The organism is Bacteroides sp. AM32-11AC (assembly GCF_003603515.1).
Taxonomy (GTDB): Bacteria; Bacteroidota; Bacteroidia; order Bacteroidales; family Bacteroidaceae; genus Bacteroides; species Bacteroides uniformis.
In genome coordinates this window covers 136027-193697 of sequence record NZ_QTNH01000011.1, presented here as the reverse complement: position 1 = coordinate 193697, position 57671 = coordinate 136027, and the positions used below count along the sequence as shown (strand labels likewise).

At 49.2% G+C, this 57671-nt stretch carries 48 protein-coding genes and 1 tRNA gene (1 of these 49 running past the window's edge); 23 read left to right on the top strand and 26 right to left on the bottom strand.

The genetic code is table 11. The annotated features are described in order from the left end of the window. A protein-coding gene (locus DW800_RS13670) for a TolC family protein (protein ID WP_008663122.1) crosses the window boundary here: on the bottom strand, positions 1–332 show its start. It extends 1069 nt beyond the left edge of the window; the window shows 332 of its 1401 coding nt (coding positions 1–332); its start codon is at positions 330–332; its stop codon lies beyond the left edge, outside the window. A 210-nt stretch (positions 333–542) separates the two neighbouring features. Here DW800_RS13670 and DW800_RS13665 point away from each other — a divergent pair, with 210 nt between their 5' ends. The 3 genes from DW800_RS13665 (at position 543) to DW800_RS13655 (ending at position 3624) form a co-directional block, all read left to right on the top strand. After that, the gene (locus DW800_RS13665) at positions 543–764 is read left to right on the top strand and encodes a DUF4492 domain-containing protein (RefSeq protein ID WP_005836288.1); all 222 of its coding nucleotides are present in this window, start codon (positions 543–545) and stop codon (positions 762–764) included. Positions 765–880: 116 nt separating this feature from the next. Next, positions 881–2455, top strand: coding sequence for a cytochrome ubiquinol oxidase subunit I (locus DW800_RS13660; protein ID WP_016273496.1), 1575 nt, complete (start codon positions 881–883; stop codon positions 2453–2455). A gap of 20 nt (positions 2456–2475) precedes the next feature. Further along, positions 2476–3624 (top strand): cytochrome d ubiquinol oxidase subunit II, encoded by a 1149-nt coding sequence (locus DW800_RS13655; protein ID WP_005828073.1) that lies wholly within the window; start codon positions 2476–2478, stop codon positions 3622–3624. Between the two features lie 89 nt (positions 3625–3713). Here DW800_RS13655 and mtgA read toward each other — a convergent pair whose 3' ends face one another. The 7 genes from mtgA to potA all read right to left on the bottom strand — a co-directional run bounded on the left by mtgA (position 3714) and on the right by potA (position 11001). After that, a complete protein-coding gene (gene mtgA / locus DW800_RS13650; RefSeq protein ID WP_119958142.1) occupies positions 3714–4418 on the bottom strand; it encodes a monofunctional biosynthetic peptidoglycan transglycosylase in 705 nt (234 codons plus the stop codon). Between the two features lie 80 nt (positions 4419–4498). Next, positions 4499–5173 (bottom strand): OmpA family protein, encoded by a 675-nt coding sequence (locus DW800_RS13645; RefSeq protein ID WP_005828077.1) that lies wholly within the window; start codon positions 5171–5173, stop codon positions 4499–4501. 100 nt (positions 5174–5273) lie between these two features. Next, positions 5274–6602 carry an MATE family efflux transporter gene (locus tag DW800_RS13640; protein ID WP_119958141.1) on the bottom strand — a complete coding sequence of 443 codons (1329 nt, stop codon included), beginning with the start codon at positions 6600–6602 and terminating at the stop codon, positions 5274–5276. Between the two features lie 32 nt (positions 6603–6634). Continuing rightward, positions 6635–7972, bottom strand: coding sequence for an ABC transporter substrate-binding protein (locus DW800_RS13635; RefSeq protein ID WP_207814336.1), 1338 nt, complete (start codon positions 7970–7972; stop codon positions 6635–6637). Positions 7973–8016: 44 nt separating this feature from the next. After that, positions 8017–8808, bottom strand: coding sequence for an ABC transporter permease (locus DW800_RS13630; RefSeq protein WP_008663130.1), 792 nt, complete (start codon positions 8806–8808; stop codon positions 8017–8019). Beyond that, on the bottom strand, positions 8805–9578 hold the full coding sequence (locus DW800_RS13625; protein WP_035457908.1) for an ABC transporter permease: 774 nt from the start codon (positions 9576–9578) through the stop codon (positions 8805–8807). Before DW800_RS13625 ends, DW800_RS13630 begins: the two co-directional genes overlap by 4 nt. 16 nt (positions 9579–9594) lie before the next feature. Then, entirely contained in the window at positions 9595–11001 is a 1407-nt protein-coding gene (gene potA / locus DW800_RS13620; RefSeq protein ID WP_005828085.1) for a polyamine ABC transporter ATP-binding protein, read from the bottom strand. A 213-nt stretch (positions 11002–11214) separates the two neighbouring features. Between potA and DW800_RS13615 the strand changes: the two genes are divergently transcribed. Together DW800_RS13615 and DW800_RS13610 are read left to right on the top strand one after the other, a co-directional pair. Beyond that, a complete protein-coding gene (locus DW800_RS13615; protein ID WP_034532791.1) occupies positions 11215–11976 on the top strand; it encodes an SDR family oxidoreductase in 762 nt (253 codons plus the stop codon). A gap of 100 nt (positions 11977–12076) precedes the next feature. Next, complete coding sequence (locus tag DW800_RS13610) at positions 12077–14281, top strand: alpha-galactosidase (protein WP_119958139.1); 2205 nt, start codon at positions 12077–12079, stop codon at positions 14279–14281. 342 nt (positions 14282–14623) lie between these two features. Here the strand turns inward: DW800_RS13610 and DW800_RS13605 are convergent. Then, positions 14624–14696: transfer RNA gene (locus tag DW800_RS13605), tRNA-Lys, on the bottom strand. Positions 14697–14834: 138 nt separating this feature from the next. On the opposite strand from DW800_RS13605, the gene ettA reads away from it, so the two are divergent. Further along, on the top strand, positions 14835–16532 hold the full coding sequence (gene ettA / locus DW800_RS13600) for an energy-dependent translational throttle protein EttA (RefSeq protein WP_016273502.1): 1698 nt from the start codon (positions 14835–14837) through the stop codon (positions 16530–16532). Between the two features lie 153 nt (positions 16533–16685). On the opposite strand, the gene DW800_RS13595 is transcribed toward ettA, so the two are convergent. The 3 genes from DW800_RS13595 to DW800_RS13585 all read right to left on the bottom strand — a co-directional run bounded on the left by DW800_RS13595 (position 16686) and on the right by DW800_RS13585 (position 22906). Further along, positions 16686–18014, bottom strand: coding sequence for a DNA/RNA non-specific endonuclease (locus DW800_RS13595; RefSeq protein ID WP_081028762.1), 1329 nt, complete (start codon positions 18012–18014; stop codon positions 16686–16688). A 110-nt stretch (positions 18015–18124) separates the two neighbouring features. Then, entirely contained in the window at positions 18125–19609 is a 1485-nt protein-coding gene (locus DW800_RS13590) for a BACON domain-containing protein (RefSeq protein WP_057253274.1), read from the bottom strand. A gap of 27 nt (positions 19610–19636) precedes the next feature. After that, positions 19637–22906: a TonB-dependent receptor domain-containing protein gene (locus tag DW800_RS13585; RefSeq protein ID WP_119958138.1), complete on the bottom strand. Its 3270-nt coding sequence runs from the start codon at positions 22904–22906 to the stop codon at positions 19637–19639. A 374-nt stretch (positions 22907–23280) separates the two neighbouring features. On the opposite strand from DW800_RS13585, the gene DW800_RS13580 reads away from it, so the two are divergent. From DW800_RS13580 to DW800_RS13545, 8 genes are all read left to right on the top strand, one after another. Continuing rightward, entirely contained in the window at positions 23281–24618 is a 1338-nt protein-coding gene (locus DW800_RS13580; RefSeq protein ID WP_061412874.1) for a DEAD/DEAH box helicase, read from the top strand. A 274-nt stretch (positions 24619–24892) separates the two neighbouring features. Continuing rightward, the gene (gene serC, locus DW800_RS13575; protein WP_005828105.1) at positions 24893–25960 is read left to right on the top strand and encodes a 3-phosphoserine/phosphohydroxythreonine transaminase; all 1068 of its coding nucleotides are present in this window, start codon (positions 24893–24895) and stop codon (positions 25958–25960) included. A 110-nt stretch (positions 25961–26070) separates the two neighbouring features. Next, positions 26071–26991, top strand: coding sequence for an NAD(P)-dependent oxidoreductase (locus tag DW800_RS13570; RefSeq protein ID WP_119958137.1), 921 nt, complete (start codon positions 26071–26073; stop codon positions 26989–26991). A 103-nt stretch (positions 26992–27094) separates the two neighbouring features. Continuing rightward, on the top strand, positions 27095–28342 hold the full coding sequence (locus tag DW800_RS13565; protein ID WP_119958136.1) for a DUF1015 domain-containing protein: 1248 nt from the start codon (positions 27095–27097) through the stop codon (positions 28340–28342). A 130-nt stretch (positions 28343–28472) separates the two neighbouring features. Next, complete coding sequence (locus DW800_RS13560; RefSeq protein WP_009036889.1) at positions 28473–29048, top strand: flavodoxin family protein; 576 nt, start codon at positions 28473–28475, stop codon at positions 29046–29048. Positions 29049–29066: 18 nt separating this feature from the next. After that, on the top strand, positions 29067–29468 hold the full coding sequence (locus DW800_RS13555; RefSeq protein ID WP_005836316.1) for an FKBP-type peptidyl-prolyl cis-trans isomerase: 402 nt from the start codon (positions 29067–29069) through the stop codon (positions 29466–29468). A 64-nt stretch (positions 29469–29532) separates the two neighbouring features. Next, on the top strand, positions 29533–29715 hold the full coding sequence (locus tag DW800_RS13550; RefSeq protein ID WP_005828120.1) for a hypothetical protein: 183 nt from the start codon (positions 29533–29535) through the stop codon (positions 29713–29715). Positions 29716–29824: 109 nt separating this feature from the next. Beyond that, a complete protein-coding gene (locus tag DW800_RS13545) occupies positions 29825–31165 on the top strand; it encodes an MATE family efflux transporter (RefSeq protein WP_118936646.1) in 1341 nt (446 codons plus the stop codon). Here DW800_RS13545 and DW800_RS13540 read toward each other — a convergent pair. Then, a complete protein-coding gene (locus tag DW800_RS13540) occupies positions 31162–32313 on the bottom strand; it encodes a glycerate kinase (protein ID WP_119958135.1) in 1152 nt (383 codons plus the stop codon). The two genes, DW800_RS13545 and DW800_RS13540, sit on opposite strands and share 4 nt — an antisense overlap. 131 nt (positions 32314–32444) lie before the next feature. Here DW800_RS13540 and DW800_RS13535 point away from each other — a divergent pair, with 131 nt between their 5' ends. The 3 genes from DW800_RS13535 to DW800_RS13525 all read left to right on the top strand — a co-directional run bounded on the left by DW800_RS13535 (position 32445) and on the right by DW800_RS13525 (position 34955). Continuing rightward, positions 32445–33041: an IMPACT family protein gene (locus tag DW800_RS13535; RefSeq protein ID WP_035457915.1), complete on the top strand. Its 597-nt coding sequence runs from the start codon at positions 32445–32447 to the stop codon at positions 33039–33041. 158 nt (positions 33042–33199) lie between these two features. Next, positions 33200–34324: an HpaII family restriction endonuclease gene (locus tag DW800_RS13530; RefSeq protein ID WP_118936644.1), complete on the top strand. Its 1125-nt coding sequence runs from the start codon at positions 33200–33202 to the stop codon at positions 34322–34324. Between the two features lie 67 nt (positions 34325–34391). Further along, the gene (locus tag DW800_RS13525; RefSeq protein ID WP_009036894.1) at positions 34392–34955 is read left to right on the top strand and encodes a nitroreductase family protein; all 564 of its coding nucleotides are present in this window, start codon (positions 34392–34394) and stop codon (positions 34953–34955) included. A gap of 111 nt (positions 34956–35066) precedes the next feature. On the opposite strand, the gene DW800_RS13520 is transcribed toward DW800_RS13525, so the two are convergent. From DW800_RS13520 to DW800_RS13480, 9 genes are all read right to left on the bottom strand, one after another. After that, positions 35067–37397: a TonB-dependent receptor gene (locus tag DW800_RS13520; protein ID WP_119958134.1), complete on the bottom strand. Its 2331-nt coding sequence runs from the start codon at positions 37395–37397 to the stop codon at positions 35067–35069. A 230-nt stretch (positions 37398–37627) separates the two neighbouring features. Then, on the bottom strand, positions 37628–37996 hold the full coding sequence (locus DW800_RS13515; RefSeq protein ID WP_118936640.1) for a GntR family transcriptional regulator: 369 nt from the start codon (positions 37994–37996) through the stop codon (positions 37628–37630). A 3-nt stretch (positions 37997–37999) separates the two neighbouring features. After that, positions 38000–38794, bottom strand: coding sequence for a hypothetical protein (locus tag DW800_RS13510; RefSeq protein WP_117866113.1), 795 nt, complete (start codon positions 38792–38794; stop codon positions 38000–38002). After that, on the bottom strand, positions 38791–39615 hold the full coding sequence (locus DW800_RS13505; protein WP_117866112.1) for an ABC transporter ATP-binding protein: 825 nt from the start codon (positions 39613–39615) through the stop codon (positions 38791–38793). The genes DW800_RS13510 and DW800_RS13505 overlap by 4 nt, the downstream gene beginning before the upstream one ends. A 117-nt stretch (positions 39616–39732) precedes the next feature. Next, entirely contained in the window at positions 39733–40395 is a 663-nt protein-coding gene (gene trhA, locus DW800_RS13500; RefSeq protein WP_243634917.1) for a PAQR family membrane homeostasis protein TrhA, read from the bottom strand. Next, entirely contained in the window at positions 40395–43244 is a 2850-nt protein-coding gene (gcvP, locus tag DW800_RS13495; protein WP_057253284.1) for an aminomethyl-transferring glycine dehydrogenase, read from the bottom strand. The genes trhA and gcvP overlap by 1 nt, the downstream gene beginning before the upstream one ends. Positions 43245–43275: 31 nt before the next feature. After that, positions 43276–43914, bottom strand: coding sequence for an MBL fold metallo-hydrolase (locus DW800_RS13490; protein WP_005828155.1), 639 nt, complete (start codon positions 43912–43914; stop codon positions 43276–43278). A 15-nt stretch (positions 43915–43929) separates the two neighbouring features. Then, entirely contained in the window at positions 43930–44550 is a 621-nt protein-coding gene (rsmG, locus tag DW800_RS13485) for a 16S rRNA (guanine(527)-N(7))-methyltransferase RsmG (RefSeq protein WP_005828157.1), read from the bottom strand. Positions 44551–44587: 37 nt separating this feature from the next. Further along, positions 44588–45454, bottom strand: a complete 867-nt coding sequence (locus DW800_RS13480) for a DUF3298 and DUF4163 domain-containing protein (RefSeq protein ID WP_117990872.1) — start codon at positions 45452–45454, stop codon at positions 44588–44590. A gap of 138 nt (positions 45455–45592) precedes the next feature. Between DW800_RS13480 and DW800_RS13475 the strand changes: the two genes are divergently transcribed. The 4 genes from DW800_RS13475 to DW800_RS13460 all read left to right on the top strand — a co-directional run bounded on the left by DW800_RS13475 (position 45593) and on the right by DW800_RS13460 (position 50396). Then, entirely contained in the window at positions 45593–45991 is a 399-nt protein-coding gene (locus DW800_RS13475; protein ID WP_119958132.1) for a hypothetical protein, read from the top strand. Positions 45992–46074: 83 nt separating this feature from the next. Next, entirely contained in the window at positions 46075–48291 is a 2217-nt protein-coding gene (locus tag DW800_RS13470) for a TonB-dependent receptor domain-containing protein (RefSeq protein ID WP_117880802.1), read from the top strand. Positions 48292–48319: 28 nt separating this feature from the next. Then, the gene (locus tag DW800_RS13465; protein ID WP_057281258.1) at positions 48320–48631 is read left to right on the top strand and encodes a heavy-metal-associated domain-containing protein; all 312 of its coding nucleotides are present in this window, start codon (positions 48320–48322) and stop codon (positions 48629–48631) included. A gap of 70 nt (positions 48632–48701) precedes the next feature. Further along, a complete protein-coding gene (locus DW800_RS13460) occupies positions 48702–50396 on the top strand; it encodes a heavy metal translocating P-type ATPase (RefSeq protein ID WP_119958131.1) in 1695 nt (564 codons plus the stop codon). A gap of 11 nt (positions 50397–50407) precedes the next feature. Here the strand turns inward: DW800_RS13460 and DW800_RS13455 are convergent, their stop codons facing one another. Continuing rightward, entirely contained in the window at positions 50408–51241 is an 834-nt protein-coding gene (locus tag DW800_RS13455) for a helix-turn-helix domain-containing protein (protein WP_005836344.1), read from the bottom strand. A 92-nt stretch (positions 51242–51333) separates the two neighbouring features. After that, complete coding sequence (locus tag DW800_RS13450) at positions 51334–54180, bottom strand: TonB-dependent receptor (protein ID WP_008663188.1); 2847 nt, start codon at positions 54178–54180, stop codon at positions 51334–51336. Positions 54181–54317: 137 nt separating this feature from the next. Here DW800_RS13450 and lipB point away from each other — a divergent pair, with 137 nt between their 5' ends. Then, a complete protein-coding gene (gene lipB / locus DW800_RS13445; RefSeq protein WP_227239111.1) occupies positions 54318–54989 on the top strand; it encodes a lipoyl(octanoyl) transferase LipB in 672 nt (223 codons plus the stop codon). Beyond that, on the top strand, positions 54986–55582 hold the full coding sequence (locus DW800_RS13440) for an ACP phosphodiesterase (RefSeq protein WP_057281255.1): 597 nt from the start codon (positions 54986–54988) through the stop codon (positions 55580–55582). Before lipB ends, DW800_RS13440 begins: the two co-directional genes overlap by 4 nt. A 127-nt stretch (positions 55583–55709) precedes the next feature. On the opposite strand, the gene DW800_RS13435 is transcribed toward DW800_RS13440, so the two are convergent. After that, on the bottom strand, positions 55710–56540 hold the full coding sequence (locus tag DW800_RS13435) for a DUF4373 domain-containing protein (protein ID WP_119958130.1): 831 nt from the start codon (positions 56538–56540) through the stop codon (positions 55710–55712). Between the two features lie 40 nt (positions 56541–56580). Then, entirely contained in the window at positions 56581–56928 is a 348-nt protein-coding gene (locus tag DW800_RS13430) for an SH3 beta-barrel fold-containing protein (RefSeq protein ID WP_022401485.1), read from the bottom strand. Positions 56929–57671: the final 743 nt, after the last annotated feature.

The following is a 57671-nucleotide window of genomic DNA, read 5'->3' as shown; positions in this document are numbered from 1 at the left end:
ATGTTGTCGCCGTCAATGATGGTGTTTGTCTCGCTCTTCGGGCGATTCACGACACGCTGGCTCACATTGGCCGAAAGGCTGGGGAAGAGGGCGGCCCGGGCGGTTTTTACATCTACCTGGGCACTTTCCGCGTTGAGGCGGTTCTTGCGGATGGTGATGTTTTGCTGCAAGGCATAGTCGATGCACGCTTGCAAGTCCCATTGGGTGGGCAGGCTGTCGGCTGGCTGCTCGGAACTGCCGGGTATCTGCGTGGAAGTGCCGTTTTGGGCGGCCACTCCCATGCAGCTTGCCATACATAGCGCTATCACTGTCAATCTTTTTACGTTCGTCATATCTTCGTTATTCTATGGTTTTACATTTGCAAATGTAGTGGGGTGGAGAAAGGATTGCAAAAGTGATAGACGTTGAGTGAATTTTCCTCGCCTAAAATCTTTTTTGTACCGATGAATGGGAGAAGTCTTTTTTCTGTTCAACTTTTCACCTTTTTATTTGTTCTTTATATAAAAGTATTTTATATTTGTAATCATTATAATTTTATCGGCATGAAACAGACTGCGGTAAACATTTGGCGTTTTTATTTGGAAGGTTTTCGAAGTATGACGTTAGGGCGTACTTTGTGGCTTATCATTCTTGTGAAGTTGTTCATCATGTTTTTCATTCTCCGCCTTTTCTTCTTCCCACGGTTTCTGAATACCCCCGTGGTGGGCGATGACAAGGAAGGCTATGTCAGTAATGAGCTTATCCATCGGAGTCTGGGCGACTAAACACGGAGACACAGAGTTTATTTCCTTGCCCTTATAAATTCTCCGTGTCTCTCTGTTCTTACCCGATAACTTAAAAACTTAATAACTCATAACTTATAACTCATAACTTGATTCTTATGCTTGGACACATTGACACTTCCCTGATTGACTGGTCGAGAGCCCAATTTGCCTTGACCGCCATCTATCACTGGATTTTTGTGCCGCTGACACTTGGACTGGCGGTAATTATGGGCATCATGGAGACAGCGTACTACCGTACGGGTGACGAATTTTGGAAACGTACTGCCAAATTCTGGATGAAGATTTTCGGTATCAACTTTGCTATTGGTGTGGCAACCGGTATCATTCTGGAATTTGAATTCGGTACGAATTGGAGTAATTACAGTTGGTTTGTGGGCGACATCTTCGGTGCGCCGCTTGCCATCGAGGGTATTTTGGCTTTCTTTATGGAAGCAACGTTTATCGCCGTCATGTTCTTCGGCTGGGATAAGGTGAGCAAGCGTTTCCATCTGGCATCTACTTGGCTCACGGGGCTGGGCGCCACGATTTCTGCCTGGTGGATTCTGGTTGCCAATGCGTGGATGCAGAATCCCGTAGGTATGGAGTTCAATCCCGATACGGCACGCAACGAGATGGTGGACTTCTGGGCTGTGGCAACTTCGCCGATGGCTGTCAATAAGTTCTTCCATAGCGTGCTGTCCGGCTGGGTGCTGGCTGCCGTGTTTGTAGTAGGTGTAAGCTGCTGGTATCTGTGGAAGAAGCGCGAGAAGAAATTTGCGCTGGCAAGTGTAAAGATTGCTGCATGGGTAGGTCTGTGTGCCGCCGTGCTGTCTGCCTGGACGGGCGATGGCTCAGGCTATCAGGTGGCGCAAAAGCAGCCGATGAAGCTGGCTGCTATGGAAGGCTATTATGAAGGGCGGCAAGGTGCCGGATTGGTAGCGTTCGGGCTGCTGAATCCTGCCAAGCAGACACCGCAGGACGGAGTAGACCCATTCCTTTTCCGTGTGGAAATCCCTAAGATGCTGTCGCTGCTTGCCGAGCGCAAGATGGATGCTTTTGTTCCCGGCATCAATGACCTGCTGAAAGGCGGATATCCGTTGAGGGACGGTACCGTAGCGCTTTCGGCAGAAGAGAAAATAGAAAAAGGAAAAACGGCTATCGGTGCGTTTGCCGCCTATCGTGCAGCCAAGGCTGCGGGCAATGAGGCGGATGCAGAGGTGGCTGCCAAAGTGTTGAAAGATAATGTAGCCTATTTCGGTTACGGTTATATCAAGGACGTGAACGAGCTGGTGCCCAATGTGTCCCTTACGTTCTACATGTTCCGTGTGATGGTGATGTTGGGTGGATACTTCATCCTCTTCTTTATTGTGGTGCTGTTCCTGGCCTATAAGAAAGACTTGTCGCGGATGCCATGGATGCATTGGGTGGCTATGCTCACCATTCCGCTGGGCTATCTGGCTGGACAAGCCGGATGGGTGGTTGCCGAGTGTGGTCGCCAGCCGTGGGCCATCCAAGATATGCTGCCCACGAGTGCCGCCATCTCTAAGCTGGATGTAGGCTCCGTGCAGACCACGTTCTTTATCTTCCTGGTACTTTTCACTGTCATGCTGATTGCTGAGGTGGGAATTATGCTGAAGGCCATTCGCAAAGGTCCGGAAACCGAAACGCACACACCGTCACATAACTCATAACTTATAACTCATAACTCACAATGAATGCTTATATATTTCTTCAACACTATTGGTGGTTTGTAGTCTCCTTGCTGGGAGCACTGCTGGTATTCCTGCTGTTCGTGCAGGGAGGTAATTCGCTTCTGTTCTGTCTGGGGAAGACGGAGGAGCAGAAGAAGATGATGATTAATTCTACGGGACGGAAGTGGGAGTTCACGTTTACAACGCTCGTCACGTTTGGAGGCGCGTTCTTTGCTTCGTTTCCGTTGTTCTATAGTACCAGTTTCGGAGGGGCCTATTGGCTGTGGATGATTATTCTGTTCAGCTTTGTGTTGCAGGCTGTCAGCTACGAGTTTCAGTCGAAGGCGGGAAATCTGCTGGGCAAGACAACGTATCGCACATTCCTGGTGATAAACGGAGTAGTAGGTCCGGTATTGCTGGGTGGGGCGGTTGCTACGTTCTTCACGGGGTCTAACTTCTATATCAATAAAGGGAATATCGCAGATGCGGCAATGCCGGTTATCAGTCAATGGGCTAACGGCTGGCATGGGTTGGATGCGCTGCTTAATCCGTGGAATGTGGTGCTGGGGCTGGCTGTGTTCTTTCTGGCACGTATCTTGGGAGCGCTTTATTTTATTAATAATATCAATGAGGATGATTTGGTGAAACGCTGCCGCCGGGCACTCTGGGGAAATACGGCGTTGTTCCTGGTATTCTTCCTGGCCTTCGTCATCCGCACGCTGCTTGCCGACGGCTATGCTGTACGCCCGGAAACGGGAGAGGTGTTCATGGAGCCCTACAAGTATCTGACGAACTTCCTGCAGATGCCGGTAGTGCTGCTTGTATTCCTGGTTGGTGTGGTGGCTGTGCTCTGGGGCATTATCCGCACGCTGTGGAAGCCGGCATTCGACAAGGGTATCTGGTTTGCCGGTGCAGGGACGGTGCTTACGGTATTGGCACTGCTGCTTGTGGCAGGCTATAACAATACGGCCTATTATCCTTCTACCCACGACCTGCAAAGCTCACTCACGTTGGCAAACAGTTGCTCGAGCCAGTTCACACTGAAGGTTATGGCTTATGTCTCTATCCTTGTTCCTTTCGTTCTTGCCTACATCTTCTACGCTTGGCGCAGTATCGACAATCGCAAGATTGATGCGAAGGAGATGGAAGAGGGAGGACACGCGTATTAATTAAAAATTAAGAATTAAAAATTAAGAATTAAAAATTAAAGGAGGATGTGTCATCTGTGTGCTATTAACTGTTTTGATACATCCTCTTCTTATTCTTTTGTCCGCATCTCATTTAGCTGGAATTTGGGTACCAGTTTCATCAATCGTAGAATCTGTCCTTGCCTTTTCTTTATGTAAGGGGAGGGGTGTGCTGAGTCGAAGCGTATGGGATTGGGCAATGTTGCCGCTATTAGTGCGCACTGTCCGGCAGAGAGCTTGGCGGCGGTGGTCTTGAATTTGTATTTGGCGGCAGCTTGTGCGCCATAGATGCCTTTTCCCATTTCGATGGAGTTGAGATAGACCTCCATGATACGTTCTTTGGACCAGAAGAATTCTATCAGTACGGTGAAGTAGACTTCCAGTCCTTTACGTACCCAGGAAGACTGGGGCCATAGGAATACATTCTTTGCCGTCTGCTGGCTGATGGTGCTTGCGCCCCGTTTCCGTTTTCTTGTTTCATTCTCCTTTATCGCTTTCTGTATCTCGATGAAATCGAATCCGTTGTGTGTGGCAAACCGGTTGTCTTCCGAGGCAATGACGGCCATAGGCAGGTGAGGGGATATCTTGTCGGAAGATACCCAAGTGTGGTGCCAGCATGGACTTTCACCCTTAAAGACCTGCTGCACGCTGCGAATAACCATCAGTGGCGTGATGTAGACAGGTACAAAACGATAAACCACTACCGCCAGGATAGTGGAAATAAAGAAGAATAATATGATGTTGCGGAGGAACCGCAAAGGCTTCGGGAGTTTCATGGAGAGAGTGCCAATGTGATTAATGTGTTAATGTGCCAATATGCATATTGGCACATTAACACATTAATCACTTTACCATATTAATTAGCTGCCTCCGCATTCTTAATCATCTGTTCGCTGGCATACATATATACCTCTACGCGTCGGTTCTGGTCGGCAGACAGACTTTCGTCGTATTCGTTGTATCCCACGCCTTCCACTTTCTTGAACTGGGCCGGAGATACACCGCAATCCTGCAAATAGTTCTCTACGGCATAGGCGCGGTTCTTGGAAACTTTCATGTTGGCTTCGTAAGTACCCACTTTGTCGGTATGGCCGATGATGGCGATATCCGTTGTCGGGTCTTCCTTCAGAATCTGTGCGAGTTCGCGCAGGGAAGCCTTTGCCTCGTTGCTCAGTGCTGCGGAGTTGAAGCCGAAAAGAATACCTGCCGCAAAGGATACTTTGACAGCCGGCAAGCCGTTGGCATCCGTCACCTGCTCCACTTGGGCGCCTTCAATCTTGGCAGCTTCGGCAGCCTTCTTGTCCATCTTGTGTCCGATGGCAACGCCGGCACCCGTACCTACTGCAGCACCTACCGCAGCTCCAATGGCTGCCCCCTTGCCTTTACCTATCAGTCCGCCGATAATGGCACCTGCTGCTGCACCGGAGCCACCGCCGATTATTCCACCTTTGGCCTTGTTGTTCATTGTGCCGCAACTGCCCAGCAGCAATGCGCCGCACAAAAGCAATACTGTAAATTTCATCTTCTTCATAACTCTTTTTCTTTAAAAGTTGACTTTATCTTTAATGTTGCAAATTTATGTATATAATAACCATATTCTTCTTTCTAAAGTTCGCCAGTTCTGTCCTTTTTTAGAGAATTTTCCTTTTGATGAGGACGAACCAGGCTGTCAGTATAAGACCTTTGGCAATGGTCGTTCCACTTACTGCCCACCAGATGGCATCCACTCCCATACCCATGTGCACCAGCAGTAACGCCACCGGAATACGCATGTAATTGCATCCGATGCTGACAATGGCAGGCGGCACTGTCCGTCCCAGTCCGTAGAACACGCCCTGCATGGTAATTTCCATCATCATGAACATTTGCGAATAGCCGTCGATGCGGAGGAAATCTCCACCCACACGGTAGGCTTCGGCCTCGGGTACGAAGATAGAGAACACCTCGCTGCCGAAGAAGATGAACAGTAGTGAGCAGAGGCTTCCGAATACGCCCGTCATCCACATGGTGGTGCGCCATGCTTGCTTCACGCGCGACTTCTGCCCCGCGGCATAGTTCTGGGCGATGAACGTGCTCAGCCCCGTGGAGAATCCTTGCGAAGTATTCCAGGTGATGGCCTCGATTTGTCCGCCGGTGGTGAATGCCATCAGTCCGATGTGTCCTCCCTGCTCCGAGGCGGTGCGCGAGAGGAACATGTTGACGAAGGCAAATAGCGTGTTCAGCGTAGCCACGGGCAGCCCGAGCTTGAAGATGCGCCGGGTGTACTTCTTTTTCAGCGGAACGATAAAGGAGAAACCTCCGAGCACGGCGCTTTTCCCCCGGAGCTTGTAGACGAAGATGCCGAATACTGTAGCTTCGGAAAACCATGTGGCAAGTGCCGCGCCCACTGTTCCCCAACCGAAGCCGAAGATGAACAGAGGGTCGAGGAGGATATTCATAATCAGTCCCGTTCCGCTGATGTAGAACGGAATCTTGCTTCGTCCTGCCGCGTTGTAGATGCCCGTGAAGGCAGCGGAGAGAAAGACAAACGGCAGTCCCGTCGACACGATGCGCAGATAAGTCACGGCGGCGTCCGTGATATGCTGTTTCAGCTCGAAGATGTTCAGAATGGGGCGGGCGAAAAGGAAGAGCAGACCTCCCCAGCAGACGGAGATGAGCAGGGCAATCGTAATGTTGTGCGAAGCAAAGCTGCGTGCATCCTCTTCGCTGCGTGCACCGATGGACTGGCCTACGCTGACTTCGGCGCCCACTTTATTGAGCAAGGCGATGGAGCCGGACATCCACGTCAGTATGCCTACCGCACCTACTGCAGCCACGGACTCACTGCCCAGACGCCCTACCCATGCCATGTCCGTCAGGCTGTAGGCCATCTGGATGAACGAGGTGGCCATGATGGGCATTGCCAGCGTGAAAAGCTGGCGGTTGATGGGGCCTTGTGTCAGATTCTTTGTTCCTTGCACGTTGACGGGTTTTTAGGTAAACAATGTGTTGTTCATCCCCTTTTCCGCTTTCTGCGGAGACGGTGGCGGCGTTTCTGCTTGTACTTTCGTATCTTGGCATATACCAGCCAGATGAAGAGCAGACCGAAAACGGCGAAGATGAGCAGCACGATGCCTGTGTTGAGATTGTCACCTTTCACGCGGCTCCACATCTCGAGCACCAGTTCCGTGCGGTCGCCGAAGTCGCGTATCATGGCGCAGCGTTCCACTACTCGGCGGTCAGGATATTGTACCGGGTCTATCTGCAGGCTGTCGGCTCCGGGCAGGGGGCCGAAGAAGTAGCTGAGGTCGGAGTGCACGTCGAGCGTGGTATCGGTCTTGGCCTCCATGATTTCCGGTGTGGCTACGGCGCTGACGTAGCCGATAGCATCCATGTTGCGCAGTGCCACGGAAGGCTGGCAGAGGTAGTTGATGAAATAACTTGCCGCCTTCACGTTGCGGGCGTAGCGGGGGATTACCCAGCCGTCGTACCAGATGTTGCTGCCTTCGCAGGGGACGGTGTAGTCCAGTTCCACACCCACGGCATCGGCCTCCTCGATGGCCCAGACGGCGTCGCCGCTCCAGGTGAAGTTAATCCACGCCTTGTTCTTGGTCATCATTTCCTTGCCGAAGTCGGCTTCCCAGCCGGCGATGTTGGGTTTCATCTCCTTGAGGCGTTGCTCGGCCAGGGCGATGGCCTGCGGGGAGTTGTCGTTCATCAGTTGCTCTACGGTGACGGTGCTGTCGGCCAGCTCCCGGGCGTGGGCGTAGATGATGGCGGTACCGTAGGCATCGCGGAAGCTGTCCTTCATCAGTATTTTGCCGCGGTTTTTGGAGTCCCAGAGGATGTCCCATGTGTCGGCCTCTTCGGCGGTAATAAACTTTTTGTTGAAGAGGATACCAGCGGTGCCCCACATGTAGGGCACGGCATAGTCCTCGGTCTGGCGTTCCGGTTGCGAGGTCTTGTTCAGCTCGTGGCGAATGTAGGGCGACACGTTGGGGATGTAGTCCGGCGTGTGACCGAAGTTGCGGTCGATGGGTAGCAGGAGGTCTTTGCGAAGCATGCGTTCGATGATGTACTCCGAGGGGCATACGACGTCGAAGTCCTCGTGCCCGCGCTCAATTTTGGTGAGCATGATTTCGTTGATATCGAACACCTGGTAGATGATACGGAGGTCTTCGCCCGTCTGCTGCTTGTACCAGTCGGGAAATTCGGCAAGCACATCTTCATCGATGTAGTCCGCCCAGTTGTATATCTTCAGTACACGGCTGCGCTCTTCTGTAGAGTTTCCACAAGAGGAGAGGGATGCGATACAGCACAGTAGAATCAGTATGTTTATTATCCTTTTCATCATCTTGTTCTTGACAATTGATAACTTATAACTCATCACTCACATCAATCGTTTTTCGTCCGTTCGGCCCGCTTGTTGATTACAATCAGCAGCACCAGCACCGTCACGAAGATGATGGTGGAGAGTGGCCGCAGTTCCGGCGTCAGTCCACCCTTGCGCGCATCGGCGTAGATGTAGGTGGAGAGCGTTTCCAGCCCCTGGTTGCCGATGGTGAAGATGGTCACGGCAAAGTCGTCGATGGAGAGCGTGAAAGCAAGGATGAATCCGCTTATCATACCCGGAAATATCTCCGGTAGAATAACCTTGCGCAGTGCTTGGAACGGTGTGGCGCCCAGGTCGAGTGCCGCCTCGTAGACATTCTGGTTCATCTTCTTGAGCCGGGGCATTACGCTGAGCACCACGTAGGGCGTGCAGAAAGTGATGTGTGCCAGTACCACTGTGGTGAATCCTTGCGATATGCCGAAGCTGACGAACAGCAGGAACAGCGACACACCGGTGATAATGTCTGCATTCATCATCGGGATGGCATTGGCGAAGTTCATTACCTGCCGTGTGCGCGAGCGCAGATTGAAGATGCCGATGGCTGCAATGCTGCCCAGCGCCGTACTGGCGGTGGCGGCAAGCAGGGCAATGGCGAATGTGTTCCAGATAGCATTTATCAGCGAGTGGTGCATCCCGCCCGTAAACAAGGAGCTGTACAGCTTGGTGGAGAATCCCGTCCAGTTGCCCAGCACCTTTGCCTCCGTGAAGGAGAATATCATAATAATTAAGATGGGCGAGTAGAGCAACGCCAGCAGCAGCCACAAGTAGCCGCGGGTTAAGATTCGTGTCATCATATCACACCTCCGCTTTCATTCGATGCCCCGTCCTCCTCGTTGGTAAAGAGGATGGTGATGCCTATCAGCAGCAGCATGATGAGCGAGAGGGCGGCACCGTAGTTCCACATTCCGTTGTAAATATTCTCTTGCACCGTGGTGCCGAACAGTTTGATGTTGTTCATTGTCAGCAACTCGGCAATGGCAAAGGTAGAAACCGTAGGCATAAACACCATCACTATGCCGCTCATCACTCCCGGCATGGAGAGCGGCAGAATCACCTTGCCGAATACGCGGGTAGGAGAGGCTCCCAAGTCCTGCGCAGCCTCAATCAGATTGTGGTCCATCTTCTGAAGGGTGTTGTAAATGGGGTATATCATGAACGGCAGGAAGTTGTAGACCATACCGAACACAAGGGCACCTTCGCCTAGCGGCAGGTTCAGGAAGTCGAACAGCGCCACTGTGGCAAGCGTACGTATCAAGATATTCACCCACATGGGGAGGATGAACAGCACCACCATGGTGCGTGAGGTGTTGAATTGCTTCTGGCTCAGGATATACGCTGCCGGATAGCCCAGCAGCAGGCAGACCAGCGTGGTGATAACGGCTATTCCGATGGAGTAGACAAACGTGTTCATCGCTTCGGGGTGCATCATGAACTTGCGGAAGTTGGCCAGCGTAAACGCTCCCCCTTCGTCCGTAAAGGCATAGAGCACGATGAGCAGCAGCGGTACTATGACAAATACAAGCAGAAACAGCGCGTAGGGTACCGTCCAGTTGCGCCGGCGCATGAAGAAATGGGATAACTTATTGAGCACTTCCTTCCTTATTAAGAGATTGAACAATCCGTATATTTTGAGGGGCGATGGTGATACCTACGCGGTCGCCGTCGTCCCACACGTCGTTGGTGTCGACAAAGATGTCTTCGTCCCAGTCCGTAAACACGGTCAAGTGGTAATGGTTCCCTTTGTAGAGTATGAATTTCACTTCACCCGTCAGTCGGCCGTCCTCTTCGTTGTCTTCGAGGATGACGTGCTGGAAGTCTACTTCCACTTGCACGGCGCTGCCCGGCTCGATGCCCTGCACGGGGAGGCACTCGAAGTTACAGCCCAGGAAGTCTACGTGCGTCTCGTCCACCAGCTTTCCCTCGAAGGTGTTGCAGGTGCGTTCCTTCTTCATTACGTGGATGTCGAAGGGTTTCACCAGCAGGCCGACTTCGCGTCCTGCCTCGAAGGCATGGTAGTCCTGCACCATCAGCTCGTAGCCTTCGCGCGTCTGCACCAGCATTTCGTAGTGTACGCCTTTAAAGATGCAGCTGGTTACGGTCCCCGTCAGCTGTGCGGCGTCGGATACATCGAAGATGTAGATGTCTTCGGGGCGAATCACTACGTCTACCTGCATCTGCTCGCCAAATCCCGTGTCCACGCATTCAAATTCGTGTCCGCAGAAGGTGACGGCTTTATCCTTTATCATAACTCCGTTCAAGATGTTGCTTTCACCAATGAAGTCTGCTACGAAGGAGTTGATGGGTTCGTTGTAGATGTCCGTCGGCACGCCTATTTGCTGGATGCGTCCTTCGCTCATCACGACGATGGTATCGCTCAAGGTCAGTGCCTCTTCCTGGTCGTGGGTCACATATACGAAGGTGATGCCCAGCTTCTGGTGCATCTCCTTTAGCTCCATCTGCATGTCCTTGCGCATTTTTAGGTCCAGGGCGGCAAGGGGTTCGTCCAGTAGCAGCACTTCGGGTTCGTTGACGATGGCTCGGGCAATGGCTACGCGCTGTTGCTGCCCGCCGGAAAGGGAGTCTACGTCGCGGTCCTCATAGTCCGTCATGCCCACCATGCGCAGGGCTTGCTTTACCTTCTTCTCGATGGTGGCACCGGGCAGCTTCTTCAGCTTCAGCCCGAAGGCAATGTTGTTGAACACGTTGAGGTGGGGGAAGAGGGCGTACTTCTGGAACACGGTGTTTACCGGACGCTTGTGCGGCGGTGTCTGCGTGATGTCCTTTCCGGCAATGGTTATCACTCCTTCCGAGGCTGTCTGAAAGCCTGCAATGAGGCGCAACAGTGTTGTCTTTCCGCAGCCGGACGGTCCCAGTATTGTTACAAACTCGCCCTTACGGACAGACAAATTCACATCATTCAGCACGGCCTTATCTCCGAAAAATTTCGATACGTGCTCCACACCGATGATGCAATCGGACTTTTGCATAAGCGTCTTTTACTTTATCCAAACGAATTAAACAAATCTCAGAAGAAAGCTGAAATAAAATCAAAACAGTTTCTCGGGCTTTCAAAAAGCGGGTGCAAAGTTACATAATTTATCGGGATTTTTCGCCTTACTCTAAAATTCATTATTCCTATGAAGTTAAAATAATAAGTAATACCTTTGTTGGCAGTATTGATATTAAAACTTAATAACATGATGGAAAAGAAGATTGTACTCATCACCGGAGCCTCCTCGGGAATAGGGGAAGGCTGCGCGCGTAAATTTGCCATGAACGGTTACCGGCTTATACTCAATGGCCGTAATGTGGAGAAACTGAATGCTGTAAAGAAAGAATTGTTGGAGAAATATGGAGCCGATGTGTATCTGCTTCCTTTCGATGTCCGCGACCGGCAGGCTGCCCGTGCCGCCCTCGAATCCCTTCCGGAGGAATGGAAGGCGGTAGACATACTGGTGAACAATGCCGGACTCGTCATTGGGGTGGACAAGGAACATGAAGGTAACCTGGATGAATGGGACATTGTCATCGACACTAACGTGAAAGCCTTGCTTGCCATGACCCGCCTCGTGGTTCCCGGTATGGTGGAGCGTGGCCGTGGTCATGTTATCAATATGGGGTCCATTGCCGGAGATTACGCTTATCCGGGAGGCAGTGTGTACTGTGCTTGCAAGGCTGCCGTCAAGGCCCTTTCCGACGGACTCCGCATCGACCTGGTAGATACCCCGGTACGCGTAACGAATATCAAGCCGGGGTTGGTGGAAACCAATTTCTCCGTCGTCCGTTTCCGTGGTAACCGGGAGGCGGCCGATAATGTATATAAAGGTATACGCCCGCTGACCGGCGACGATATAGCCGAAGTGGTCTATTTCGCCGCTGCCGTCCCCGAACATATCCAGATTGCGGAAGTGCTGGTGATGCCTGCCAACCAGGCCACGGGGACAATTGTCAGCCGGAAATAGAATTTGTATAAGGATATGATAAAATGATACTATTTTATCTTCGGGGAAACGCCTACATTTGCGCACAGCTAAATGAATATAGAATCTAAACAAGAAAAGCATGAATTTCAAGAAACGAACAAATTTCCTCTTTGGAGTACTGCTGCTGATCGGCAGTTTGTTGGCTCAAAACGTATGTGTATCCACTCCGAAAACCTCTTTGGTGCTTTCGGCTCCTGAAGGCGGTACACTGAGACACTTGTATTATGGTAACAGACTTTCTGAAGCCGACTTGCAGAATATCTCTGCGGCAGAAGCGAGCCATGCAGCCTATCCCGAATATGGATTGAACGCTCCCGTGGAGACGGCCCTCGCTGTGAAGCATGCCGACGGTAACATGACCCTCCAGCTCGAAGTGCTGAATGTGACTACCGAGAAGGAAGGGAATGCCGTGACGACTGTCGTGGCGCTGAAGGACAAGGTGTATCCCTTCTTCGTCAACGTCTGTTACCGTGCCTGGCAGGATGCCGACGTGATAGAATCCTGGACTGAAATCTCCCATCAGGAGAAGAAGCCGGTGGTGCTCAATCAGTTTGCTTCCGGCTATCTGCCCATCCGCCGTGGCGATGTATGGCTATCCCATCTCTCCGGCTCCTGGGCCAATGAAGGGGTTTTGACGCAGGAACCTCTCACTCCGGGCATGAAGGTTATCAAGAATAAGGACGGTGTGCGCAATTCCCATACTGACCATGCCGAAGTGATGTTCTCCCTTGACGGCCGTCCGCAGGAGAACACGGGCAACGTGATTGGTGCAGCCCTCTGTTACAGCGGCAACTACAAGCTCCGCATTGAGACGCACGATGATGAATACCACCATTTCTTTGCCGGAATCAACGAAGAAAACTCTACTTATTCCTTGAAGAAGGACGAGCTTTTCCGCACACCCGAACTTGCCCTGACTTATAGTAATGAAGGCTTGAGTGGCGGCAGCCGTAACTTCCATCGCTGGGCACGCCTGCACAAACTGGCGCACGGCACTACCCCCCGCAAGATTCTTTTGAATAGTTGGGAAGGCGTGTACTTTGACATCAACCAGCAAGGTATGGACCAAATGATGGCGGACATTGCCTCCATGGGTGGCGAGTTGTTCGTGATGGACGATGGCTGGTTTGGCGACAAGTATCCCCGTAAGAACGACAGCTCATCACTCGGCGACTGGGTGGTGGACAAGAACAAGCTTCCGAACGGTATTGAAGGCTTGCTGAGTGATGCCAAGAAACATGGCGTCAAGTTTGGCATCTGGATTGAGCCGGAGATGGCGAACACTACCAGCGAACTCTACGAGAAGCATCCCGACTGGGTACTTAAAGCTTCCGAACGTGACGTTGTGTTGGGACGCGGCGGCACGCAGGTAGTGCTTGACCTTGCCAATCCTGCCGTGCAGGACTTCGTTTTCGGTGTGGTAGACAACCTGATGACCTCTTATCCTGAAATAGATTACATCAAGTGGGACGCCAATATGTCTGTCCAGAACCACGGTTCGCAATATCTGACGAAGGATAATCAGAGCCACATGTACATCGAATTCCACCGCGGCTTCGAGAAAATCTGCCAGCGCATCCGTGCCAAATATCCCGACCTTACCATCCAGGCATGTGCCAGTGGAGGCGGTCGTGCCAACTACGGAGTGCTGCCTTACTTCGACGAGTTCTGGGTAAGCGACAATACCGATGCCCTGCAACGTGTCTATATGCAGTGGGGAACTTCCTATTTCTTCCCCGCCATCGCTATGGCATCGCATATCAGTGCTGCCCCCAATCATCAGACGTTCCGCACCATCCCTCTGAAATATCGGATAGACGTTGCCATGAGTGGTCGTTTGGGTATGGAAATCCAGCCCAAAAATATGACGGAAGAAGAAAAGGCTCTTTGCAAGAATGCCATTGCCGAGTACAAGACCATCCGTCCCGTAGTACAGTTGGGAGACATTTACCGCCTGCTCTCTCCTTATGACAAGCAAGGTGTGGCTTCTCTGATGTACGTGGCTCCGGAGAAGGACAAGGCAGTCTTCTATTGGTGGAAGACGGAACATTTCTGTAACCAGCACCTGCCGCGTGTGAAGATGGCAGGGCTCTGTGCCGACAAGCAATACCGGGTGCATGAACTGAACCGTATAGATAATGTTCCCTTGAACTATGAAGGAAAGACTTTCAGCGGTGCCTATCTGATGGCAAACGGGTTGGAGATTCCTTACACACATAAGGTGGACTACCACAAACAGACCGACTATTCAAGCCGTGTGCTTTATCTGGAAGAGGTGAAATGACGTGAATAAAGGTGAGGTTTAGCCGCGTAAAGGTGAACTTGAGCGGCGTAAAGGTGAGGTTGATGGGTACAGTTGGTACAGTGGTACAGCGTCTCTTCTATCTCACACACGCATGTATATAAATAATGTACGCGTTATGAAGTAATGTACATAAGCACATGTGTGTGAAGCAGAAGAGGCGCTGTACCCACTGTACCAATTGTACCACTGTTTGGATGTCCAACTTTTCTTTTCGTACCCTTTTGGGACTTTCAGGTAAGATGGAAACATAAAAAAAGTCCCACAATACATTGATATTGTAGGACTTTTTTCTTTTTGTCGCCTTCTGACTTTGTTTCTATGTGAACCGCTTGGGGCTCGAACCCAAGACCCCAACATTAAAAGTGTTGTGCTCTACCTGCTGAGCTAGCGATTCAATCCTTCATTGCTGTTAAGCGGATGCAAAGATAGATACTTTTTTGAAAATTGCAAAATAATATCATCTTTTTTCTTATCTTTGTCCCCATTAATCCTTGATATTAATCATTATCACTGAACATTAATCATTAAATACATGGCAACAGTAGACGATAAAAAGATTATCTTTTCTATGGTTGGGCTGAATAAAACCATTCAGCAGAACAACAAGCAGGTACTGAAGAACATTTACCTCTCGTTCTTCTACGGGGCAAAAATCGGTATCATCGGTCTGAACGGTTCGGGTAAATCGACCCTGCTGAAGATTATCGCCGGATTGGATAAGTCCTATCAGGGCGAAGTGGTGTTCTCGCCGGGATATTCTGTGGGATATCTGGCTCAGGAACCGTACCTCGACCCCACCAAGACCGTGAAGGAAATTGTAATGGAAGGCGTGCAGCCCATTGTGGACGCGCTGGCAGAATACGAGGAAATCAACCAGAAGTTCGGCTTGCCCGAATATTATGAGGACCAGGACAAGATGGACAAGCTCTTCTCCCGTCAGGCCGAATTGCAGGACATCATCGACGCGACCGATGCCTGGAACCTCGACAGCAAGCTGGAGCGTGCCATGGATGCCCTCCGTTGTCCGCCCGAAGACCAGTCCGTAGAACATCTTTCCGGTGGTGAGCGCCGCCGTGTGGCCCTTTGCCGCCTATTGTTGCAGAAGCCCGATGTGCTTCTCCTCGACGAGCCCACTAACCACCTTGATGCCGAATCTATCGACTGGCTGGAACAACACTTGCAGCAGTACGAGGGTACGGTGATTGCCGTGACGCACGACCGTTATTTCCTTGACCATGTGGCAGGCTGGATTCTTGAACTGGACCGTGGCGAGGGCATCCCCTGGAAGGGGAACTACTCCAGTTGGCTGGAACAGAAAACTAAGCGCATGGAGCAGGAAGAAAAGACAGCCAGCAAGCGCCGCAAGACACTGGAACGCGAGCTGGAATGGGTACGTATGGCTCCCAAAGCTCGTCAGGCAAAGGGGAAAGCCCGTCTGAACTCCTACGACAAATTACTGAACGAGGACGTGAAAGAGAAGGAAGAGAAGCTGGAAATCTTTATCCCGAACGGCCCCCGTCTGGGCAACAAGGTGATTGAAGCCAAGCAGGTGGCAAAGGCGTTCGGCGACAAACTGCTGTTCGACGACCTCAACTTCATGCTTCCACCCAACGGAATCGTGGGTATCATCGGCCCTAACGGTGCCGGTAAGACCACGCTTTTCCGCCTTATCATGGGGCTGGAAAAGGCAGATAAAGGCGAGTTTGAGGTAGGGGAGACCGTAAAGGTGGCCTACGTGGACCAGCAGCACAAGGATATCGACCCCAACAAGAGCGTATATCAAGTCATCTCCGGTGGAAACGACCTAATTCGCATGGGTGGACGCGACATCAATGCACGCGCCTATCTGTCCCGTTTCAACTTCTCCGGCGCCGACCAAGAAAAGCTCTGCGGGGTGCTTTCCGGTGGTGAGCGCAACCGTCTGCACCTGGCGCTCTGCTTGAAGGAAGAAGGTAATGTGCTGTTGCTGGACGAGCCCACCAACGACATCGACGTGAATACGCTCCGTGCTCTCGAAGAAGGTTTGGAGGACTTTGCCGGATGTGCCGTGGTCATCAGTCACGACCGTTGGTTCCTCGACCGTATCTGTACGCATATCCTCGCTTTCGAAGGAGACTCCAATGTGTTCTTCTTTGAGGGCTCTTATTCCGAATATGAGGAAAATAAACAGAAACGTCTTGGGAAAGAAGAACCCACCCGTGTACGTTATAGAAAGCTCATGAATGACTGATTTGAGTATTTCAAAGAACAAATAGGAGAGAGGGAGGTCAGCCATAAGGCAAACCTCCCTCTCTCTTCTTATTATCTACTCGTCACTTAGGGAGTGTGTAATATACCATTATTCATGTCAGGATTCACGAATATTCATTCGTAGCACATGATACTACCAGGCCCAATCGGTGACATTATAGCTACTCTCCACTTCATCCTCAATATAATCGGGAAGATTGCAGAAGAAGTCTATGCCTGTCTTGCTTTCAAGTTCATCAATACTGATGGCATTTGCTTTGGTGTCATCCCTATTCAGCGGATGTTCAAAAGTATAGCCGTAGTCATCACGATGTTCCACCCAAAAACCTATGGCCTGATAGGATGTAGCTATGTCAACAAGCTGATTGGCACGATGAGCCAATACGGCAATGAAGTAATATTGTGGAACAGGCAATCCTTTTGATGTGAAACCATTTGAGTCAGTAGCGGGCATCACTCCATCTCCTCCTGCCTTGGTTCCCTTATAATCTATCAATAGCTTGTCGAGCGTTCCACCTTTTGCCACATAGATTTTATCGTACACACTTCCAAAGGCATTGTCCTTGCGCACCCATGAATTGAGTAACTGCTCGAAGGTAACCCAGTAACCGCCATTGAATGAGTTGAGTTGTGGACTCATGTTGCTGAAGTAGAAAGTCTGCTTATTGGCTTCTGTAGAAAAAGAACGGTCATCGGAAGCACAGAGGTGTCCTCGGTCGAATCCGTCATTGGTATGCCAGCTATTGTCAACCCTCATACTCTCCGGCAGCAATGGGTCTACTGCCCAGGCGTCATCACTTCTGGTTACATTTTTCACCCCCGTAATGGCATCGTAGCTATAGGCCACCCAGCGAGAATGTTTCATGTGGTCGTTCCATTCCATTGCATAGTTAAGCACCTTGTTGCCACCGGCCGTAACTTCATGCTCCACGTAGGTATTACCCTCCATCAGATGTGGCATTTCGTATTCTGTCACGTAATTTTGTCCTTGGGCGGATACATTCGCATTTTTGTTTTCTATCACAATTTTTTGGGCTGCATTATGCTCCACTCCTACATTTATCCCATCAACGTATGCGATGCGAAGTTTGAACATGGCAACTTGTGAAGGAAGCTGATAGCGTACCCAATAAGAAGTTTTTGCTTTGGCCACAGCCTTGTCACTCCATTGCTTTACGGTGGAGTAATCGGGAAGTGACGATAGATTATCAGTATCAAATTCTTCTGAAAAGGTGAATCCGTCACCGGAAATAGTCTTATTGGCTGCAATACTGATTTGCGAACGGATTGATTCATCCAATGTCAAGCCTTTGCTACCATCAATAGCATATAGTACTTCACGCTTGGAACCTTGTTCAGTGAATTGAATGTCATTGATAGTGGGATGTTCATTCATTTCTGAAGAATCATCTGAGCTACATCCACAGAACAATGGCAGCAACAGGCAAATCGCTAAAATCAAATTGTAATATCTTTTATTCATATCATATATAAAATTGAAAAAGAAATCCGCAATGTCATCTACATATACTGTGATGGCAGTGCGGATTTTACTTTATTATAAAAAATTCTTTATTCAGTCACTTTAGAAATGAAGAATGCGCTTCCCACTTGATCGGAATCTTTGTAGCTGGTACGAACACCGCATATAGTAATCTTATCACCTTCAACAATACCCAGTGATTCGAACTGTTTGCTTGCGCCTTTCCAGCCTGTAAGAAGACCATAAACATATACCTTGCCGCTTTCATCTGTAATATCAAAATTACCATAAAGGGTACTTGCGATATTTGATACAGTACCGGTCAACTGGTAATATTGTGAAGGGCTTTCCTCTGCTGCAAGGAAATCAGCAACAGTAACTGTTTTTACACTCTTCACGTCCTCTGCAACGGCATTGGTCATCTGCGGAGTACCTTTGTATTCGGCACGTGGACCAACGAGAGTTACAATATCACCTTCCTTGATATTAGAATCAGCAAAATCTTTGATGCCATAGATATATACATCACCCGAGAAATCCTTGATGTAGATATTGCCATATTGGGTATTAGCAATCTTGGTCACTACACCACTAATGCGGTATTGTGTAGCACCAACCTCGGCGGCAATGAATTCAGCAACAGTAGCTTCAACGATGGCGCCCTGCTGTGAGAGTTCAGTCTTGCTTGTGTAATCTTTTTTACCGTCAGTAGTGCGGAATGTAATGCTGGTTGAACGGTCACCACCTTCGTTTCGGGCAGCCCGGAACTTCACGCAAGCATCTGTTCCTTTCTGGTCGATAGAGACAATAGACAACCATTCTTTGGCATCCTCAGGAATTTCTACAGAAACGCCGTTGCCTTTGGTTATGATGTATGCCTCAAAGATACCACCCTCAACCGGAAGTACATCATTGTAGACAGAGTCGACCTTGATGAGCGATTTGTTAATCTTGAGCACAGTAACATCAACAAGCTCAACTGTAGTACCGTAGGTGGTTTTGGGACCTTGTATTGTTACCTCATCGCCTTCTTCCAGACCCAGGCTGGCAAAATTCTTCGTATTGCCTTTGGCGTCCAAAGTTCCATAGACGTAAACCTTACCGGTGGCATCCACAATGTCCCAGTTGCCGTAAACGGTGTTGGAAATATTTGAAACAACACCGGTCACTTTATAAGTCTTCTTGTCGGGACCGGCTATTACCTCGGCACAAGTAGCTTCCGAAATGACTGGCAAGCCTTGCATGATAGTCAAGTTCTGAGTTTCATTGGCGCTGCTCAGCTTCAGTTCCACTGAACGGCCATCCACAGCTTCATCAGCAGAGAATGTGATTTTGCTTTCGCCTTGAGGACCTTGAGTTGTAGAGATGGTAAGCCAATCGGCCTTGTCGTTACCTGTGATAATCCATTCGGACTTCGATTCAATTGTAATGTCAGTGCTACCTCCTTCAACCGGCAGCGCAACGTACGACTGTGAAACCTTCAATCCTGACAAGCCTATTGCTGCATCATCTTCAGCACAGCTTGAGAAAAGGGAAATCACAGCAGCAAGTACTATAAATAGATATTTTTTCATATTCTTCGATTATATTTAAATTGATAATCAGTTAAAGCAATACTTAATACCGATAGAAGCATACCAGCACTGACCAATAGCATGGTTGAGAGTCCAAGTCTTGGTGTTGCCATTTATAGACTCCGGAGTTGAGAATGTAGCAAAACCTTCAGCGTCTACACCTTCATACTTCAAGATACGGGCTTCGTTACCGATAGCAGGATTCAAATGCTTACTTACTCCCCAGCTTGAATTGAAGAAATTAAGCACGTTCTTCATGTCAAAGCTCAGCTGCAATTTGTGCTTGGCACCACATACATTCAAGTTGAAATCGTGCTTATAAGAGAAATCTACACGGTGTACCCAAGGAGAATAAAGACTGTTGGGCTCAGCATATTTACCCTGATTATTCTTAAGGTATGAGTCGTTGTGTACATAATCCATGAAGCGTGTCTTGTCATCCTCGCTAACGAAACGGAATGAACCGTCGGCAACTTGCTTGTCTGTAGGGATATAAATGGCATCGTAGTTGTAACCGTCACCGTTTATGTCGTTGGCAAGCATGTAAGAGTAATTGTAACCGCCACGCCAAGTCTCGTAAATCAAACTAAAGTGGTTGCCGCTCTTGTCGTTGATAGTGGCACTTGCAATGAAACGGTCGGGAGTAACGTTAAGGCCATTGTGCAAACGGAAGTTGTTGACACCTTCGTATGTAGAAAGGTAGTTGAGTACTGAAGAAGCATTGGAACCCGGAAGTGAAGTCACCTCCTTAGATACTGTATGCGTATAAGCAGCCATCAAATTAATCCATTTGGCAGGCGCTGCGTTCACGGTAACGCTGGTCGACCATCCGTAACCGCGGCTTGTATTCTCAAGCATGTAAGCACTGGGCAGACTCTTGCCGGCCTCGTCCGTATAAGTAGCGTCAGACGGGAATACAGGACGGTTGTCAGCACCATTGAAGCGTGTAAAGCCGTTTATATCTTTCTGGCTCCAGTCTTTCAGCATGGCGGCATTAAGTGTCTTGTTATAGATTCCTTCTACCGTCACGTTCAATGGGAATGATACGGGTACTGTATAATCCACGGCAATTGAAGACTTCCAGACCTGTGGCATTTTAAAGTCGGGATCGACGCCGCAAATGCTTGAAGGAACTGTACCGTCTTCCGGTTTGATTGTCTGAGGATAACCCAAATCATAAAGCTTTTGTTTCAGAGCTTCTGTGGAAAGGATTCCACCTTTGAATTCATCCATAGTGAAACCTTTGTCTTTTGCATTCTTGGCATTGACTTGCGCCTGATATTGAATCATACCGCCATTGGTAGGCATATTGGTAAAGAATACCAAAGGCAGACGTCCGGAGAACAAACCGCTACCACCACGCAGCTTCAAAGTATTGTTGCCAAGTATATCCCAACTGAAACCTATACGAGGAGATACTGTCAATGAGTTTCCGGGCCATTTGCCGGTATCGATATGACGACCGTTGTAGTCAAGGTCAAGAATGGCATTGTTGGTCATCAAGTCACCATTATCAAAGAAGAGTCCGTCGAAGCGCAGACCGGCTGTAACCTTGAAATCGGAACGTACGTTCCATTCGTCTTGCAAGTAGAAGCCCAATTTATTGTACTGAACACGTGATGCAGGTTCGTTTTCACCGTTATAGCCATAAGTCAAACATACAATTTCCGGAGCAGCTCCTTGAACAAAGTCATCCAGGCTGGTATAGCGATAATATCCTGTACCGTTACGGAGATACTGGTTGTCGGCCATTTGATGCTCATAGTTCAAGCCAACCATGATTTTATGATTGCCGGTATAGTAAGTTACGTCATCCTTTATATTCCACACTGTGTTGTGGACTGCGTTATTGTAAGTGAAAAGTTCTTCACCAAAAGAGATGTAGTTTTGATTGTCTTTCAAAATATCGACAAATGGGAAAATACTGGAATTAGTACCACGTACGTCATCCAACTTGGAGAATGTTGCCAAAAACTGGTTGGACAAGGTAGCAGAGAAGCGGCTGTTAAGGTCGAAAGACAATGAATGTACCAAGTTATCCAAGGAATACATGGAGTTGGCATACGACATGGCATACTGTGAAGTACGACTACCCGACATACGAGTACCACCGTCCATAGAGGAAGCGTTAGGGGCATTCCATACGGTATTCTTGGTATAGTTATAACGCAAAGCCAAGCGATGGTTGTTGTTGATGTTCCAGTCTATACGTGCCAATAATTTAGTATTCTTATTGTCGGACGGGAAGCTGCTGAATGAGCCTGTGTTATAGCCATATCTTTCTTTTGCTATATCGGACACTTTCTGAAGGTCGGCAACGGTTGCACGTGAGATGTATGCATCTGCATTGGCCACACCGTCTTCGGAAGCACGCCAGCGATTGGCAATTGCAGGAGTATTCTGCAGCTCGCCGTTTGCAAAGAAAAAGAGCTTGTTCTTGATTATCGGACCGCCAATAGTAAAACCATATGTAGTTGACTGGTCTTTCTCGCGGGCACCTAAGATTGTTTCACGATCAATGGCATCACCGCGCATGTTTTCATTCTGGTGATAAATATAAGCTGTACCTTTGTAAGTATTGGTACCTGATTTGGTAATGGCATTGATACCGCCACCGATGAAGTTGGTCTGGCGTACATCAAACGGAGATATGACAATCTGAATTTCGTCAATCGCCTCTATAGAGACCGGATTACCGCCACCAGGCAGGTTGGAACTCAAACCGAAGTTGTTGTTGAAGTTGGCACCGTCGATTGTGAAGTTGGCTGTACGACCGTCAGATCCGGCAAACGACATCCCATTACCACCGTAAGCAGACAAACGGGAATAGTCGGTAATGCTACGGCTTACAGAAGGCATGCTGGTAATCTGTGTATTGGAAATGTTGGTTGTCGCTCCGGTCTTCTCGGAGGCAAATTTAGTCTTTTGAGCTGTAACAACCACTTCCTCAAGAAGCTCTGATGATTCTTTCATCTGTACATTCAGATTGTAGACTTCACCTAATTGAAGAGTTACATCCTTAAACATCATTGTTTGGTAACCGATGTAAGAGACTTCCACGCTGTAAGGTCCGCCTGCCCGCATACCTTGAATGGTATAACGACCATCGATGTTTGTAATTGCGCCATATCGTGTCCCGGAAGGCTCGTGTATAGCCTGAACTGTTGCACCGATAATGGCTTCCTTGTCTGGGTCTGTTACCTTTCCACTTAATGAGGAGGTAGTCACCTGAGCCTTAGCTGTCATTGCGACTATCACCATAATTGTGGAAAGAATGAATCGCATTCTTTTTGCCATGAGATTTTAATTAATATGATTAAACTATTAAAAAACGTTGCAAATTTAAACAATAACTTTCAGATTACCGTTACATATCAATTACAATTTTTATTATATCTTTGGTATAAAAATGTATTTGTCAAAAGAAAACGGTGATTTTGTCAAGGACGTGCTCAATCTACCTGAAGAAACAGGTTGATTGAGCACGTCCTTGACAACCTCAATATCTTTACTTCCCCAAAATTAAAGTGGGAGAAAACGACTTTAATTTTCTCCTATTCGATTGACGGGCATGTCATGATTTTAGGTAGCTTTCTTAAAAGCTGTTTTTGTTTTGATGGAAACTGACTTCTTATCCGTATCTTTGCATATTGATTAAAAAAGAGATATTCATGGAACTTTCGGATATACTTCATAATTTGAAGATACAAGAACTTACGCCGATGCAGGAGGCTGCTAAGGAAGCCTATCAATCAGCTAAAGATTTAGTACTTCTTTCGCCCACCGGTTCGGGTAAGACACTGGCTTTTCTCCTTCCGCTGGTACAGACCTTGAAAGCGGATATACAAGGTGTGCAGGCTCTTGTACTAGTACCTTCACGCGAATTGGCTTTGCAGATAGAAACTGTGTTCAAGTCTATGGGAACTCCTTTCAAAGCTATGAGCTGCTATGGCGGACGCCCTGCCATGGAAGAACACCGGACAATGAAAGGCATTCATCCCACCGTCATTATCGGTACTCCGGGACGTATGAGCGACCATTTGAGGAAAGAAAATTTCAATGCCGCCACTGTCGTCACTCTGGTGATAGATGAATTCGACAAGTGTCTTGAGTTCGGCTTCCATGACGAGATGGCAGAGGTTATCGGGCAGCTTCCCTCACTGAAAAAGCGTGTGCTTCTCTCGGCCACCGATGCAGAGGAAATACCGCAATTTGCCGGAGTAGGAGGTGATTCCCCGTCTTCCGGCTCCCGGCTCATGAAGCTTGATTTTCTTACTCCGGAAGCTCTTGCTCCGCGTCTGCGGCTGCACAAGGTTGTTTCTCCGGAGAAGGACAAACTGGAAACCCTCTATAACCTGCTTTGTACCCTCGGTTGTCATTCCACCTTGGTATTCTGCAATTATCGTGAAAGCGTGGAGCGTGTTGCCGGGTACCTGAAAGCCAGGAAGTTCCCTTGCGACATGTTTCATGGAGGTATGGAGCAGCCCGACCGCGAACGTGCGCTTTACAAGTTCCGTAATGGCAGTTGCGCCGTGCTGATATCCACAGACCTTGCCGCCCGCGGACTGGATATTCCGGGTATTGAGAATGTGGTGCATTACCATCCTCCCGTAAACGAGGAAGCCTATACGCACCGTAATGGACGTACTGCCCGTTGGGAGGCATCGGGAAATGCATATCTTGTCCTGCATGCCGAGGAGCGGGTACCCGAGTACATTTCTGAAGACATCGAAACGTACGAGTTTCCGGAGACGCTTCCCAAACCGGCCAAGCCCCGATGGGCTACCTTATATATAGGTAAAGGGAAAAAGGATAAGTTGAACAAGATAGATATTGTCGGCTTCTTGTATAAAAAAGGAGGAATGGCGCGTGAAGATGTCGGGCAGGTGGACGTAAAGGAACACTATGCCTTTGTAGCCGTGCGCCGCAGTAAAATGAAACAATTGCTGACGCTGGTACGCGGTGAAAAAATCAAGGGAATGAAAACTGTTATCGAGGAAGCAAAGTGATTTATCTTATAAATATTCATTTTATTTGCGCTTATTCTTTTGAATATGAAGTAATGAAACCGCCTTGCTTTTAGTTTCTCTAAAAGTATTATCCTTGATAAGTAAAGATAACAAAATGGTGCATATATCTTGTATAAACCATTAAAAAGTAAGCTAAATGCGGCTTAAAAATAGAATTTCATCAGGAAAGGTTTGTTTTGAAGAAATATTTCCGTAATTTCGCAAAGTCGAAAGACATTAATGAACGAAATTGTATAACCAAAACAAACTTCAAATGAAAAAGCATAATTTCAATGCAGGACCTTCTATCCTTCCTCGTGAGGTGATTGAGAATACGGCACAGGCTATTCTTGATTTCAATGGCTCAGGCCTCTCACTGATGGAAATCAGCCACCGTGCCAAAGACTTCCAACCCGTTGTGGACGAAGCTGTGGCATTATTCAAAGAATTGCTCAATATCCCCGAAGGATATTCGGTACTGTTCTTGGGCGGTGGTGCCAGTTTGGAATTCTGCATGGTACCCTTCAACTTCCTTGAAAAGAAAGCTGCTTACCTGAATACGGGTGTATGGGCCAAGAAAGCCATGAAAGAAGCTAAGGCATTCGGTGAAGTAGTTGAAGTCGCTTCTTCCGCTGAATCTACTTATACCTATATTCCGAAGGACTATACAGTGCCTGCTGATGCAGACTATTTCCACATCACTACCAACAATACAATCTACGGTACGGAACTGAAAGAGGATTTGGACGTAAACGTTCCGATGGTGGCCGATATGTCTTCTGATATTTTCTCCCGTCCTATCGACGTGTCCAAATATATCTGTATCTATGGTGGTGCGCAGAAGAATCTGGCTCCTTCCGGTGTTACATTCGTCATCGTGAAGAATGACGCTCTGGGTAAGGTATCCCGCTATATTCCGACCATGCTGAACTATCAGACGCATGTGGACAGCGGCTCTATGTTCAATACTCCTCCCGTTGTCCCCATCTATGCAGCCCTGCAGACATTGCGCTGGATTAAGGCAGAGGGTGGCGTGAAGGAAATGGAACGCCGTGCCATCGAAAAGGCCGATATGCTGTATGCCGAAATTGACCGTAACAAAATGTTTGTAGGTACGGCTGCCAAAGAAGACCGTTCACGCATGAACATCTGCTTTGTGATGGCTCCCGAATACAAGGAATTGGAAGCTGACTTCTTGAAGTTCGCTACCGAAAGAGGTATGGTAGGTATCAAGGGACACCGTTCTGTAGGTGGATTCCGTGCATCCTGCTACAATGCCATGCCGAAGGAAAGTGTGCAGGCTTTGATTGACTGCATGCAGGAATTTGAGAAACTTCATTAATAATATTGTTTTTCACCACAGATTACACAGATTTGCACAGATTGTTTTTATGATTAAACTCTGTGATAATCTGTGTCATCTGTGGTGAGTCTTTTTAATATCATGAAATTATGAAAGTATTAGTTGCAACAGACAAACCGTTTGCCAAAGTGGCAGTAGACGGTATCCGTAGAGAAATAGAAGCAGCAGGTTACGAACTCGTGCTGCTGGAGAAATATGGCGAAAAAGCCAAGCTGCTGGAGGCTGTGAAAGATGCCAACGCTATCATTATCCGCAGTGACATCATTGATGCTGAAGTGCTGGATGCCGCCAAGGAACTGAAGATTGTGGTGCGTGCCGGTGCCGGTTATGACAATGTGGACCTGGAAGCAGCTACTGCCCACAATGTATGTGTAATGAATACTCCGGGACAGAACTCCAATGCTGTGGCCGAGTTGGCTTTCGGCTTGATGGTGATGGCTGTCCGTAATATGTATAACGGTACTTCCGGTACTGAACTGATGGGCAAGAAGCTGGGTATCCACGCTTATGGTAACGTAGGCCGCAACGTAGCCCGTATTGCCAAAGGCTTCGGTATGGAGATTTATGCGTTCGACGCTTTCTGCCCGAAAGAAGTAATCGAGAAGGATGGAGTGAAGGCTGTGGGTTCTGCTGAAGAGCTTTACTCTACTTGCGACGTCGTTTCCCTGCATATTCCTGCAACTGCCGAAACGAAGAATTCCATCAATTATGCATTGGTGAACAAGATGCCGAAGGGCGGACTGCTGGTGAACACAGCCCGTAAGGAAGTCATCAATGAAGCAGAGCTTATCCAGCTGATGGAAGAGCGCACCGACTTGAAATACATGACCGACATTATGCCTGCTGCCAATGAAACATTTGCAGCCAAGTTTGCCGGACGTTATTTCTCTACACCGAAAAAGATGGGGGCCCAGACTGCTGAAGCCAATATCAACGCAGGTATTGCCGCTGCCAAGCAGATTGTAGGCTTCCTGAAAGACGGTTGCGAGAAGTTCCGCGTAAACAAGTAATATTTTTAGTAGGCGCGGATTACGCGGATTTCACGGAGTTTTTATTTTCCGTACAGTTCCGTGTAATCTGCGCCTAAGTATTCCATTAAAACATCTAATTACCATGGCAATCATTAAACCTTTCAAAGGAGTCCGTCCTCCCCAAGACTTAGTAGAACAAGTAGCTTCCCGCCCGTATGATGTACTCAATTCAGAGGAAGCCCGCATAGAAGCGGAAGGTAATGAAAAATCCCTATATCATATTATCAAGCCGGAAATAGATTTTCCCGTCGGTACGGATGAGCATGACGAACGTGTTTATCAGAAAGCTGCAGAGAACTTCCGTATGTTCCAGGAGAAAGGCTGGCTGGTGCAGGATGATAAAGAAAACTATTACGTCTATGCCCAGACCATGAACGGCAAGACACAGTACGGTCTTGTTGTCGGTGCCTATGTTCCCGATTATATGAACGGCGTTATCAAGAAGCACGAGTTGACTCGTCGTGATAAAGAGGAGGACCGTATGAAGCATGTCCGCGTGAACAATGCCAACATTGAGCCCGTATTCTTTGCCTATCCCGATAACGCTGCACTGGATGCCGTCATTTCCCGTTATACAGCGGGGAAACCGGTATACGACTTTATCGCTCCGGGTGACGGTTTCGGCCATACCTTCTGGATTATAGACAAGCAGGAGGACATTGATGCCATAACCCAGGAGTTTGCCCAAATGCCCGCTCTCTACATTGCCGATGGGCATCATCGCAGCGCCGCTGCCGCTTTGGTGGGTGTGGAGAAAGCCAAGCAAAATCCCAATCACCGTGGTGACGAAGAGTACAACTACTTCATGGCTGTGTGCTTCCCTGCCAACCAGTTGACTATTATTGACTATAACCGGGTGGTGAAGGACTTGAACGGCATGACTCCCGAAGAGTTCCTGGCCGCTGTGGGCAAGAATTTCATCGTGGAGGAGAAAGGTGAGGACATCTATAAGCCGTCCGGACTGCATAACTTCTCCCTCTATCTGGACGGAAAGTGGTACAGCCTTACTGCCAAACCGGGTACTTATAATGATAACGACCCCATTGGTGTACTGGATGTAACCATCTCCTCCAATCTGATACTGGATGAAGTGCTTGGCATCAAAGACCTCCGTTCCGACAAGCGTATCGACTTTGTAGGTGGCATCCGTGGTTTGGAAGAGTTGAAGAAGCGGGTGGACAGCGGTGAGATGAAAGTGGCATTGGCCCTCTATCCCGTTTCCATGAAGCAGCTGATGGACATCGCCGATACGGGCAACATCATGCCTCCCAAGACAACTTGGTTTGAGCCGAAGTTGCGTTCGGGGTTGGTGATTCATAAACTGGACTAAATGAATTGATATAAACTGAAACGGGGATGTCTTCCACTAAAAGACATCCCCGTTTTTTTCGGATTAAAACAGAATAATAAGGTTATTATGTAGAAAATGCCGACCTTTGCCGAAAAATTGAGAGTATACAATGAAGGTATTGATTCTTAACGGTAGTCCTCGTCGTCATGGCAACATGTCGAAAATGTTGGAGCTGATGAAGCAGGAACTTGAAGGCTGCGGAGTTGGAACAGTTTATATAGACGTTCCACAGTTGCAGGTACATCCCTGCATCGGTTGCATGAAGTGTCGCAGTTCATTGAAGTGTTGTCTGCCCGAGGATGGGGCACAGAGAGTGTTGCAGTCTATGAAAGAAGCCGATGCAGTGATAATCGGTGCCCCTTGCTATTGGGGAAACATGCCGGGAGAAGTGAAAGTGCTTTTCGACCGTATGGTTTACGGTATGATGGGGGAGAACTCTTGGGGGATACCCCTTCCGCTTCATAAGGGCAAGAAAGCGATTGTGGTAAGCACTTGTACTACCCCTTATCCTTTCAATATTCTCTATAATCAGACGCACGGTGTGGTGAAAGCTTTCAGGGAGATTCTGAAATGGAGTGGTTTCAAGATTGTGAAAACCATTGAGAGGGGAGGTACTAAGAAGCATCCTGAGCTGACGGAAAAGGATATGCGGAACTGCAAGAAAGCAGTGCACAAATTATTGTAAAGTATTGAAAAAGTCAATATGGGTAGAAAAGAAGAATATAAATTGCAGAACGAACAGTTTCTGGAACAGTTGCGTACGGCAGAAGGAATCAAGGAATTGCCTTGCGGCATACTTTATCGGGTATTGGAGGAAGGCAGAGACGGTCTGACACCACGTCTCAACAGTGTAGTATCTGTGCATTATAAAGGCACGCTTATCAATGGGCGTGAGTTCGATAATTCGTGGAAACGGAATTGTCCGGAGGCTTTTCGTCTGAATGAAGTGATTGAGGGCTGGCAGATTGCCTTGCTACGAATGCATCCCGGAAGTCGTTGGATTGTATATATCCCTTACACCATGGGATACGGTACACGTACCAGTGGACCCATTCCGGCGTATTCCACACTGATATTTGAAGTGGAATTACTAAATATCTCGTGACACTGCTGAACAATTTGCTTTTTTATCTTGTTCTCATATAAGAATTTAGAAAAACTCAATAGGTATGAATATAGATAAGAAAGCAGGGCATATTGACCCGAAAGTAGCATTGTCCCAGGCAGAACATGAAAAGGGAACAGTACCCGGACAACAGATTGGCCTTTACGGTAATGCAGACAAGAGAGATGTTCGTCAGGTCGTAAAGATTCTGAATCCTGACAAAAACAGTATGGAGAGCAGAGGTTAACCCTCTGCTTTTTTTATTACATGCCTCTTTCTTCGTCGAGTCCAGATGATTTGTTGGAGGGTTTTGTATCTTTGTACCCGGAAATGAAACTCTTAAAAACAAAAGCAGGATGCTACGGAAAGGAGACCTCACTCAAGGAGGCATAACCGGTACTTTATTGCATTTTACCCTACCCATGCTGGTAGGGTCTTTTTTGCAGCAATGCTACAACATTGCAGATACGCTCATTGTAGGCCAATGCATTGGTGCAGGGGCGTTGGCGGCGGTCGGTTCGGCATACACACTGATGGTTTTCCTTATATCCGTTTTGCTGGGACTGGCGATGGGCAGTGGCACTGTGTTCTCTTTACATTATGGTGCCGGAAACCATGTAGCACTGCGTCGTAGCATATTCAGTTCGTTTGTACTGATAGGTATCGTGACACTGATACTGAATGTAGCCGTTTTTATCTGGCTCGATCCTATTCTCCGGCTGTTGCAGGTTCCGCAAGACATATACGGCATGATGCGCAGCTACTTGTGGATAATCTTCTGCGGTATAGTTTTCACCTTTATCTATAACTTCTACGCATCTCTGCTGCGTGCAGTAGGGGATTCTGTCACTCCGCTTTGGTTTCTGGCAGTTTCTGTCGTTCTGAATATAGCGCTCGACTTGTTTTTTATCCTACAACTGGATTGGGGGATTCAGGGTGCGGCTGCGGCCACTGTCCTCGCTCAAGGAGTAGCTGCTCTGGGCATCATCATTTATACTTACAGAAGGCGTCCGGAACTGCGATGGCATCATGAAGACATGTGTTTTGACCGTACTTGCTTGAAGGAAATAGCTTCCTTCTCTACACTGACTTGCATCCAACAGTCGGTGATGAATCTGGGAATTCTGATGGTACAGGGGCTTGTCAACAGCTTTGGAACAGCGGTAATGGCAGCTTTTGCGGCAGCAGTGAAGATTGACTCTTTCGCCTATATGCCCGTGCAGGAATTTGGGAACGCCTTTTCCACCTTTATTGCACAGAACTTCGGGGCCGGACGTTACGACCGTATCCACCGGGGTGTTCGCAGTGCATTTGTCACGGCTGTTGTTTTTTCGCTCCTTGTGTCCGTATTGGTTTTCATCTTTGCCAAACCGTTGATGCTTATCTTTGTCCGTCCGGACGAAACGGAGATTATTGCGGTGGGAGTGGCGTACCTACGCATCGAAGGTGCTTTCTACTGTGGCATCGGCATCTTGTTTTTGCTGTACGGATACTATCGGGCCATCCGTATGCCGGGCATGTCTGTTGTGCTGACCGTGCTGTCGCTGGGCACCCGTGTAGTTCTTTCTTACTGGCTTGCTTCGATACCTGAGATTGGGGTGACGGGCATCTGGTGGTCCATCCCCATCGGCTGGCTGATTGCTGACGTGGTCGGTATCTGGTGCTATCGGTATGTTAAAGGAGTTAGAGGGAGTTAAAAGAAAATCCGGCAAATTTGCTCCACTGTCCTTCGGATATTTTCTTGAGCAAATTTAGGCTGCATGGCCTGCTCCAAAGAGACGGGAGAGGGGGTAATGGAGAATACGCCCCGGAATCCGGCTGCATTCAGTATCCCGGCATCCTCTATCGCTCCTGCCAGCAGGATGACGGGAATATGTTGCCTTCTTGCTTCCTGCAAGATGCCCGAAGGCACTTTCCCCATAAGAGTCTGCCGGTCCGATTTCCCTTCTCCAGTGATGATGAGGTCGGCATCCTTAATCTTTTCTGCAAAGTCCAGAGTTTCCAAAAAAAGCTCTATGCCGGGTTTCAACTGTGCATCCAAAAATGCGTGGAGACTGCCGCCCATGCCGCCTGCCGCACCGGCACCGGGATGCAAGGATACGTCTTTGCCGGTAGTGTGGAATATGACGTCTGAAAGATGCTGCATAGCAACATCCAGTTCCTTTACCATATCTGCGTCTGCTCCTTTTTGGGGAGCGAATACGTGGGCTGCTCCATTGGGACCGAAGAAAGGATTGCGTACATCACACGCCGCCGTGAAACATGCCTTTTTCAGTGCGGGATGGGCAGAAGAGCTGTCTATGGAGCTGATTTCCGATAGAAGGGCACCGCATAGGGCGATGCCTTTTTCCATGCTTCCCACTTCGTGTCCTTCTTTATCGAAGAAACGGAATCCCAATGCTTGCAGCATTCCCAGACCGGCATCGTTCGTGGCGCTCCCTCCAAGTCCGATGACGAAACGGAGGCATCCCCGTTCCAAGGCATCGCGTATCAGTTCACCCGTTCCGAAGGTGGTGGTTTTCATCGGATTCCTTTTGTCGGCAGGAACCAGTGGCAGTCCGCTGATGGCAGCCATTTCTACGAATGCGGTATTGCCGTCTCCGGAGATACCGTAACTGGCATCGCACGGTTGCATCAACGGGTCGTGGGCACGGACGGTGATACGTTTTCCGTTACTGGCTGCAAGCAGGACGTCGAGCACGCCTTCTCCACCGTCGGCCACGGGGAGCACGATGGTCCGGCATTCGGGACATGCGGCATGTACCCCTTGGGCGGCAGCTTCTCCGGCTTCTGCCGAGGTGAGACATCCTTTAAAGGAATCAAGGGCAATCACTATCTTTTTCATAAATGCGGTCTTTTATAATTTCGTCATGCTTCGGATGACAAGTTGTACAATTACAAAGGTATATACAAAATTTCATTTCTTTTTCATGCAAGCATGAAAGTTCTCTCTTCGGTTTGCATTATCTTTGCAGCATGAGCGAAGATACGTATAAAACCATCGTTGCCCCTTCCGAGGGCATTTACACTGAAAAGCGCAGCAAGTTCATTGCTATTGCCCTGCCGGTGCGTACAGTAGAGGAGGTGAAGGCGCATCTGGAAACTTACCAGAAGAAATACTACGACGCCCGCCACGTGTGCTATGCCTACATGTTGGGCCATGAGCGGAAGGACTTCCGTGCCAACGACAACGGCGAACCATCGGGTACGGCAGGCAAGCCGATTCTGGGACAAATCAATTCCAACGAACTGACGGATATTCTCGTCATCGTAGTGCGCTACTTCGGCGGTATCAAGTTGGGTACGAGCGGACTGATTGTAGCCTATAAGGCTGCCGCTGCCGAAGCCATTGCCGCTGCCACCATCATTGAAAAGACGGTAGATGAGGCGGTGACTTTCCTCTTCGAATACCCCTTCATGAACGATGTGATGCGGGTGGTGAAGGAGGAGGAGCCGGAAATTCAGGAACAGTCGTATGATATGGACTGCCGTATGACGCTCCGCATTCGTCAGTCCATGATGCCGAAGTTGCGGGCACGGTTGGAGAAAGTAGAAACATTAAGGTTTGAATAATACAACAAATGGGATAAGAGCCCCTTTTAATAGGGAAGTTGTTCGTTTCCTTTAACGGAACAAGTTGTTTTCCTATGAGGAACAGACTGTTTTCTTTGCGGAAACGGTACCACTTCTTATGAAAGGCTGACTCCCCCCCTTTAAACAAAAGAAAGTTTATGGCATTTAGTGCAACAAAAAGAGAACTGGGCGAGCTCTACACCTTCTTTCGCCTGCTGGCGGATGGAGCCGTGTCATTGGGCACACCGAAAGCTGAAAAAGACGAAACCCTGCGCTGGCCCGTTGCCTTGATACAGAGGGAAGAGCATGACGGTACGCGCCGTTACTATATCGAAGCGCAGGAAGTGCGCATTGTCAGCGGAACTACCGGGAAGGACGGTTCGTTTGTTCCGGGCGAGAAGGAGGAACTGCGTTTCCCCCGCGAAGACTTTGGTGATGCGGCAGAGTTGGTTCTGCATCTGTTGAAGAACGTTTCGGGCGAGGAAGTGGAAGTATCCGAAGGTTTGGAAGCCTTTTTGGATGCTGTCAACATCTTCGACCTGGAAGCAAAGACGGAGGACCGTACCGACTTCTCCGTTGCCTTCTGGCATCCCGAAGCACCTCTAACGGGCTTCAATGTCCGTTGTCGCCTTACCCCGATGAATCCGTTGCTGGACGGAGGGCGCACGGCGAATCTGAAGCTGGAGCAAAGCGGTGTCAAGTTTGCCGTGCCCACGGTGAACAAGGTGAATGCCCTGCCGGAATCTTCTACGGAAGTAGCAGAACGCATGATGATGATTGAGCGACTGGGCGGCGTGCTGAAGTATGCCGACGTTGCCGACCGCGTGTTCCGCTGCAACCTGCTGATGATAGACCTCCACTTCCCCCGCATGCTTGCCGAGATGGTGCGCTTGATGCACTTGGACGGCATCACCCGCATCAGCGAATTGACGGAGCGCATCAAGGAGATGAATCCGCTGAAGATAAAGGACGAGTTGATAAACAAGCACCGCTTCTACGAGTTCAAGATGAAGCAGTTCTTGCTGGCGCTTGCCCTCGGCATGCGCCCTGCCAAAATTTATAACGGTACGGACTCTGCCGTCGAAGGCATCTTCCTGACGGACGGCAACGGGCAGATACTCTGCTACCACAAATCCCGTCCGCAGGTCTTTGCAGACTTCCTTTATCAGAACACGCGTTTGGAGAAAGGTGCCGTAGAGAAAGATAAATACGGCTTCTTGGAGCGCGAGAACGGCGTCTGGTACTTCAAGCTGAATGTGAAGATTGGACTGGTGAAACGATGAAACAGCCCTACTGAATACGCACCGATTTGCATTATCAATAATCAACTATCAATTCTCAATTAAACAAATGAACGAGACATTACAAACTATCAAGGCACGCCGTAGCGTCCGTGCCTATATGGAACAGCAGGTTTCCGCAGAAGATTTGAATCTTATCCTTGAGGCGGCTACTTATGCCCCCAACGGTATGCATTTGGAGACGTGGCACTTCACTGCCATTCAGAATAAGGAAGTACTGAAAGAGTTGAATGATAAAATCAAAGGCGCCTTTGCCAAGAGTGACGACCCTCATACACGGGAACGTGGACATAGCCAGACTTATTGCTGCTACTATCATGCCCCCACGCTGGTCATTGTCTCCAACGAGCCTACCCAATGGTGGGCTGCTATGGATTGCGCTTGCGCCTTGGAGAACATTTTCCTTGCAGCCAAGTCCCTCGGCATCGGTTCCTGCTGGATTAACCAGTTGGGGCAGACCTGCGACGACCCCGATGTCCGCGCTTTCTTGACAAAGCTGGGTGTACCCGAGAGCCATAAGGTATATGGCTGCGCAGCCCTGGGATATGCTCCCGCCGATGCTCCGGTGAAGGAGAAAAAGGTGAAGGAAGGTACGGTGACCATCATCCGCTAAACAGAGATACCCGCAGGAGAGGTGACGGTCAGGTAATTAATCATACATGAAGCAAAATAACGTATAATTCCGCCACTCTCCGTTGGGCTTCCTCTTCACAGAGGAAATGGGTTATCGCTGCATATTGATGATGCCGCTGTCCGTATCACTGTTGTTCAGCCCCTTGTTGCCTGCCTTGTGCTTGCGTCCGAACTCGAATGTATAACCCACGCGCAGCACGACCATCTGTCCCGTCTCCCTGACGAATGTCTCGGAACGGAAAGGAGCCACTTTGCTGATTCTTTCTTTTCCCACTTTATAATTATTGGTGAAGGGAAACATAATACCGATTCCCGCCTGAAGGTTCTGCCGGGTGTACATTGCCATGAATGCCGTCTGGTTTTCGTTCTTTTTAATGGTTTCGCCGAAGAAATTGTTCTGCACTTTCCGGAACTGCCCGAGCAGCGAGAGGCCTTTATATTGCACTTGCGCCATCACGCTGTAATAGAATTCATCGTACATATGGCTATAGTTCAGGCCTTCCGACCAACTGCGCGTATATCCTCCCGAAGCATAAAGCGTCAGGAAATCTTTCAGTCCGAACAGTGTAGCGCCATTTATGCCGGCCATCAGTTCCGTATTCAGGCTTTGGAACGACCGCTGGTTTTCATCCTTCAGTATCAGTTTGCCGTCCTCCACGAAGATGCTTTCCATGATGGGATTGTCATAATACTGGTGGCGCACGCTCAGATTGGCATTGAACTGCTTCTTCGAATAGCTGTAAGACAAGGAGTTCGTGAACTGTTGATACGTTTTCAGCAACGGGTTGCCGCGGACTATCTGTATCGTATCCATCGCCTGCTCCACATCCGTCAGCGAACCGAGTGACGGTATGGCAGGACTGATGTTGAACCGGTAGCGCAGGAATCCCGCCTTCTTCAGATTATAGCTCAACCGCACGGTGGGCGTGAAGGTATAGTAAGCATGGTCTTCCTCACTTTCCTTGAACCAGGCACGTGTCATTCCTACACTGCCCGCATAGCTGAAGTCCTTTACCTTGCCCTGCACCTCGAAGAAAGCGGATGTCTGCGACTGGTCCATCTTCGAAGTGGTAGGGTTGGAACCTTTATACTCATTCTCTGTCCGCATCTGATAGTGGCGGGCACCGCCGCTCAGCTTCACCTCCTTGAAGTTCTTTTCATAGATGGCTTCGCCAATGACGGAGCGCTTGTCACCGTCCACCAATGTCTGGATGTCCGCCAGCGGTGCGTTCTCGTCTTTGTACTCCTTGTATTTCCGGTTGTTCTTGGTATGGATGAGCGTTCCCGTTACATTCACCTGGATGCTCTGCTGATGGGGCAGGGTATGCTGGAAGTAAAGGTCGAGTGCCGGAGAGTAGCTGGATGTGTGGTTGTTGACGTATGAATAGATGGACTCCGTGCTGCCCACTGCCCACATCTTGTTCAGTTCATTCTGGTAGGGGGCATTGCTGAGGTTGTTACGGAAGATGGCATTGAATACATATTTGTCCGCTTTCGTCAGATTGTACGTCAGATTCAGGTTGTTGATGAAGCTCAGGGAGGGAGACTCGTCTTCGATGCCTTCCTTGATGCGGTCGATGGTGCGGTCGCCCAGATAGAAGGTTTCGTGGGATTCGAGGCGGCTGTGATACTTGCCGTTCTTGTTGAAGTAGTCGATGCCCCATTCGGAGTTCTTGTAATTGAACTTCGCGCTCAGGAAATTCTCTCCCCATAGGGTGTGGGGCGAATCGGAGAGCTGGAAGTTCACGACACCGCCCGTTTCGCGGCGGCGCAGGATAATGTTGACCACGGCGCCCAGCTCATCGTCTCCGTACTGCTTGCCGGGGTCTTCGATGAACTCCACACGCAGTACGTCTTTGGCTCTGACAGCCGCTATCTCCTTGTCTGTCACTTTAATGCCGTTGATACGGGTTTGTACGGACCCGCCACCGCTGACGCTCATGCTGTTGCTCAGATTGTCCACTTGCAGACGGGCAATGCCGAGATTGTTCAGCAGGTCGTAGGCACCGAACGAGCGTTTCAGCTGGCTTTCGGAAGGCAGGATGATTTGCCGGTCTACCCGTTGCAGCACATTGCTGGCGGATACCGTCACTTCACCGAGGCTCACGGCATCTTCCTGCAACTGTACATCGCCCAGGTCGAGGCTTTTATTCAGTTTCAGCAGTATGTTTTCACTTTGGAGGCCGATGAAGGAGATGGAAAGGCGGTAATCGCCTGCCTTGATTTTATGGAGGGCGAACTTGCCTTGTGCATCCGAGGTTACTCCGGTCACCAAAGTAGAGTCTATGGTCCATAATGACACATTGGCGGCTATAACTGCTTCTTGCGAGGCGTCCGTGACGCGTCCTTTGATGAAGAGGCTCTGTGCCTGCGTACGGAGTACGGAGAGGGCAAGCAATAGTAAAAAAAGTTGGTTTTTCATAATTATTTGTATTAGTCTGTTGCTGTTGGATAGGGATGTAAAAGTCACTCTTCCCGTTGAGGGAAGATGCTGAAGCTTGTATGTCAGTTGTTTATACTTTCCTCGTCTGTCCGATGAAAGTCAGGAATGCATGAAGGAATAAATCTCGTACATCAGTGTCGAAACTTTGACAATCGTAAGTCCGAAGAGGAGTCCGAAGGTAATCCATAATGCAGTCTTTGCGTATCTCTTCATGAACCGTCTTTTTTAAGTTTGTTATATCGTTCTGTTATTTCTTCTATACTGATGCCGAGCAGCTCCATGCTGCGGAACATGTTGGCAAGCTGGTTTTCAAAAAACTCTTTCTTCTGTATTCGCATCACTTTCTTCACCGCATCTTTGGAGAGGTAGAACCCCATTCCCCGTTCCGGGTAGATGATGCCCTCTGCCTGGAGGTATTCATAGGCCTTCAACACGGTACGCGAGTTCACTGCCAGTTGTGTGGAGAGCTCCCTCACGGATACCACCCGCTCTTCTGCCCGCCATTCGCGGGTGAGAATCTTGCTGAAACAGAAATCTACAATCTGCTGGTATATCGGTTTGTTGGTCTTGAAGTCCATAGGCTACAGTTGTTTTTCTTTGAGCAGGAAGTAGCTCGATACCCATGAACCGAGCAGCACACTGATGGGAGCCGCATAATTGCAGAAAGTCACGATGGCTTGTGCACCGGCCGACAACGGATAGTTGGTGTTGGGCCATGTGGCAATGTTGTCTATCCAGTATCCGTCCGCTCTGGCTTCGGGCATGAGGGAGGCCACAAAAGTTACAATTCCTATGCAGACGGCAATGGAGCCTACAAAGATGGTGAAACTTTTCAGCAGGACTTGCCGACTGAAGGCGAAGTAGCCGATGAAGGCGGAAGCATGCAGGATTACATAGGTCAGTATCTGGGTGTTGTGTATCCGGTACATCGTGATGTGCGTTGCAAAATACTGCAGGAACTCGCTGCCGCTTAAGGACAGCAGACCTTTGAGGCAGGCTATCAGCAGACTGCAGAATAGGGGAAGCAGCAGCAGGTATTTTATCCAGATATGCAGGAACTTCTCGAATGCCGATGTCGGCAGCAGTATATCGAGAGTGGAGCTGCGTTTGCTGAATTTTGTTTCCAGCAGGCAGGGGGCCATGAGGATAAACCATAGTATGTAGCGGGAGAATTCGGTGGCAGAGGTATGTTTGCCGTAATAACTTCCACCGCGGTTTATGTCGTAGAGGATGCATAGGATGCAGATGAACGATACGACGGCTGCCGACCAAAGCAGGTGCCTGCCGGTCTCATTCCTTTTATATTGTTCCAGTAGCAGGAAGCGTTTCAGATTAAAAGTTGCGTTCATAGTTCTGTTTGTATGATGGATTTTCATTGAAACATGCTCTGTATCTTTTCCGGTTGTTGCAACACCGCTTTATACAGCAGCTCGATGTCCGGTGTGTTCTCTTCTCCGTCCTCGTTGGGGAGAATGGAGAAATGGCCTGCCAAGTCTTGTTCGCTGTAGATGCTTTCTGCCGGCAGAATGTCCGTACGGGCAAAGAGAAGCCGGTTACTGATTTCGTCCAGCGAACGGTTCAGTAATATTTCGCCTTTGCCAAGGATGACGAGATGGTCCAGCAGATTCTCGAAGTCGTGCGCCTGATGGGTGGAGATGAGCAGCGTGCTTTCATCGTCCATGCTGCGGCTGATGATACGTTTCAAGGCTTGGCGGGAGGTGATGTCTAGCCCGTTTGTCGGTTCGTCGAGCAGGATGTATGGAGTATGCAGGGCAAAGGCGTATGCCAGCATTGCCTTCTTCTGTTGTCCGTAGGAGACGGAAGAGAGTTTTTGTTTCCGGTTGATTTTCAGCTCTTCCAGGTTCAGCTCGAATTCTTCCTGATTGAAATGTGGATAGAATACGGAATGGCGTGCAGCGAAGCTGACGATACTCTCGGTTGGCATCTGCATCTCTTCGGGCAGGAAGAAGTAACGGGCCAACCCTTCGGGCTGTCTCTCCGCCGTGTTTCTTCCGTCTATGCTGCACTTTCCGTTTTTGGGGAAGAGTAGTCCGCAGATGAGATGCATCAGCGTCGTTTTGCCTACGCCGTTTTCTCCCAGAAGTCCATATATGCCGTTTCCTATTTCCAAAGATATGTTGTTGAAAATAAGTGGATTGGACTTGTAACCGTAGCTCGTATTCTCTATCGTTATCATAATTTTATTAGTGTTGCACTGATGTACAACACTGCAAACGTAGGGTAAGTTATGGAGAAAAGCAAGGGGGAGAGATACTTATTAACTTCTTTTAGCGGTTGTGCGCTTGCCGTTTGCTTACAGTATCTTCACCAGTATGTCCCATACAGCCACCATGTGGCAGGCTGAACCGCCCAATACAAAGAAATGGAAAACCGAATGCATGTACCGTGCCTTGCGCAAGGAGTAGAAGGCGGCTCCCGTGATGTAGCATACCCCCTCGGCAATAATCCAGTAGCAGGCTGTGGGGGAGAGGGCGAAAAGCTGCTTGAATACTACCAGTACGGACAGCCCCATCAGGATGTAACACACTGTTTCCACGTAACTGTGCTCCTCCATCTTGCGGAAGCTGACAACAGTGCCGATGATGGCGTATAGCCAGACGAAGCCGAAAAGTTCCCATCCCCAACCGCCGTCCTCTCTCAATGCAATGAGCGTGATGGGGGAGTAACTGCCTGCAATGTGCCAATAGATGGCCGCATGGTCCCAATGCCGCAAGCGCCGTTTCCACGGATTATGATGTTTCAGGGAGTGGTAGAGTGTGGAGGCAAGATATGAACCGCCCATGCCGAACAGATAGAGCCATACGCCGCATGCTGCCCAAAGATTCTGCGCCTGGTAGCATTTTATCAGGAATAGTGTACTTACAATTACTCCCATGGCAATGCCGATGCCATGGGAGATGGAATTGATGGTTTCTTCTTTTTTACTATAAAATAGTCCGTTACGCTTTCTTTTCATCAGTCGAAGCATCCATAGCATGTGGGCAACAGTTTACGGTCTCCCAACGTGTTGTCTACGCGTGCCACGTTCACCCAGAACTTGTTTTCGCGCACGCTTTCTATCGGGTAGGCTGCCTTTTGGCGGGTATAGCTGTGCTCCCATGTGTCGGCTACCACTTCGTATTCGGGATGCGGGGCATTCACCAGCACGTTGTCCGTCTTGTCGACTTCGCCGTTCTTCACCTCTTGAATCTCGTCCCAGATGGTCAGCATCACGTGGACAAAGTTGTCGAGTTCGGCAAGGCTTTCGCTCTCCGTCGGTTCAATCATCAGTGTGCCGTGTACCGGGAAGGAGAGGGTAGGGGCATGATATCCATAATCCATCAGGCGCTTGGCGATGTCGTTTTCGCTGATGCCCGTCTCTTCGTGCACCTTACGGCATTCCAATATCATTTCGTGTCCTACGAAGCCGGTAGCACCGCGGTAAACGATGCCGTATGTATCCTTGAGGCAGGCTGCCAGGTAGTTGGCGCTGAGGATGGCTATCTTTGTGGCCCGTGTCAGCCCTTCTGTTCCCATCATGCGGATATAGCCGTAAGTAATGGGGAGGATACCTGCACTGCCGAAAGGAGCTCCGGACACCTGGTTGGCGGCATTGCCGAACAATTTGTGTCCCGGAAGGAACGGAACCAGATGCTCTGCCACGCAGATGGGACCTACGCCCGGTCCGCCGCCACCGTGAGGAGAGGCGAACGTTTTGTGCAGATTCAAATGGCAGACATCCGCACCGATAAAGCCGGGATTCGTCAAGCCTACTTGGGCATTCATATTGGCGCCGTCCATATATACCTGCGCACCGCAGGCGTGTATAATGTGGCAGATTTCCACAATTTCCGTTTCAAAGATACCGTGTGTGGAAGGGTAGGTGATCATTAGGGCGGCGAGGTCCGCCTTGTTTTCTTCCGCTTTGGCGCGCAGGTCGGCCATATCCACATTGCCTTGTGCGTCGCAGGCGCAGGTCACGGTGGTAAAGCCTGCCTGGATGGCAGATGCCGGGTTGGTGCCGTGTGCGGATGCAGGTATCAGTATTTTATTGCGGTGCCCTTGTCCTATACTTTCCAGATAGGCGCGGATGACGCGGAGTCCTGCATATTCGCCTGCCGCACCGGAGTTGGGTTGCAGGCTGACACCGGCAAAGCCGGTAATTATCTTCAGCTCTTCACTGAGGTTGCTTATCAGTTCGCGGTAACCTTCGGCCTGGTCCTCGGGCACCAGGGGATGCATGTTCATGAATTCCGGACGGCTGAGCGGCAGCATCTCTGCGGCAGCGTTCAGCTTCATGGTGCACGAGCCGAGGGAAATCATGGAGTGTGCCAGTGAGATGTCCTTGCGGTCGAGACGCTTGATGTAGCGCATCATCTCCGTTTCCGTATGGTATTTGTTGAATACTTCATGTGTCAGATAGGTGCTTTGGCGTTTCATCTCCGCGCTGATGCTGCTTGCCATGGGTACGTCGCTTGCCTTTTCCCAATCCCTTCCGGCGGCAATGGCAAAGATGGAGAGCAGTACGTTGACGGCAGTGATGTCCGTAGTCTCATCGATGCTCATACCTACGTCCCCATTCTTGAAATAACGCAGGTTCACTTCCTTGCTCAAGGCGATGGTACGTATCTGCTGTGCCGAAATGGTGTCGGGCAGTGCAAAGCGGAGCGTGTCGAAATATTGTGCATTGACCTGCTTGTACCCCAGTCTGTTGATACTTTCTTCCAGGAATACGGCAATGCTGTGGATGCGTTCTGCAATGGTGCGGATGCCTTCCGGACCATGATATACGGCATAGAATCCTGCCATTGTAGCCAGTAGTGCCTGCGCGGTACAGATGTTGGAAGTCGCCTTTTCACGCTTGATATGTTGCTCGCGGGTTTGCAGCGCCATGCGGTAGCACAGCTTGCCGTATTTGTCTTTCGACCAGCCGATGATGCGTCCCGGCATATTGCGCTTGTACTCGTCGCGGGTGGCAAAGTAGGCTGCCGACGGCCCACCGTAGAACATCGGTGTACCGAGCCGTTGTGTGGTTCCGAAGACGATGTCAGCCCCCCATTCTCCCGGAGGGGTGAGCAGGGCGAGACTCAGAATGTCGGCGGCAACGGCCACTTTGCAGTTGGCTGCATGGGCTTTTTCCACGAAGGCGCGATAATCTTCCACGTTGCCGGCGGCGTTGGGATATTGCAGTACGCAGGCGAAGATGTCCGGCGTGAATTCCATTTCATGGTATTTTCCTATACGCAGCTCGATACCTTGCGGAATGGCGCGGGTAGTCATTACCGCCAGTGTCTGCGGGAAGACGGCTTCGTCTACAAATACCACGTTGGCACCCGATTTCTGCATGTCGCGCGGACGCAGGGCGTACATCATCGTCACGGCTTCGGCTGCGGCAGTCGCTTCGTCCAGCAGGGAGCAGTTGGCAAGGGGCATGCCGGTGAGGTCACATACGGCAGTCTGGAAGTTCATTAGGGCTTCCAGGCGTCCTTGTGAGACTTCGGTCTGATAGGGGGTATAGGAAGTGTACCAAACGGGGTTCTCGAATACATTCCGTTGGATAACGGCAGGAGTGATGGTATTGTACCATCCCATACCGATATAGGTTGTGTAAAGTTTGTTTTTGGCAGCCAGCCCTGTAATGTGCTGTCCGAATTCATACTCCGTCATTGTCTTGGGCAGAGCCAGCGGTTCTTTCAGGCGGATGTTGGCAGGAATGGTTTTATCAATCAGCTCGTCCAGGCTTTTCACTCCTATTTTTTGGAGCATCTTCTCCTCGTCTTTTTCGCTGATGCCGATGTGGCGGTAGGCCAATAGGTCGTTTTTCATGGCTGTAATGATTTAAAAGTTTGCTGTATATTTACCGGAAGAACGGATTCTCCGCTTTTTCTATTCCTATGGTAGTCGGTGCTCCGTGTCCGGGATAGACAATCGTGTCGTTGGGCAGGATGAACAGACGGCTGCAAATATGCTCTATCAGTTCGTCGAAGTTGCCGCCGGCAAGGTCGGCACGGCCGATGCTGCCTTGAAACAGCACATCCCCCGAGAACATGCAGTGGTCTGCCGCGCAATAGTACACCAGGCTGCCTGGCGAGTGTCCCGGCACATGGATGGCTTCCAGTTCTGTATTGCCGAAGGTGATGATGTCTCCATCGTGCAGATAAGTGCCCAGGGGCACGGGGGCTTCCTGCAGTTGGAAGCCGAACATGCGGCTTTGTTTCGGCGCTTCGTCAATCCAGAACTCATCGGCCTGGTTGGCTTCGGCCTTCAGACCGAACTCTTTCAGCATGAAAGGATTGCCGAAGATATGGTCCAGATGCAGATGGGTATTCAGCAGATGTTTCACATTCAGCCCATTCTTGATGATGAAGTTTTTCAAGGCCTGCTTTTCTTCCTCATAAAAACAGCCCGGGTCAATGACGACCGCTTCATTGGTTTCGTCCCAAAGCACATAACAGTTCTCCGGGAACATATTAAATTCGAATCTCTTTATTTTCATATTATGTATTTAGATTTATCCCCCTACATATACTACTTTCTTTGTCTCGAAGAACTCCTCTTCAAAGAACTCCTTCAAGTCCCACAACGTGGTCTTGTTCTTGACGGGCATGGTTTCGTTTCCCAATTCGCCCCCCTTGAGGCAAATCAGTCCGTTGGGCAATGCATTCTGCTGTTTGGAGGAGATGTTCTTGCGGATAATCTTCAGTAGGTCTGTCAGCGGCATCACGGCACGGCTCACCACAAAGTCGAACTTCCCTTTTTCCTCTTCTGCGCGGGCATGGCGGAAGGTGATGTTTTTCAGCCCGATGCTGTTGGCTATTTCGGAGGCTACGCGTACTTTCTTTCCGATGCTGTCCACCAGATGGAATTGTACTTCGGGGAAAAGGATGGCAAGCGGGATTCCCGGAAAGCCTCCTCCCGTGCCGAGGTCCATAATTTGTGTCCCCGGTCTGAACCTGATTACCTTGGCTATGCCCAGAGAGTGCAGCACATGGTGTTCGTACAAGTTCTCTATATCTTTGCGTGAAATGACATTAATCTTAGAGTTCCAGTCCAGATAGAGGTCGTAGAGTGCGGCAAACTGCCGTTTCTGTTCTTCCGTCAGGTCCGGGAAATATTTGAGTATTAAATCCATTGTGAATTTTATGTTGATAGACAATTGATTACAGTTCCTATTCGCCGTCTGTTTTTATAGCGCTGCTCAATACAATGAATTTACCGTTCATCAGAGGGGCTATGTCCTCATAAGACAACGTGATTTTGGTTGCTCCCATTACGTATGGGGCAATTTCATATACATTATAATAGAAGGTGATTCCCGTTGGGTCCAGGTAGAAATTCTCGATGGGCTCCAGATCGCCGGTGGTGGCGTAGCCCATGTCCTCCAGCTCTTGGCGGGTGCTGACGTTGTTGTCTGCCATCAGCTGTTTCCAAAGCAAGTCGGTCAGCGCTTCCTTATAGTCGCCTTCAAAGAGGTCGTCCAGGCGGATGGGGCTTAGGGTCTTTAGGTCGAGGTTGAGGAAGGTGGACATATAGATGCCGTGTGCGCCGCCGGTATATTCGTTGTAATCTATACGGTAGGTCAGTATCAAGGTATTGCACAACTGCACATGGCTTTCGATTCCTTTATAATAGGAATACCAAGCTCCTATGCTTTCTTCGTCCTCCTTGTCCTGCTCATCCTTTTTGTACATCGGCTCCAGGTCATTGCGGTAGTCGCTGACATATTTCTCCGTATATTTCTTGACAGCTTCTTCGGGTGTCATCGCCATGTACTTGTCGCCGAAGCAGGCGGAGAGGAAGAAGGCGTTCAGACTGTCTTTCAGCCTCACGTCGGATGACTGGCTGGCGTAGGCAAAGTTGAGGATGAGGTTGCAGGCCGGCTTGGCTGTGTCTCCGAAGAGATGTACGGTTTCGTTTACTTGTATACTGTCGAACTCCAACGCGTATGCGTTTTTGTTCACGGTGTTACCGCAGGAAAAGAAAAAGCCGCTTGCCGCAAGCAGAAGGACAAGTAGGCTGACAGTTTGCTTTTTCATATTGAATTTCGTTTATAAATCAACATATCAATCAAAAAACTTTATCGACAAATATAGAACTTATTAACGAACTGCACACATAAAAAAGGAAAAATTAATTCCGGCAAACGGTTAAAACTTTCTATCTTTGCAGCGCTTATGAAGGAACTCCGTTACATACTGGCTGTACTCTTTTCCTCCCTTATCATTATAAGCGGAGTGGGGATTTCTGTAGTTCAGTATTGCTGTGCCGGATGCGAGACGACGCAAAGCTGCTGCACTTCCGGCTGTTCCAAATGCCATAATACACATCGTGCCTCACGGCAAACATGCAAGGATACCGGCTGTACAGCCGTCTACTACAAGGTGGATTTCGTGAAGCATGCACACGAGTCTGTTTCGTTCGTGCCATTCCTTACACTGTTTTGCGAGCAACTGCCGCTGTTTGATCACTCCTTGCCGCAGGTGGCTTGTACTCCGAGAGTTGTTTCAGGAGCACCGCCATATGTCGTCGGCTCGCGTCATTATGTGGCGCTCTATTCCACGCTTCTCATTTAGTGTTGTTTTATACGGGGCAATGACCTGGATTGCCCGGAGGGAACTGTTTGTTTTTTAATCACTTCTTTAAGTATAAAACAGAAATGAAATATAGTTTGATAGCCATTCTTCTGTTCTCTTTCACCGCCTTGCAGGCGCAGGTAAAGGGAACGGTAAAGGATAATTTGGGCGACCCGATTGCGGGTGCCAACCTCTTCTGGCAGGGAACCACTCAAGGAACCACCACTTCGGCGGACGGTACCTTCTCCTTGTCCAAACCCAATGACAAGCATATGCTTGTAGTCAGCTTTATCGGTTTTGAGAATGATACGATACACGTAAGTAACCGCAATGAGACGCTCGACATTGTCTTGCGCGAAGGGGTGGAACTGAGCGAGGTGAATGTGGTCAGCCGTAAGTTGGGCACCATGAAGCTGCGCAACAGTGTGATGAATGAAGATATGATAAGCAGCGCCGAGCTGAGCCGTGCCGCTTGCTGTAATTTGGGAGAGAGTTTTGTGACTAATCCCTCGGTGGACGTCACTTACTCTGACGCCGCCACCGGTGCCAAGCAAATCAAGCTTCTCGGCTTGTCCGGTACGTATGTGCAGATGATGACGGAGAATATCCCCAACTACCGCGGCTCTGCCGCCCCCTACGGACTGGGTTATGTACCCGGGCCATGGATGCAGAGTATTCAGGTGAGCAAGGGCAGTTCGTCCGTGAAGAACGGCTATGAGGCCATCACGGGACAAATCAATGTGGAATTCAAGAAACCCCAGTTGCCCGAAGCCGACTGGTTCTCCGCCAATCTCTTTGCCAGCAGTACTAACCGTTATGAAGCCAATGCCGATGCCACGGTGAAACTCTCCAAACGTTGGAGCACCTCTTTGCTGGCGCATTACGAGAATGAGACCAAAGCTCACGACAGCAACGACGACGGCTTTGCCGACATCCCCCGTGTGGAGCAGTACAACCTCTGGAACCGCTGGGCATACATGGGCGACCGTTACGTCTTCCAGGCAGGCATCAAAGTGCTTACAGAAGACCGCAACAGCGGGCAAGTCAGCCATGGCAAAACGTCCCTGGCAGACCCTTATAAGATAAGTATAGGTACCGACCGCTACGAAGCTTTCACCAAGAACGCCTATATATTCAACAAGGAGAAGAATACCAACCTGGCATTGATTCTCTCCGGCTCCCTGCACAAGCAGGATGCCTTGTACGGACGGAAAATCTACGATGTGGACCAGCACAACGCTTATGCCTCCTTGCTGTTCGAGACGGAACTGACCAAGCGTCAAAGCCTTTCTGCCGGACTGAGCTTCAACTATGACTCCTACGACCAGCACTACCGCCTGGACAATGACGCCGCACAGCCTTTGACGAAGAAATTCACCAAAGAAGCCGTCCCCGGCGCCTACGTGCAGTACACCTACAACTGGGACGATAAACTGGTGCTGATGGGCGGTATCCGCGGCGACCATAGCAGTGAGTACGGCTATTTCGTCACTCCGCGTTTCCATGTGAAGTACAATCCCAACGAGTATGTACATTTCCGTCTTTCGGCAGGAAAGGGATACCGCACGAACCATGTGCTGGCCGAGAATAACTACCTGCTGGCAAGCAGCCGCCGGATAGACATCGCCAAACGTCTTGACCAGGATGAGGCCTGGAACTATGGCGCAAGCACTTCCGCCTATATTCCCTTGTTCGGCAAAACCTTGAACCTGAATGCGGAATACTATTACACGGATTTCAGCAAGCAGGTGGTGGTAGACATGGATACGGACCCGCATGCCGTTCTGTTCTACAACCTTCACGGCCGTTCCTATTCGCAGGTAGTGCAGGTGGAGGCAAGCTATCCGTTCTTCCCGGGTTTCACCTTTACCGCAGCTTACCGTTGGACGGATGCCAAGACGAATTACAACGGAGAGCTGATGGAGAAACCCCTTACCAGCAAGTATAAAGGTTTGCTGACGGCTTCTTATCAGACACCTTTGGGATTGTGGCAGTTTGATGTGACTTTGCAACTGAACGGTGGCGGGCGCATGCCGGCTCCATACGAACTGACAGACGGCAACTGGTCGTGGGAAAGGCGCTATGGCGGCTTCGAGCAGTTGAGTGCCCAGGTGACGCGCTATTTCCGTCGCTGGTCTATATACGTCGGTGGCGAGAACCTGACAAACTTCAAGCAGAAAAACCCCATCATCGATGCTTCCAATCCCTGGGGAAGCAACTTTGACGCTACGATGGTGTGGGGACCGATGCATGGGGCAAAAGCCTATGTAGGTGTCCGTTTTAACTTGCCGAGAATATAATATTATTTATTAAATCAATAGCAAAACAATGAAAACAAGAAGATTTTTAATGACTTTGGCAGTTGTACTCTTCTGTGCATCTGCCGCAATGGCAAAAGACATCCGTACAGCCGTGTTCAAGGTGGCACAGATGAAGTGTGAGAACTGTGTAAGGAAGATAAACAATAACATCCGTTTTGAGAAGGGACTGAAGGACTTCAACACAGACCTGAAGACAAAGACGGTAACCATCACGTATGATGCCGACAAGACCAATGTGGAAAAGTTGAAAAAAGGTTTCCAAAAGTTCCATTATGAAGCGGAGTTTGTCAAGGAAACCAAGCAGGACGATAAGAAGTAATTGAACAAATGGCTCATTCCGGTTGTTGCTTTATTAAAGCGGAACAACAACCATCTAAAAAATAAATCGAATGAGCAATATAATTACTAAGGCACATCCCGTGCCGGATATGCACAGCACGGGATTGCGCGTCGTCGGTGCATGGCTTTTTGCCATCGTGCTGATACTGTTTTCTACAGTCTTTGTGCATATACCCTATACCCGTGAAATACAGATGGTACTGGCAATTCCGGTACTGCTGTTTTTCGGCTTTCCTTTTTATACCGGTGCCTGGAAGGGGACCCGGTCGGGCCGCAACAATATAGACCGTCTGGTGGCGCTTACCACCTCTGTGGCTTTTCTGTTCAGTGTGTTCAATACTTTCTTCCCGGATTATTGGCTGGGCATCGGGCTGGAACCGCATGTCTATTATGGGGTTGCCGCCGTCATCATCGCCTTTTCCCTGACCGGCGAGTTTATGGAGGAACGTGCCCAGAGAACTGTGTCGGCGGCTATCCGCCGGTTGGGAGGCTGGCAGCATAACGCAGCCCGCGTACTGCCGGAGAAGCAACGCATTGACGACCGTGTTGCCGAGCTTTTTGTCCCGGTCATTCTCATCATTTCCCTGCTGACCTTTTTTATATGGGTGTTCTTCGGAGGCATAGATGTAGTGTCACACGGTCTGTTTGCCGCTTTGTCCGTATTGGTGGTGGCTTGTCCGTGTGTGGTAGGGCTGGCCACTCCAGTAGCTTTGGCGGCGGGCCTCAATAAAGCTGCCCGCAATCATATCCTAATTAGGGACACTTCCGCTTTAGAGCAGATGCGCAATGTGGATGTGGTGGTATTCGACAAGACCGGGACCCTGACAGAAGGACATCCTACGGTAATAGGCTGGCTGTGGGCGCAAGGGCAGGAGGAGCATTATAAAGATGTACTGCTTGCTGCCGAGTCTACTTCGGACCATCCTCTGGCAGAAGCAATCGTTACGGCCCTGGAAGGGGAGGAGCAGGTTATCCCTGCCCACCTGGACGGTTTTGAAAACATTACCGGAAAAGGTGTCAGAGTGGCCTATCAGGGTGCGGAATATTGGGTAGGAAGCCATAAACTGCTGAAAGATTATCAAGCCAATTTGTCGGATATCCTGGCCGATATGCTGACACAATATGAATCGGACGGAAACAGTATTGTCTACTTTGGGCGTGAGAACGATTTACTTGCCGTTATTGCCATCAAGGACCAGTTGCGGGTGACTTCTATGGAAGCTATCCGGGAACTGCGTATCCAGGACATCGAGATATGCATGCTTACGGGAGACGGTGAGCGTACAGCTTCTTCCGTGGCCGGCAGTTTGGGTATCATGCGTTTTGTGGCTGATGCCATGCCCGACGACAAAGAGGATTTCATCCATAAGCTGCAGCTTCAGGGTAAAACGGTCGCCATGGTAGGTGATGGCGTGAACGATGCGCAAGCCTTGAGCTGTGCTGATGTAAGCATTGCCATGGGAAAGGGGACCGATACGTTGATGGACACCGCCATGATTACTCTCAGGACTTCAGACCTGCTGCTGTTGCCCAAAGTTTTCCGGTTGTCTCGCCAGACTGTGAGCCTCATGTACCGGAATCTGTTCTGGGCTTTCATCTATAATACAGTGGGTATCTTTGTCGCGGCCGGAGTACTCTATCCCGTCTATGACATCCTGCTGAGTCCTGCGCTGGCAGGTGCTGCCATGGCTCTTTCCTGTGTATCCGTGGCTTTGAGCAGCCTTCGTCTGAGTTCCAGGTTCTGACGGCTGTATTCTCAGCTGTTCCTATACTCCAGCGGACTCATGCCCATGTGCCTCTTGAAGTATTTTCCAAAGAAGGAAGCACTGGGGAAGTTCAGGGAATAGGCAATCTCCTGAATGGTCATGTTGGTTGATTTCAGCTTGGCTTTCACGTCTACGATGACGACGTGGGCGATGATGTCCAATACATTTCTGCCGGTCACCTGCCTCACGGTGGTGCTGAGGTGTTGCAGGGAGATGCCCAGTTTGTCGGCATAGAATTGCGCGCGGCGTTCGCGGGTATAGTTTTCGATGACGAGCTGCACCAGTTCGCGGCATATTTCCTCTTTCCGGCTCTTGTTCCCTTTTTGCATCTGCGGACGGTGGCAATACATTCTGTCTATGCCGCTGAGGAGCAAGTTCAATGTGCTTTGAGCCATTTTTGTATCGGGAGGATAGGGACCGGTCGTGATGCGTGCCCATAAGGCAAAATAGTCCTTGAAATAGGAGGCGACGGTAGGGTTGACAGCCAGTACCGGATACTCCAGTATGTTGGAGAAGGAGCTCAATGTAGACTGGATGAGGTTGACTCCATTGAGGCAATGGGAAGAAAACCCCACGAATCCCAGGCACACTTTTTCCTTTTGTTCGTAAAACTGTATGATGGTTCCGGGAAGCAGGGTGATAAAATCCCCTTGCTTGATTTCCGTATCCATCAAGTTGATGGATACCGTGATGGAACCTTCTATGCATAGTGCAAAGATGCATGCTTTCAGGCGGCACGACTGTTTGTATATGTTTAGAATGTCTTCCGTTACTTCAGTCCATGCAATCATGTCTACTGGCAGGTCGACTTGAGGAAATTCCATACGCTTTGTCGTTTAGAGTTCGCACAAAGGTAATTCTTTTCCGGGAAAAAGTAACGGAAGACATTCTGTTTTTAAAATGAAATGTTCTTTTTTTAAAATGTAACGTCCATCTTTACGACGAAAGTACGTGGCGCGCCCACTGCCATGGGACGATAGCTGTACTCCTTGTTCAGCAGGTTGTTTATCATGAACTGGAAAGCTACTTCCTTGGTGGCTTTCACCCCGAAGCGCATGTCCACTGTGGCATAGTCCGTATTATGCTTTTTCCAATAGGATGCCAGGGTTTCCCCGTTGGACGAGCCGAAGAGGATGCCGCGCACGTAGTCCAGCAGGTCAGGTTCACTTTTGCTGCGTTCGTCCAGCATAATATAGTCCACGGCAAGTATCTTGCTTTTCCAGTTTACGTTGGCACCTATGTTGATGCGTTTCCACTGAAAGTCCAGCGTGGCCTTGAAACTGTGTTTCGGACGATATTTCAAGTACTTGCCGTCATTGCTTTTCTCCTTCATCTGAAGCGGGTCGGTATAGGTGTTCTCCAGGGCATTGCGTTTCTTGTAGTCGGCATCCCTCGGTTCGGTATATACATATCCCAGGTTATAGAGCAGCTTGGCGTTTTTGTTGAAGGTGTACATGCCGTTGGTGCTGATTTCCATTCCATAAATCTGTGCTTTGGACACGTTGTGGAACTGTGCCCCGATGCCGAAACCCTTGCCGTTCTTCAGCATTTGTATGGCGTCTGTAACGCTGTTTATCATGCTCAGGTCCGCATTGTTGAATAGGCCGAACTGGAATTCCACCATATCCTTGTATTGGGTATAGAAAGCGGCGACATCTGCAAATCCTTGTAAATTGCCTGCCTTGTACCCTTGCTTGAATCCCAGCTCGGCATTGAATCCTTTTTCCGGCTGTACGTTGTAGTTGGGATATACACCTACACCTCCGATGTCTTTGCGAAGGTATTTCTCGGTGATGGAGGGATTACGGTAACCCTGGCCGAAGCTGGCACGCAGGAAGCTGTAATCGGCTAGCTGGTAGTTCAGCCCGGCACGGAACACGGGGCGGAAAGGAATCTTGCTCCCGAAAACCTTTGTGTCGGCTTCCCGGTAGTGCTTGTCTATCCGGTAGTATTCGGCACGTACACCGGCCGATACGCTGAGGCGGTCCCAGAAGCGCTGGTCGTATTGCATATAGGCGGCAACATTGTCACTTTGATGTACTTCTTCCGTTTCGCCGGAGAAGGTGCGGATATGTTCGTAAGTCAGACCCGTGGTGATTTGTGCGCCGCCGTCCCATTTCTTGTTGAACTGATAGTCCAGATAATAGTCGTAATTCTTGTCCGTCCGTGTTGGTGATTGATTGCGCTTCGGATTGAGTACACCGGATAGCCAGGGAACCAGGTCGCTGGGTAGTTTCCCTTCAAGCAGTCCTCCCATGTCAGACGGCAGGCCGTTGCTCATTACCCAAGAGATGAGGTCGCAATAGTCGGCAGTGGTGGCATTGGGGAATATGTTGTCCAGAGAGCCGAAGACACCGTCCATCAAATCACTCAGCTTGTCGCTTCCCAGCCATTTGATAACTCCGGTCATCAGTGGCTGGAGGGCTGTGTAGTCTCCATTGGCAATGTTCTGGATGACTTGTGCGTCGGTGCCCATGTTGCCCAGAATATCCGTAATGGAGGCGGATTGTGTAGGGCGTACCACATTGTCCGCACTGTAGTAGAAACGGCCCTTTACTTTGTGTGAAGTACCTCTTTCAGGATTGGTGAAGTTGAAGAAAGGGTCAATGCGGAAGTTGTTGGACTCACGTCCCATATTAGTAAAGGGAGAGGGGCGGTAGGCCTCGCCGGGCGAGCGCCAGATGAAGAAATCCCCGTACTTGTTGGAAAGGAAATCCACGTTGAAACCGTAGTTCATCAGTTTCATACCCATATCCGGCTGATAGTAGGTGAGGTTTCCGTTGATGTGGAAACGTTTGTTGTAACCTTGTTGGCGGTAGCCCTCGTCGGTAAAGAGATTCAGTCCGCCGCTGACGTCAAAGTTACCGATGCGGCGGGAGTGGGTGAGGTCGAAACCTTCGTAGAGCGGATTGCGTACACCGCTGAAAAGGCTGTTGCGCAACAAGGGCTTTACCGGATATTTGTCCTCTTTCCAGAAAGATTTGTCACTCCATTGGTAATCGCTGTTGTCGGGGTCGTCATAGATTCCTACATAGGCACTGAAACGGGTCTGAGGGGTCAGTCCCGGCCGTGCGGTGCGTATGTTGATGATGCCGTTCAGGGCCGACGAACCATAGAGCACGCTGGAGGCTCCTTTGATGACCTCTACCTGCTGCACATTTTCCAGAGGTACGCTGTTCCAGTTGATGACTCCGTTTTGGGGGCTGAGCACGCTCATCCCGTCTACCAGTACCAGGCTGCGGGCACCTACGCTGTAAGTCCAGCCGCCACCGCCTCGAATGCTGGGTTGCTTGTCGATGATATCGACCCCCGGAATGGTCTGCAGTGTCGAGGTGATGTCTGTGGGAGCCTGGCGGGCAATGTCACTGGCCTTTATCAAATCCATGGAGACCGTCACATCGCTCAGCTTCTGTTCAAACCGTCCGGCCGAGACCACGACATCTTCCAGCAGGTTGGTGCTTTCCTTCATGTACACGTCTTTCTGCATAATGTCTCCTTTGCTGATGACGATGGGCATTGGCACATCCTCATATCCCACGTAGCTGAATACCAAATCTACACCTCCCGCCGGCAGGTGTACTTCGTATGCACCGTTTATGTCGGTCACTACGCCTTGCGTGTCTTTCAGCTTGTAGGTGACCGATGCCCCTGCAAGCGGTTCATTGGTCGTTGCATCATATACGTGCCCCTTCAATATCTGTGCAGATATGGAAAAGCTGAACAGTAACGCTGCGAATAGCGTTATTAGAATTCTTTTTTTCATAAGTCTGTCTTTTTGTGAATAGTTATATCAGAATGTTTGCAAAGTACGTGAGATATTATCAGATTATCAAGGTGTATTTTTATGAATAGATGCTACATATTTAAGATAAATTCGGGGAGTGAATTCAAAAAAGTGCTATATTTGCTTGCATGAAACTGGAAATATCAGATTGGAACATGATTCCTTATGCCGGGGCATGGAGCCGGCAGACGGAATGGTTTGACGCACTTGTACACGCCAAGCAGGCAGGAGAGTGCTATGTCAATCATATTGTGCTCTGCGAGCATCCCCATGTCTATACATTGGGGCGTAGCGGGAAAGAAAGGAATATGCTGCTGGGAGAAGAACAACTGCGCAGGATAGGGGCTACGCTCTATCATATTGACCGTGGTGGAGACATTACGTATCATGGTCCGGGACAGTTGGTCTGTTATCCTATTCTGAACCTCGAGGACTTTTCTTTGGGGTTGAAGGAGTATGTGCATCTGCTGGAAGAGGCGGTAATTCGCGTTTGTGCTTCGTTTGGCATCGCTGCCGGACGCCTGGAGAAGGCAACGGGCGTATGGCTGGAGGGCGATACTCCCCGTGCCCGTAAGATTTGTGCCATCGGCGTGCGCAGCAGCCATTTTGTTACCATGCATGGGCTGGCACTGAATGTGAATACCGATTTACGTTATTTCAGCTATATCAATCCCTGCGGATTCATCGACAAGGGGGTCACTTCTTTGCAGAAAGAACTGGGACATGAAGTGCCGATGGAAGAGGTGAAGGAGTGTCTTTGCAAGGAGCTGGTAAATCTTTTGTCATGAACTATCTGGCACATGTATTCCTTTCCGGTCCGAACAGAAAAGTACAGTTGGGCAATTTTGTAGGCGATGCTGTAAAGGGAAGCTCCTATAAGAATTATCCGCCGGATATAGCCAAGGGTATTCAGCTTCACCGCGCTATTGACGACTATACCGACCGTCATCCGGCTGTCTGCGAGGTGGTACATAGGCTTCAACCTGAATTCGGACGCTATTCGGGGGTATTGCTGGATATTTATTTCGATTATTTGCTGGCTTCCCGTTTCGAGTCGTTCTCCGGAGTTTCCTTGAGGAGGTATACCCGGACTTTCTATCTTTCCCTCCTCATCAATTACCGCTATCTTCCGGTACGGTTCAAACGTTTCATCTGGCATTTTATCCTGACCGACCGTTTGCGGAAATACGCCACTCTGAACGGAATAAGAGAGTCTTTGAACATCATGGTGGAATATCATCATATTGATATATCCGTAGACAAGGCTATTCGTTACCTTGAAGAGCACGATGAGGAACTGTTTGCTGTGTTCCAGCCATTTTTTATTGAATTGCAGAGGTTTTGCACTGAATACCGGCATAATTATAAGGTACAGTTTTAAGGACGAAGAAGAAATTCATATCGTGTCGGCAAGGAATTAATTTCCTGCCGGCACGATATTTGTTTTTTGTATCACACGTTATTGATTTCCTGCATGACATGTTATTGATAGCTTGTGCCCTGTGGAATCAGCTTCCCGTACTCCGCTTCTCTCTTGCCAGTACCGAGATGATGTACCCTCCCTTGCTGTTCACCTTGCTCCAGTTCGTCCCATTGAATATTTTCCAGACGTAGTTTCCCAGCCTGCCGTAGTCCGATAACTTCAGTATCTTCCTGATTTCCTCCCGGTCGGTGATGTAGAGCTTTTCCAGATTCAGCATGAGGCATTCCAGGTTGTGCGTATTCCTGTTGTAGGCATATCCGGGAATGTCCAGATCAGGATTCCCCTGCGCTCCTCCGCTTTCCCCCGGGGGAGTAAGAGGGGGAAGTGCTTTACTTTCTTTTGCTTTACTTTCTTCTACTTTGCTTTGTTTGGAATTGTATGCATTTTCGGGGAAAATGTCCGCATCCTGCGTACAATTTTCCCGTTTTTGCGTACAAGTCTCGTCCTTGTTCGGTTTATCTTCCTCCGTCTCTACCAGCAGATAGGGTAGGGTGGTGAGGTCCCTTTTTCTTCTTTTGGTGGCTTCCAGCCATATTTTCTGTATCTCGGTAGAGGTCAGCACCCCTTGCTCCTTATAGGTTTTGGGGTCGAAAAAGGCTTTCTCCACCAGGATGTCCACGATTCCCTGCATCTCCTGCTCGTTGATGTCCTTTCCCGCCTTGTTTGTGAACAGTGTGCATTGCTCCGCGTTCCATTTCAGGTAATATCCGTTTTCCTTGTGTATCTTGCACAGCAGTTTCATTACCGCCGCCGTTCCTTTCAGTCCGAACCTGGCTTCCACCAGTTCCACTGCTATCTCTTCGAATAGATTTACTTTGAGGGGGAAGTATAGCATTCCCCCGTACATCATGGCCATTGTTTTTAGTGTTTAATGATTAGTGATTAATGGTTAATGGTTAGCATATGGGGCTCCATTCGAGGAAGTTTTCCAGCTGGAAGGTTTTCCATGCCTGCAGTTCCACGTCCCAAAAGGCTATGGTGCTTGTCACTCTTGTGATGTCATAATCTCTTCTGAAGTCTGCCTTGTAGGGCAGTAAGGTGGCTTTCGCCAGCCTGAATGTCCCGTCCTGCTTGTGGTAGGCTATGAGTGCGTGGCCGTATTGCATGTGGTCTATCAGGCTTTCTATCCGTCGGGCCATCCATGTGGCGCATGTTTCCGTGTAGTTCTTTTCCAGCATGATACGTATTTTCCATAGGTTTCTCAGTGCTTCGTGAAGTGAAGCGTTCTTTGTCGACTTTCTCATCTTGTTGTCTTTAAAATTAATAATTGTATTAGTTTGGCAGGAGGTACGCTTGTATATAAAAAAAGATGCCGCATTCGTTGAGAAAGCGGCATCTATAGGCGGTGTGGCTTCATCCTTACCAAAGTGGCGGCAAAGATAAGTGGTTTATTCCTTAAGTTGTTTATATTTAATTATTGTCAATAAGTTTCGTGGTTTCTGCCCTTTTTTGTTTTATTCCCTATATCTTTCCTGCTACCTTCATTTCCCGCCACACTTCACCGAACTCTTGTATTATAGTGTTTTCTGACAGTCTTTTATAGTCTGGCGTTCTAAAGTCGAAATGTGAGTATGCCCATTGTGCCAATGCCTTGTTGCTTGTCGGCTTTTCTTCTATAAAGTATCTTGATTTTTTCCATAGGATGATGTCTTTAATGACTTCTTTCCTATATTGTGGCAGTATTCCTATAACCTCCCCGCTTGAGGGACGTCCTACTCCTGCTTTAGGAGCTGATATGCCGTGCTTTACATCCGTTTTAAGGGTGTCTCTTTTTGTTTTTTTTCCTTACTTTGGAGTGTTTCTTTTGCCTTCATTTTCTAATGTTTTTGGGTTAATAATTAAAATTACTGTAGTTTGTAAAATAAATGCAAAGGTATATCAAGTTTTTTGTTTTTGTGGAGTAAGGATGGAGATAAAAAGCTGGGTTTTATCTTTATGATGGGTTAATGCGTTGATATATAAATGGAAATGACTTTGATTTGGAAGT

Bases quoted from the DNA above. Each gene is read 5' to 3' on its own strand.
- DW800_RS13665 (WP_005836288.1), top strand. From the start codon at position 543: ATGAAACAGACTGCGGTAAACATTTGGCGTTTTTATTTGGAAGGTTTT.
- DW800_RS13660 (WP_016273496.1), top strand. From the start codon at position 881: ATGCTTGGACACATTGACACTTCCCTGATTGACTGGTCGAGAGCCCAA.
- DW800_RS13655 (WP_005828073.1), top strand. From the start codon at position 2,476: ATGAATGCTTATATATTTCTTCAACACTATTGGTGGTTTGTAGTCTCC.
- mtgA (WP_119958142.1), bottom strand. From the start codon at position 4,418: ATGAAACTCCCGAAGCCTTTGCGGTTCCTCCGCAACATCATATTATTC.
- DW800_RS13645 (WP_005828077.1), bottom strand. From the start codon at position 5,173: ATGAAGAAGATGAAATTTACAGTATTGCTTTTGTGCGGCGCATTGCTG.
- DW800_RS13635 (WP_207814336.1), bottom strand. From the start codon at position 7,972: ATGAAAAGGATAATAAACATACTGATTCTACTGTGCTGTATCGCATCC.
- DW800_RS13630 (WP_008663130.1), bottom strand. From the start codon at position 8,808: ATGATGACACGAATCTTAACCCGCGGCTACTTGTGGCTGCTGCTGGCG.
- DW800_RS13625 (WP_035457908.1), bottom strand. From the start codon at position 9,578: ATGCGCCGGCGCAACTGGACGGTACCCTACGCGCTGTTTCTGCTTGTA.
- potA (WP_005828085.1), bottom strand. From the start codon at position 11,001: ATGCAAAAGTCCGATTGCATCATCGGTGTGGAGCACGTATCGAAATTT.
- DW800_RS13615 (WP_034532791.1), top strand. From the start codon at position 11,215: ATGGAAAAGAAGATTGTACTCATCACCGGAGCCTCCTCGGGAATAGGG.
- DW800_RS13610 (WP_119958139.1), top strand. From the start codon at position 12,077: ATGAATTTCAAGAAACGAACAAATTTCCTCTTTGGAGTACTGCTGCTG.
- ettA (WP_016273502.1), top strand. From the start codon at position 14,835: ATGGCAACAGTAGACGATAAAAAGATTATCTTTTCTATGGTTGGGCTG.
- DW800_RS13590 (WP_057253274.1), bottom strand. From the start codon at position 19,609: ATGAAAAAATATCTATTTATAGTACTTGCTGCTGTGATTTCCCTTTTC.
- DW800_RS13585 (WP_119958138.1), bottom strand. From the start codon at position 22,906: ATGGCAAAAAGAATGCGATTCATTCTTTCCACAATTATGGTGATAGTC.
- DW800_RS13580 (WP_061412874.1), top strand. From the start codon at position 23,281: ATGGAACTTTCGGATATACTTCATAATTTGAAGATACAAGAACTTACG.
- serC (WP_005828105.1), top strand. From the start codon at position 24,893: ATGAAAAAGCATAATTTCAATGCAGGACCTTCTATCCTTCCTCGTGAG.
- DW800_RS13570 (WP_119958137.1), top strand. From the start codon at position 26,071: ATGAAAGTATTAGTTGCAACAGACAAACCGTTTGCCAAAGTGGCAGTA.
- DW800_RS13565 (WP_119958136.1), top strand. From the start codon at position 27,095: ATGGCAATCATTAAACCTTTCAAAGGAGTCCGTCCTCCCCAAGACTTA.
- DW800_RS13560 (WP_009036889.1), top strand. From the start codon at position 28,473: ATGAAGGTATTGATTCTTAACGGTAGTCCTCGTCGTCATGGCAACATG.
- DW800_RS13555 (WP_005836316.1), top strand. From the start codon at position 29,067: ATGGGTAGAAAAGAAGAATATAAATTGCAGAACGAACAGTTTCTGGAA.
- DW800_RS13550 (WP_005828120.1), top strand. From the start codon at position 29,533: ATGAATATAGATAAGAAAGCAGGGCATATTGACCCGAAAGTAGCATTG.
- DW800_RS13545 (WP_118936646.1), top strand. From the start codon at position 29,825: ATGCTACGGAAAGGAGACCTCACTCAAGGAGGCATAACCGGTACTTTA.
- DW800_RS13540 (WP_119958135.1), bottom strand. From the start codon at position 32,313: ATGAAAAAGATAGTGATTGCCCTTGATTCCTTTAAAGGATGTCTCACC.
- DW800_RS13535 (WP_035457915.1), top strand. From the start codon at position 32,445: ATGAGCGAAGATACGTATAAAACCATCGTTGCCCCTTCCGAGGGCATT.
- DW800_RS13530 (WP_118936644.1), top strand. From the start codon at position 33,200: ATGGCATTTAGTGCAACAAAAAGAGAACTGGGCGAGCTCTACACCTTC.
- DW800_RS13525 (WP_009036894.1), top strand. From the start codon at position 34,392: ATGAACGAGACATTACAAACTATCAAGGCACGCCGTAGCGTCCGTGCC.
- DW800_RS13520 (WP_119958134.1), bottom strand. From the start codon at position 37,397: ATGAAAAACCAACTTTTTTTACTATTGCTTGCCCTCTCCGTACTCCGT.
- DW800_RS13515 (WP_118936640.1), bottom strand. From the start codon at position 37,996: ATGGACTTCAAGACCAACAAACCGATATACCAGCAGATTGTAGATTTC.
- DW800_RS13510 (WP_117866113.1), bottom strand. From the start codon at position 38,794: ATGAAAATCCATCATACAAACAGAACTATGAACGCAACTTTTAATCTG.
- DW800_RS13505 (WP_117866112.1), bottom strand. From the start codon at position 39,615: ATGATAACGATAGAGAATACGAGCTACGGTTACAAGTCCAATCCACTT.
- trhA (WP_243634917.1), bottom strand. From the start codon at position 40,395: ATGAAAAGAAAGCGTAACGGACTATTTTATAGTAAAAAAGAAGAAACC.
- gcvP (WP_057253284.1), bottom strand. From the start codon at position 43,244: ATGAAAAACGACCTATTGGCCTACCGCCACATCGGCATCAGCGAAAAA.
- DW800_RS13490 (WP_005828155.1), bottom strand. From the start codon at position 43,914: ATGAAAATAAAGAGATTCGAATTTAATATGTTCCCGGAGAACTGTTAT.
- rsmG (WP_005828157.1), bottom strand. From the start codon at position 44,550: ATGGATTTAATACTCAAATATTTCCCGGACCTGACGGAAGAACAGAAA.
- DW800_RS13480 (WP_117990872.1), bottom strand. From the start codon at position 45,454: ATGAAAAAGCAAACTGTCAGCCTACTTGTCCTTCTGCTTGCGGCAAGC.
- DW800_RS13475 (WP_119958132.1), top strand. From the start codon at position 45,593: ATGAAGGAACTCCGTTACATACTGGCTGTACTCTTTTCCTCCCTTATC.
- DW800_RS13470 (WP_117880802.1), top strand. From the start codon at position 46,075: ATGAAATATAGTTTGATAGCCATTCTTCTGTTCTCTTTCACCGCCTTG.
- DW800_RS13465 (WP_057281258.1), top strand. From the start codon at position 48,320: ATGAAAACAAGAAGATTTTTAATGACTTTGGCAGTTGTACTCTTCTGT.
- DW800_RS13460 (WP_119958131.1), top strand. From the start codon at position 48,702: ATGAGCAATATAATTACTAAGGCACATCCCGTGCCGGATATGCACAGC.
- DW800_RS13455 (WP_005836344.1), bottom strand. From the start codon at position 51,241: ATGGAATTTCCTCAAGTCGACCTGCCAGTAGACATGATTGCATGGACT.
- DW800_RS13450 (WP_008663188.1), bottom strand. From the start codon at position 54,180: ATGAAAAAAAGAATTCTAATAACGCTATTCGCAGCGTTACTGTTCAGC.
- DW800_RS13440 (WP_057281255.1), top strand. From the start codon at position 54,986: ATGAACTATCTGGCACATGTATTCCTTTCCGGTCCGAACAGAAAAGTA.
- DW800_RS13435 (WP_119958130.1), bottom strand. From the start codon at position 56,540: ATGGCCATGATGTACGGGGGAATGCTATACTTCCCCCTCAAAGTAAAT.
- DW800_RS13430 (WP_022401485.1), bottom strand. From the start codon at position 56,928: ATGAGAAAGTCGACAAAGAACGCTTCACTTCACGAAGCACTGAGAAAC.